This is a genomic window from Vibrio sp. VGrn 2 (assembly GCF_009361695.1).
GTDB classification, from domain to species: domain Bacteria; phylum Pseudomonadota; class Gammaproteobacteria; order Enterobacterales; family Vibrionaceae; genus Vibrio; species Vibrio diabolicus.
The window spans coordinates 288357-346027 of sequence record NZ_RBWD01000002.1 but is presented as its reverse complement, the minus strand read 5'-3'; the positions used below and the strand labels follow the sequence as shown (position 1 = coordinate 346027).

Below are 57671 nucleotides of genomic sequence, written 5' to 3'. Positions count from 1 at the left end.
ACAGGTAGGGTAAAGTCCATCGCTGTTGCCCCTGCATAACCAATTGCTGTGCACGGATAGCTGCGAATAAAGAGAGGAATGGCTACCAGCGCGACCAGCTCTCTCATCAATTCGATCAGGAAAGATGCTCCCCCAAACACGGGGCCAAAAGCGTCTCCCATCAAAATTCCTGCGAGTGAATACCAGCCAAAGCCTGAAGCCATCGCGAGGGCTTGATAGAGAGGAAGGTCCAAAAGTATCGCTGCAATAACGCCACCAAGCATACATGTTGCGATCACAACTGCCGCAATGGCCATACCCTGTTTATTTAATAGAATTTGGCGAAGAGTAAGACCACTGTTGCGAAGCTGAATACCAATAAAAAATAGGAGCAGGAAGAGTATCCATTCGCTCGCTGTATCCACCCAACTTAAATCGATGGGTAACAGCAGACCAACTACTAGCCCGCCACCAACGACAACAATCAGCTTTACTGATTCTAAAGCCATCGAGGATAGTGGCAGCTTCTTTTGATTCTGATTGGTCTGGAGAGGAATAATCCTATCGATAATAGGCAGCGCCAACAGATTACAGATACTTAAACATAAAAAGAAAGTACTCGCATAGAGGAGAATACTCTGTAAGTTGCTACTTAAGTTATCGAGCGCTGCTAGGCTAAGTCCCATCAACGACAAAATGACGTAAATAAGGTAGGACGTTGATTGATTGATCTTCTCCAGTAACGAGGCTCGAGATATAGGAATTAGATACCCCACAACAAGTGGAGCGAAAATAAATAGCATCCCTGAGAACATAAAGCTCTATGATTCCTTTTTTGAGATAATACCAACACACATAAATCAAATTATTTATCGGTTGAAATTAGAGAGATATTTCACCAAATACCAAACGCTGCTCAGCCTTGAGCGAATCGTTTATCGCGAATTAGGTGTGAGAAAACGATAAATTACAAGCCGCTAGCACTTAGCACTGCACGTATTTGGTCATTGAAGTCAGTATCACTCATATTGCTGAGTTCATACAAGACCTCTGCACCTGTTAAGTTGAATTCAACTTCGTGTTCATCAATGCGTTCATCATGATTGCGGAACATCAATAGGTGATGCGCGATTCTTGCAATGTCTAAATAACTCACTTCCGGTCGCGTTTGCTCGTACTTCTCGTTTGAGGAGACCTCTCTAAAGTCATTGTCAAATCCCCAGCGCTCGAGCACCAGTTTGCTTGTTGCTGAACAACGAGTTTGGAAGATTTGCAACGCAATTTCAGGATCTAGGTAATTGCCTCTATCTAAGTACAGGTGGTACTCGTTAATTAGACAAAACAAACCGATATCGGCTAGCAGACCAACCAGCAATGCTTTTTCTTGCTCCAAGTGCCCGTAAGTACCTGGCTCGTGTTTACGAAACGCTTGAACCAATATCACCATGACGGCACCGAGTTCTCGGGATACCGCTGCACTTTTCACCAAGATAGCATTACATTCTTTGGTTAAATTTACTGAATGTTTAAGTTGTTCAATCGCTTGTGCGGTAACAATATCACGCACGCGCAGTATACCAAGGCGAGATACCGCGGTGGTTAAGTCGTTGCAGGTAATGTTTCTACGATTGAAAATTACAGAGTTTGCTACTCGTAGAACGACCGCCGCCAAGCCGGGATCTTCTAACAAACAGTTAGCAACATCTGAAATAGTGGTGTGTTCTTCGACACATAACTGCTGAATTTTAAGCACGACATCAGGAATAGGGGGTAATGAAATCTTACCCGTTGAGATGGACTGTTCTACCAGCTGAGCAAACTCGGATTCCAGTGCGTTTATAAGCTTATCTTTATTATTTGGCAGCCAAAAAAATGATAAATGTTCCATTGTGACGCTGTACTTGAGATCTTTCGTACAGTGTACCCTTACAGCGTATTCTTTATCAATTAAATGCGTATCACGTGCTCGTAATTGCCAGCGAGATCATAATGATGGCGTGTTTTGGGCATGCCGTGCGTCAAAAAAATATCACCACATGAATAATAAGTGTGAAACTAATCACGTATGCTGAATATATACTTTTTTATATGTGACCTATGTCCTAACTTATTTTTCAACGTTAAGTATGATTAAGCAAGTTGGTGAGCACAACTCACAAAAATATCGCCAACAAATCGACATTTTTAATTCGCTATAAGCTGCTGTTTATCTGGTGACATCGCTAATCGGGGTAATTTATTCAGATTAAAGAGGTCAATGGACATGACAGACCAAGCTTTTTTTAAATATGTACGCAACTTTAGTGAGTATCAAAAACGTTCTATGTTCGGTGGTATCGGTTTATTCACCGATGATGCTATGTTTGCGCTTGTCAGCAATGATTGCTGCTACTTACGTGGTGGTAATGGATTGGACGAAGTGTTTACTCAACTGAATTGCGAAAAATATAAGCACGTCAAAAAACAGACGACGGCAACCGTAAATTATTATGATGTAACAGATTTGTTTGAATCCGGATATGCAGGACTCGATGAACTGGTACAAAAATCAATTGAATACTCAATTAAGGAACGAAAATATCAAAAGTCTTCTGCCAGTAGACGTTTGAGAGATCTGCCAAATATGCAGTTAACTCTTGAGCGAATGGTCAAGAAAGCAGGTGTTGATGACGTAGAAACCTTTTTAGAACTTGGACCTGTAAAAGTCTTCAACAAAGTTAAAGTGGCTTATGGCAATGACGTTGATGTTAAGTTGCTTTGGAAATTCGCTGGTGCAACTGACGGCGTTCATTGGAAACTGATTCAAGAGCCGCGTAAAAAGCAGTTACTGGCGCTGTGTGAGTAAGCAAGCTGAACGCACGATGATTGACTCGTTTTGATGGAGTTAGCGGGTCGTAAAGGCAAGTGTTGAAAGCGGAAAAAGGACATTGAAGTTTTTGACCACTTCATTGAGTTAGTCATTAGATTAGACAAAAAGCCGAGGCATGGGCCTCGGCTTTTGTTTTTTAATTTGCTCTTTTCTTAAAGCACAAATCTTAAAACTTAAAACGCGTGGTGAACATTACCTGATCACCATAAAAGTCGTTGATACGCGCTTCAGCACCTAGAGAGAAAAGCTCAGTTGAGTGGAAACGAGCGTATGCTGCACCGGTCCAGTCGTCATCGTTATCAATAGATACGTAGCCGACTTTGCCGCCTACTTCTAATTGAGGACCTAACCATTGACGAACACCTAAGTTCAGTTCCATACCTACGTCAGTGCTGCTATCGCTTGAAGGTTGTACAACGCGCATTAGCATTTCACCTGTCAGGTCAGCCCAGTTGTTTAGTGGCGAATGAAAGCCAAAACCAGCGGCTGAGTCAAAATCACTTTCAAACTCAGAGTCGATACGAGCAATAACATGTGCGTTAGGGTGAATTGATTTGCTGAATCCAGCACCAAATGTCACAGGACTTGCGCCAATACGTGCTTCGAAATAGTCGTAGCTAAAGTTGCTCATAGTTGCTGGCGCATTGCGGTCGTTTGCGGCTAGGGCATGGCTTGATGCCACTAGTAAGGCAGCGGCTAATAGTGTTTTACGCATAACTAACGATAAACCTTGTTCATTATTTCCATGGATTCAAGTAACCACTTGAACCGTAATCTGATTTGTCCGACATCATAATAAAAAGGAAGGTCCACGACCAACAAAAATGTGTCGATGTTTTGTCAATTAACTTAATAGTTAGTTGGTTTAAGCAAAAACTACGCCATATACATAACGTCTAAGAGCATCAATCGGATAAATAGTGATGCTTTTCCATACTCGCGCTATTGCGCGAAATAACGTGGAGCAGCTGGCTTTGGTGACATTCAAGCTAGAGCCACGCATATTACTCCCCGAAGCTTGCTCTGCGTTCAGCCATGGCATTGAGGATCGCCTCAGAATCAAGGACTTGAGTCCAAGATAGTAAGTTATCATCATTTGCAATCATAAAAGCAGTAAGCTGAGACACGATTGCTTTTCTCAATTCTTCACCTCTCCATGGTTTGGCAATGTAATAGTCCAGACTTGCGTTATTGACGGCCTCAACGGTGTCTTCTAAGCCGGCTTGTCCTGTAAGTAAGACTTTGCGGGCCGCTTTTGTGTCACCATTTTGACTGAGTTCGATTAAGAAGCTAATCCCAGTTTGCTCCGGCATAATGTGGTCGCATAAAATGAGCGCAAGCTGAACTTCCTCTTCCGCCATCTCCTCGATCACTTGCCTTGCTTCAGTGACTGATTCCGCTCCCTCGACAATAAAATGTTCCTCAAAGGGAGCGAGATCCTGGAGCACGCTATCCAAGACTTCTCGTTCGTCATCGACACATAAAATTAAATACTTGGTCATATTTCATCTCCTTTTTCGATGACTGGTAACCAGACTGTCATTCGTGTGAACTTGTCGAGCTCTGATTCGACGTCAATCCATCCCTTATGTGCTGTCACGATTTGCTGGCAGATGGACAGCCCAATGCCTAAACCAAAGTTGCCTTCTTTTTTCGTCGTGAAGTTGAGCTCGAAAATGGCATCTCTTTGCGATTCAGGAATGCCACACCCATTATCTTCAAACGAGATAACGGCGTAATGTGTATGATCTTTTTCTGCAAGACGTGTTTGTATTTTTAAAACGCCTTTTTCCGGAAATGCATCAATGGCGTTAGAGACCAAATTCGTCCATACCTGTTGGAGTGCGATTGGTTGACAAAGGATAGGAGGTAAATCCGCATAATCAGTGGAAACCTGATGCATTTTTAGTTTGTTTTCGAAGATCACCAAGGTATCTTCAATACCTTCATGAATATCAGCATAGTGCTGGGTCTCATCATCTGAGCGTGCGTAACCTTTAAGGCTTTTCACCATATCTGCAATTCGCGCAGCACAGACGTTAATCGAGCGAAGAGTGGAACCTGCTTTGTGGTATTGCTCAAGAGTATCGAGAACATGAGAAGACACTTGCTGTTTTTTCGTTAGTTGAGTGAGTAACTCGTGATCTGACTCTAGCCCAAGGTTCACCACTTTCTTAGCCAGTGTTCGGTCTGGAAGGGCATGATTAAGTGCTTTAACGCGTGATCTGAGCTCTGCGGTTGAAGCGGGTTTTGCGGTTTGAGCTTTGCTCAGTAACTCAATGCCTTTGATTTGTATATCGGAACTGGGTACTTCGTTAAGTAATCGTGCAAGCGTATGCGTTAAATTCTCTACGCCCCTCAATATCGCTGCTATCGGATTATTTAGTTCATGCGCCACGCCCGCAACCAACTGGCCGAGCATCGCCATTTTTTCTCTTTCAATGAGTTGCTGGTGGGCAGACTCCAGCGATTCGAGCGTTTTTTGAAGTTGCAGCTTGGTGTTGATGCTTCTTTGTAATCGGCGGTTGAAGTGGCGTAAAAGCAAGTTTGTAAAAAGAGGCAGCAAGTTTGAGTCGCTTTGCATCACTTTATTGAATACGTTGCGATCGAGTTTGATGACCTCTGTCTTTGTCAGCGTTAGGGCTGTCGAGAAAGAACATTCCCCAGTAACAAACGACATGCCTCCGACAATATTACCTTTGTTATGGCGTACAACCTCTCGCTGCATGCCTTGCTCATCGCGCTTGTACAGAGCCACTTCACCATCGGTGATAAACCACAAGAAGCTATTTGGCTCGCCTTCTACGGTTAATAAGTGTTCAGTTGAATAGGTGCGGCACGCTCTTGTTTCGTCATTATCTTTGAAAAATTGCTGGAGAGCGGAGATCACTTGCTCGGCTAACTCAGCATCAGACATCGAGTGGTAGTCGTGTAAAAAGCCCGCTTGATAATGGCTCATCTGATTATTGATGTGCGCTCGCAACAAGCTGTGATGATCCAATATCTGACTGTAACTTAGCAGATCTTCTTTGCCATTTCGCAATATAAATTGGGTCAGCTCTTTTTGCACTGTGTTAAATAAGACGTGATCTGGCAAAGGTTTAGTGAGGCAGTGGTCGAGCCTGCCTTCATTAACAGCAGTGAGAATTGCCTCTATATCAGACGAGCAGCTAATAAGAATCTTTCTTGCTTGCTCGGTATGCGGCCTTCGGTCTAGGCCAATAAGAAAATCCACGCCGTTAAAATGAGCGTGATGGCTCGCTATAACTAAAGCAACAGTCTGTTCTCTTTCTTCTAGATACTCTAAAGCGCTTTGAGCCTCTTCTATCGATTCGACAGAAAAAATATCAAACTTACTTGAGAAGGCAGACAGCTCCAATCGAAACTGTTCAGCACTGATTGGGTTGTTGTCGAGACACAACACAGCATAACGATTCACAGATGTTTTAGCTCCGGTTAAAACTTCGCCACGCAAACTTTAACAATAAAAGGACATGATGAGTGGGAGCCAAGTATGATTCCTGATTAATGGACTAGAATAAGCATCAATAGTCTGATTTGTCTCAATGTTTTCTCCGCAGAAGGTTTGGGGTAGACTGACCGAAAATACCTAATAAGTGACGTTATGCAAAATCTTAAAAAAATCGGCGCCATTGGTGGTGCTATCTCATTAGCGCTGTGTTGGCCATTGGCTGTCGGACAAATTGGTCAGTCCATCATTGAAGATGGTATTACCAATATGAATGATGAAATGATTAAAGGCGAAGTGGTCGAGTATCAACGTGGCTATTTGTCTTCAGTCGTGCTGACTCGTTATTCAGTTGTTGATCCTGAGCTTAAAACGCAGCTAGAGCGTGATGGTATGCCAACGACGTTTGACGTAACCAGTGATGTTAGCCACGGTCTAACAAGCCTAACAGCAGATTCAAAATTGGTGGACAATGACTTTTTGCCTCTCACGATGCATAGTCAGACTCAACTAAATGGCAATACGGCATTTATCCTCGACCTAGACAGTTGGCATTATCGTAACGAAGCGCAAGGTGTTTCTGTTTCTACAAGCCCTGCAAAAGTGACAGGGGATGTGACGGTATTGGGTGATCTCAATTACCAAGTTTCTGTTCCTTCTGTTCAAGTGGATTTTGAAAACGGTGAAGAGCTTCATCTGAATGCATTGACAGGGCAGGGTAAAGGTAAGCAAGCAAAAGGCTATTGGCTGGGTGAGCAATCTTTTTCTCTAGAGAAGCTGGATGTGGTTGATTCGAACTTAACGCCTGTCTTTTTGATTGAGAATGCAAGTTACCGCGGCAACACTACGATGAATGAGTCTGGTGATAAGCTGAACAGTCAGCTGAACCTAGATGCTAAGAAACTGCGTTTAACTGATGGTACGGATGTCGATAACTTTAAGTTGGATTTCTCAATTGCAGATGTGGATAGCCAGTCATTTGACCAAATTATGTCTATCTATCAAAGCTCTCCAATGTTAGACGAGCAGGAAATTGCGAGCTTATTGCCGCATGTTGACACGCTGTTTAGCAAAGGCTTTGATTTATCAGTGAATGAGCTTTCACTTGCGTTTGGTGACGGTAAGTTCCATAACGAGTGGCAATTATCCATTCCTGAAGGTACTGACCACATTACTCAAGACCCAATGAAGTTGATGACGGCGACTACTGGTGAGCTCAGCACTTACTTCTCTGACGAATTAGTGACGCACTACCCATTTATTCAAGAAGGAATTGATGAGCTGCTCATCATGGAGCTGATCGAGAAAGTTGAGGGCGGTTATCAACTCAAAGCAGAAATCGGTGAAGGCAAATTGAAGTTCGAAAATGGACATGAGTTCCCATTGGTGGCACTACTTATGCCTGCCTTGATGCAACAACAGTAGCCAAGTATTGTTGCGGAATTAATCCAATTTAACGCTTAGTCTTTAAAAAGAGGTCGTAAGACCTCTTTTCTTGTTTTTATCGCTGCGAAAACGTGATATTAATTTCGTAATATTTACATAGCAGGAGCAATGAGCATCATGGAACAAAATACGGACAACGTATTTAACTTCAGTGCAGGGCCAGCAGGTCTGCCTAGAGCAGTTATGCAGCAAGCACAACAGGAACTAATCGATTGGCAAGGCCTTGGTACTTCGGTCATGGAAATCAGCCATCGAAGCAAAGAGTTCATCAAAGTTGCAGAAGAAGCCGAGCAGGATTTACGTGATCTTCTGAATATTCCGGACAACTATAAAGTGCTGTTCTGCCAAGGTGGTGCTCGTGCTCAGTTTGCTGCTGTTCCTCTAAACTTACTTGGTGATGCCGAGACGGCAACTTACATCGACGGCGGTTATTGGGCTGAAAGTGCGGTAGCTGAAGCGAAGAAATACTGCGAGCCAGACGTATTTGATGCAAAAACAGAAATCGACGGAAAAGTAGCCGTTCTACCTGCAAACGAATGGAAAATTGCTCCAGAAGCGGCTTACGTGCATTTCTGTCCAAATGAAACCATTGACGGTATCGAGATTAACGATCTTCCTGTCACCGACAAACCAATCGTTGCTGACATGTCTTCGACGATTCTTTCTCGTGAGATTGATGTATCGAAATACGGTGTGATTTATGCGGGCGCTCAGAAAAACATTGGTCCTTCAGGCATTGCTATCGCTATCGTGCGCGACGACTTGTTAGGTATGGCGAAGCAGGTACTGCCAAGTATCTTGGATTACACTGTTCTGGCTGAGAAAGAATCAATGTTCAACACGCCACCAACCTTTGCATGGTACCTGTCTGGTCTCGTTTTCAAATGGTTAAAGGCGCAGGGTGGGGTAAAAGCGATCGAGCAAGTGAACCGCGCTAAAGCCGCACTACTGTATGATTACATCGATCAGTCTGATTTCTACCGTAATGGCGTGCACTCAGCAAACCGTTCTTTGATGAATGTGCCATTCCAACTTGCGAAACCTGAACTGGATGCGACGTTCCTTGAACTAGCAGATGCCAAAGGGCTGAAATCACTGAAAGGGCACCGAGCCGTTGGTGGTATGCGAGCTTCCATTTATAACGCCATGCCGCTAGAAGGTGTACAAGCGTTAATCGATTTTATGCAAGAGTTTGAGAAAAACTACGCATAAAATCAAATTCACTGTTATTCATGAAAGCGTCGCAATTGCGGCGCTTTTGTTTATCTCAACTCACATCACTCCAGGAAGGTAAAATGACCAAGGCGAATATTGAAGCGCTGATCAAGCAGTTCCCACTCTTGGCGCCACTTATCGATCTTAAGGAGGTCTGCTGGTTTAACCCAAACATAACCTCTTTAGCAGAAGGTTTGCCCTATGCGGGGCTAGATGAGAAAGATATTCAAGCTGCGAGTGAACGGCTAGCACGATTTGCGCCTTATTTGATGAAAGCGTTTCCCGAAACGGAAGCTTCGCATGGCATCATTGAGTCTTCTGTGGTGGATGTTCCCAAAATGAAAGTGCGTTTGGAGCAGCAATACGACACGCCAATATTGGGTCGTTTAATGCTCAAAAAAGACAGTCATCTGCCAATTTCTGGTTCTATCAAAGCGAGAGGTGGCATTTATGAAGTGCTCACCCATGCCGAAAAGTTGGCGTTTGAAGCTGGCTTACTCTGCGAAACCGATGATTACAGCAAATTGTTCAGCAATGAGTTTCGGCAGTTTTTTAAGCAGTACAGTATTGCTGTTGGGTCAACGGGTAACCTCGGTATGTCCATTGGCATCATGAGTGCAAAGCTTGGTTTTTCAGTCTCGGTTCACATGTCTTCTGATGCGCGGGAGTGGAAGAAAAATAAGCTCCGATCACATGGCGTCAAAGTGGTGGAGTACCAGCAAGACTATGGTGTTGCCGTTGAGCAAGGTCGTAAAGAAGCTGAGCAAGACCCTAACTGCTTCTTTATTGATGATGAAAACTCGCAGACGTTGTTTCTAGGTTACTCTGTTGCGGGTGAGCGTCTAAAGCAGCAGTTTGATGACTTGGGAATCGTGGTTGATGAGCATCATCCGCTCTTTGTTTATCTACCCTGTGGTGTTGGCGGTGGGCCTGGTGGCGTGGCATTTGGTTTGAAAGTCGCGTTTAGTGATCATGTTCATTGTATTTTCGCAGAGCCAACGCACTCTCCGTGCATGTTGTTGGGCGTGCATACGGGCTTGCATGACGAGATTGCGGTACAAGATTTGGATATCGACAACATGACCGCTGCTGATGGATTAGCAGTAGGGCGTGCGTCGGGATTTGTCGGTAGAGCGATGGAAAGGCTAATTGATGGCTTTTACACCATTGATGATGCTCGTATGTATCACCACTTGGGTGAGTTAAGTGAACTAGAAGGCATTAACCTAGAGCCTTCTGCATTAGCTGGTATGGTTGGGGTAGTGCATGTCTCGAATAATCATGCTTATCAGTCTCGAATGCAATTTGACGAAGAAAAACTCAGAAACGCCACGCATCTTGTTTGGGCAACAGGTGGAGGCATGGTTCCGGAAGATGAAATGGCGGCTTATCTCAAAAAATCAGGTCGGTAAATCAGCCTTTTATACGTACTTAACTAGCCAATTAACAATACAGGAATAACAAAAGGGCTCATCGTTTGATGAGCCCTTCTCGTCACTGAAAATCGAATTATAGAGACTGTAATAGCTGGTAGTAACGCCCTTTTTGAGCGAGTAGCGTTGGATGATCGCCTTGTTCGATGATCTCACCTTGTTCCATCAAACAGATGCTATCCATGCTTTCTAGCTCTATTAGTCGGTGTGTAATGAATATCACTGTCTTATTAGCAAAGTGCTCATTGAAAAGCGCCATCACTTTCTGTTCCGTACGCTTATCGAGACCTTCAGTTGGTTCATCCAAGAGTAGGATTGGCGCATCACGTAGCAATGCGCGAGCGATACCGATTCGGCGTTTCTCTCCACCAGATAACTGACGACCACCGTCGCCTAACCAAGCATCTAGCCCTGGAGCCTCAAGAAGGCCACCAAGTTCGACTTTTTGAAGAATCTCAGACAGTCGCTCATCACTTGCTTCTGGAGCGGCCATAAGTAAGTTGTCACGCAGTGTTCCATTCAGTACATCAACGCGTTGACTGACCACTGTCATTGCTTCTCGCAGGTCAGACTCGCTCCAATCTTGCAGTCTTGTACCACCGATTCGAACTTCACCTTGGTTAACATCCCAGTAGCGACAAAGAAGCTGAATTAGTGTTGATTTACCTGAACCTGTTTGACCTACAATTGCTGTTTTAGTGCCCAACGGTAGTGAGAGTGACAAGTCTTTCAGCACCTTTTGCTGACCGTCAGGGTAAGTGAAATCAATGTTGTCGAATTCAATGTCTAACGTTGTGCCTTTATGTTTCGATTGCTCAGGGAAGACAACGTCAGGTTCAGCCAAAATTACTTCATTTAAACGACGAGCAGAAGTCAACGTTTGCCCCAGGTACTGGAACGCGCCCGCAATAGGCATCAAAATTTCAAAACTTGCCATCGTTGCAAATGCAAACAACGCAATCCAAGGATCAGGAGCACGACCTCCTACGCCGTCTGCAGCAAACCAAAGTATCACAACCAGTGTAAGACCGTTCACAAGCATAAGCAGGCCTGAAGCCATGCCCGTTAAATTCGCGTTCACAAACTGATTAGACAAAAGCTGCTTTTGCTTCTCTAGAATGAGATTGCGATAACGCTCTTCTGCTCCAAAGATACTCAGTTCGCTGTAGCCTTGAAGCCAGTCCAGAGTCGCCACTCGCAACTGCGCTTTATGATGAGTGAGGTTCTCGCCATTGTTTTTACCCAGTTTATAGAACAGCACCGGCCATACAAACAACATGACGGTAAGAATCGAACCAAGCAGCAGGGCGAGATGCCAGTCAAAAAATGCCAGGACAGCCGTTAAACTTAGTATCCCAAAAATGCCAATCACGACAGGGCTGATAAGTCGAAGGTAAACGTGATCCATCGCATCTACGTCCGCCACTAGGCGGTTGAGCAGATCGGCATCACGCATCGTAGAAACACGACCCGGAATCAGTGGTGCAAGTTTCTTAAAGAAGAAGATACGTAGATCGGTAAGTAACTTGAACGTCGCATTGTGGCTGACGACACGTTCTCCCCATCGACCTGCGGTTCGAGCCATTGCAGCGCCGCGTACCCCGGCACCTGGTAACATGTAGTTGAAGGTCTCACGAGCAACCGTCAAGCCTGCCACCGCTGCGGCTGAAATAAACCAACCCGATAGCGTTAATAAGCCAATAGATGCAGCTAAGGTCAGAAATGCCAATAGCATACCTAGCGAAAGACCAAACCAATGTTTCTTATAGAGTTTTAGATAAGGGAGTAAATCACGCATCTAAGTTCCCCTTGTCTGTTTCACGTTGTGCGAGGTTCGCTTCCAACATGTCTTTAAATAAGCCATCTTCTGTCGACAGTGTGTCGTAATCACCACGTTGAACAATCTGGCCGTCCTGCATAACAAGAATTTGCGATACGCTTTGTAAAGGTGCCAACTGGTGAGTAATCATCAAATTCGTTGTGGCATGTGCGTACTTGTTAATGCCTTCCATGACGAGTTTTTCACTACGAGCATCTAAGCTTGCGGTCGGTTCATCTAATAACCAAAAACGACCATTTTGTAGCATAGCGCGAGCCAACGCTAAACGCTGGGCTTGGCCGACAGATAAACCACCAGAGCGGTCAGATATCGGGTAATCCAACCCATGCATTTCAACAAATTCAGCAGCATGAGAGTCATTCAAAACAGAATGAACGTCTGCATCTTGAATGTTGTGTTTGCCTAACGTGACGTTATCTCGAATGCTGCCATGTAATAGCATTGGGTTTTGACCAATCCAGCTTACGGCCTCTCGCCATGTGGCGAGATCCAGTTGTGACAATTCACAACCATTAATCTTCAAGCTACCTTGATAAGGCATGAAACCGAGGATGGTGTTTACCAAGCTTGTTTTACCTGCGCCACTTGGTCCAACTAAAGCCGTACTTTTGTTGGCTTCAAGAGAGAAGGATAGGGGACCTGCGAGCTGCTGACCTTCCGGACTAAAAATGGTTAACTGGTCCGCTTCAATATAGATAGGGCTGTTTTTATCTAACGCTTGGGTACCATCTTTGATTTGATCGACTTCCAAATCTAGAAACTCGACAATACTTTCTGCTGCGCCAACCGCTTGCTGTTTCGCATGGTAGAACGTGCCCAAATCACGTAATGGCTGATAAAACTCTGGCGCAAGAATCAGAATGAACAAGCCAGCAAACAGCGTAACACCTGTGCCGTAGTAGCCGAAATCGAGCTCTCCGATATAACTAAAGCCAAAGTAGACGGCGGTAATTGCGATAGAAATGGAAGTGAAAAACTCTAAAACCGCAGAAGATAGAAACGCGATTTTCAGAACGTCCATGGTGCGAGTACGAAAGACTTCCGAAGCACCCTTAAGAGTTTCAGTTTCAGATTTTGTTCTATCGAATAAGCGAATGGTCGTCATTGCTTGCAAGCGGTCATAAAAGTGACCGGACAAACGCTGCATCGCTTTAAAGTTTTTACGGTTTGCTTCTGCGGCTTTCATCCCAACCAGTGCCATGAAAATAGGCACCAGTGGTGCAGTGACTAGGAAGATCAAGCCTGCCGCCCAGTTTACTGGGAATACGACAACCAAAATAATGAAAGGCACTAGTACCGATAATGACATCTGAGGCAAGTAGCGAGAGAAGAAATCTTGCATATCTTCTACCTGCTCTAAGATGAGCGTCGCCCAGCTGCCGGCAGGTTTGCCTTTAATGTAAGCGGGCCCAAGTTTATGAACTTTATCTAAAATGAGTTGGCGAATATAAACTCGAATTTGCTCACCGCAACGGTAACCGGCAAGCTCTCGACCCCAGGTACAAGCAGCTCGACCGATAACCGTGCCACCAAGCCCAACAAAATGCCAAATGAGGTCGGCTTTGTCGACTTGGTCAATGATTAACTGGTGCAGAATGGAGGCGAGCAGGGCTGCTTGAGCCAATAAAAACACGCTTGAAAGTACGCCTAGGCCTATCGCAATCATAAGCCAGCGCTTGGCTAACTTACTTTGTTGCTTAAGCCACTTATTCAAGCTGCTTTGCTTTTTCTTATCCATCGTGAAGGCTTAATGATAATTGTTTTAATGAGGCGGTAGTATACAAAAGAAAACCCAGCGGGAATACCGCTGGGCTTTAAGGATATGACACAAATGTGAAAAGTTATTTGTCACCAAGTGAGTCTAAGAAACGCTCAGCATCTAATGCCGCCATACAACCTGTACCTGCAGATGTGATAGCTTGACGGTAGTTATGGTCCATAACGTCGCCTGCTGCAAATACACCTTCAATGCTAGTTTGTGTCGCGTTGCCTTCTAGGCCAGACTTAACGATGATGTAGCCATCTTTCATGTCTACTTGGCCTTCAAAGATTTGTGTGTTTGGCTGGTGGCCGATCGCAATAAACGCACCCATCACTTCAAGGTCTTCAGTCGCACCTGTGTTGACGTCTTTAATACGAACGCCAGTTACGCCCATGTCGTCGCCAAGTACTTCATCGAGAGTTCGATCGGTATGAAGAACGATATTACCGCTTTCAACTTTATCCATCAGACGTTTCACAAGGATCTTCTCTGCACGGAATGAATCGCGGCGGTGGATCAGGTGAACTTCTGACGCAATGTTAGATAGGTAAAGTGCTTCCTCAACAGCAGTGTTACCACCGCCCACAACTGCAACTTTCTGATTACGGTAGAAGAAACCGTCACAGGTTGCACAAGCAGAAACGCCGCGACCTTTAAATGCTTCTTCAGACTCAAGGCCAAGGTATTTTGCTGATGCACCTGTAGAAATAATCAATGCGTCACATGTGTACTCACCAGAATCGCCTTTTAAACGAAATGGGCGTTGTGATAGTTCTACTTCGTTGATGTGATCAAACACGATCTCAGTTTCGAAACGCTCGGCGTGCTCTTTCATGCGATCCATCAATGCAGGACCTGTCAGACCTTCAGCGTCGCCGGGCCAGTTCTCAACTTCAGTAGTGGTGGTTAGCTGACCACCTTGTTGCATTCCCGTCACAAGCACAGGGTTTAGGTTGGCACGCGCTGCGTAGACGGCAGCTGTGTATCCTGCTGGACCAGAACCAAGAATTAATAGTTTACAATGTTTTACGTCGCTCATTGTGGCTCCAAAAAGGGCTGAACATTTCCCTCGATTGTATGGAAATTCTTAGTGCTTTAAAAGCATAAACAACGATTGTGATCGAATAATTGGTTATAGATTAGAACCCACTAAAGATTGATAAAGAACGTTGACTTCTAGCATAAAATTCTATTCGTAGTAGAGAAGTCTAGTTTCAAATATCGCCAAAGCGCAAAACTGAAACATGGCTCTGTATTTTTGCTTTGGATTGGTTTGTTATGTTGTTTTTGTTATTTTGTTGAAGCTATCAACGTTAAAAGCTGGCAATTGCAGAATATTTGCGTAATCTAGTGTGTAAATTAAATGTTAATTAATGTGCCTCATTAAAGGAGACAATGATGTTACATTCACGTGAGAATACTCTGCATTTAACACAGCTCAGCATGGCAGCAATTGAGCAGCTTTCCCCATCGTTTGAAGAACTGCCTCGTACCGAGCATGCAGATGGTCAGTATCGACTAAGACGTTATTCTGTGGTTGGTTTTGATAATGGCAAAGTCATTGACTTAAACAAAAACAGCTTTGTTCAATCGTCTGATATCAACCGATTCCAAGGTGATGTTGTAAGACAATTTGAGCCGATTAAGAAGGATATTCTCACCAGTGATGGTTTCCGAGAAATGTGCGAATTGTTTGTCAATGCGAATCATCTGCCTAACGGTCAGGAAATAGAAATTCACCAAATCCGAATCACAGCGCTAGAAGAAGAAACTCAAGTGGCACCTGAAGGTGTGCACCAAGACGGTTTTGATCACATTGCAATGGTTGGCGTAGGACGCCATAACATCATTGGTGGTGACATCATGCTGTACAGCAGTCATAACCAAGCCCCATTTTTCCGTAAGGTGTTAGAAACGGGTGAGGTTGCAATATTGGCAGACAGTAAACTGTGGCACAACGCGTGCCCAATCCGTTCTGTCATTGATGATGAAGCGGGTCATATGGATGTGTTTGTACTCACGGCTACGGATAAGCGCAATGAACTTCAATCTTAATCTGATCAGAGAGCAGTTTCCGGCACTCGCTCAATACCATAACGACAAGCCTGTGACGTTTTTTGATGGTCCAGGCGGGTCACAGGTACCTCAATCAGTGCTAGATAGCATGGTGGGATATTTAGGTCGTTTCAACGCCAACTTAGGCGGGCATTATTTTTCTAGCCAAAAGACGGTTGACGTGATGCAAAATGCACGCGAGTCAGCGCAAGCTCTGCTTAACGCGCCGTCATCTGGCAATATCGTCTTCGGTGCGAACATGACATCGTTAACCTTTCAGCTCAGCCGTGCGATTAGCCGAGATTGGCAAGAGGGAGATGAGATCATTGTTTCTGCTTTGGACCACTATTCGAATGTGTCCAGCTGGCAACAAGCGGCAGAAGATCAAGGCGTTACGGTTCATCAGGTTCGTATCAACGAAGATGATTGTACGTTGGACTTGGAGCATTTAAGCAGTCTTCTTTCTGATAAAACGCGCCTTGTAGCGGTGACCTATGCATCGAATACGACTGGTTCTATCGTGGATGTGCAGCGAGTAGTAAGCATGGCACACAACGTCGGGGCACAAGTTTATGTGGATGCCGTTCATTACGCGCCGCATCACTTGGTTGATGTTCAAGCGTTGGGTTGTGACTTTTTAGCGTGCTCTGCTTACAAGTTTTTCGGCCCGCACGTTGGTGTTGCTTACATTGCCGACCAGTGGCTGCACAGTATTCGTCCGTACAAAGTCGAGCCTGCTACCAATATTGGCCCAGGCCGATTTGAAACGGGAACGCAAAGTTTTGAAGGTCTTGCTGGTGTCGTTGCTGCGGTTGAGTATCTGGCTCAATTTGGTGAAGCCGGTCTACCTCTTCGTCAACGATTGGAGCAAAGTTACCAATTGTATAAACAACATGAGCAACGCTTGAGTGAGCGATTCTTACAGCGTCTGAGTGCACTAGATGGTGTCAATCTATTTGGCATTGCGAAAGAAGATAGCCAGCTCCGCACACCAACTTTTGCGCTAACATTCGACCGATATTCTCCAGAGTTTATCGCGAAAACGCTGGGTGAACACAACATCTGTGTTTGGAACGGCCACTTTTATGCGCTGGGCTTAGTTCGTCAACTTGGTCTAGAAGAGTCGGGTGGTGTGGTACGAATTGGTTGCATGCATTACAACACAATAGAAGAAGTCGACATGTTGTTCGATGTACTAGAAAACATCCTTGATGCGTAACTGATTATATCTTCCTGATAGAAAAAAAAGCTCGAGTCAAACTCGAGCTTTTTCGTTTTTATTTCAACAAACCAGCTATATATATGTATATGCAGCTAGGCGCTTACTTCCACTTCATAGGAAGTGAATTTTCTTACGTTGATCACGCCAGTGTCAAAAATGAGGTATTGACCTTTGATGCCTTGCAAAGTGCCAGTAACAACCGGGTTTTTATCGAAATTATGCGAGGTGATCTTAGTTGGGTGCTGTTGCACCGGATAGCTAAGGTCGGTAATGCTTTCGCTTAATATTTCAATTGCATCTTCACCGAATTGCTGTTTTATCTCAGCAATCTTATCTTCGACTAAAGGTAATAGCTCAGCAAAACGATCTTGCAGTGCCATTGGTTCACCGTCGCCTTTCAGCAGTGTGCGCCAATTGGTTTTATCTGCGATATGTTTCGCCAGTTCAACTTCAATTAAACCGGAGATATGGCGAGTTTTTACCTTAAAAATTGGCAAACCCTGAGTCGCACCTTGATCAATCCAACGAGTTGGGATTTGCGTATGACGAGTGATACCAACTTTTAAGCTGGATGTATTGGATAGGTAGACAAAGTGATCCACCATGCAGTTCTCTTCGCCCCATTGTGGTTCGCGACAAGTCCCTTGGTCGTAGTGACAAGTCTCTGGCTTCATGATGCACATATCGCAGCTTGCTAGCTTTTTCATACAGACAAAACAATGGCCTTGCGAATAACTCTTTTTCGTTTTCTTACCACATGAGCAACAAAAAATATTGCCCGTGTGAGTCAGTGTGAGCGTTTTACCCAGAAACGGCGATAGATCAATCTCTTCCTCACCAACAGGTAGACGGTAACTGACAGCACCGTCCAGAGATGCACGCATTTTATTTAGCGTACCAGTTGCAATTAATGACATGACATTACTCATTATTGTGTTTTTGCACAGTATATCCGAAGTGGTGATGAGATGCAGGGTTGACAGACACATTAAAGCGAAATGTATAGCTCTGAAATGTTATGCACTGGCCTTCATGGGTTAGGAAATACGGCTGTGAAATGCTTCGCAAATAACAAGTGAACCGCATTTTTGAGAGATTTAAAAACGTGATAACGGTTCAAAACACGTTACCATGTATCGAAAGTAAGAACGAAGGCTAAAAGTAATTTTGTTTCTTGATAAATGACTTTGTTTGAAGTTCGAAAAATCATTGAGTACATTGTGTTGTATATAAGCTGAGCAGGTCACTCGCCCATGAAGTGGATCCATAAATTTATCTTTGCCCTCTCTATTTGCACTATTAGTTTGGTTGCGCTTTATAGTGTTCTTGGCGATACACGAAAGCTGACCATTACACCAGAACATTTCAATATCTATGCGACTAAAGACGCCAGCGAAGGTGGCTTGAGTGAGGCTGATATTATTTACGATAAGCAAAGCCTAGTTCTCAGCTGTGACTTAAAGCAAAGCGCGTATGCTTGGCCTTATTGCGGAATCTCTGTTTATACCGATTCCACAACGCCAACACAGGGGATTGACCTTTCCAATTACCATACGATTCGATTGAAAGTGAGATATGAAGAGGCGGGGGTGGGGCCCAATCCGAGCCATGATTTGCGTTTATATCTGCGCAACTATAACCCTGAGTATTCCAAACCAGACGACGAGTACACGATTAAATACAATGGCATGCAGTTTTCTCCGTCCGGTTCAAACGACATCATCGAAATTCCGATTAAAAATTTACAGGTGATGACGTGGTGGTTAGTAGACAACAAAGTCGCGATTGAACACTCTGCACCTGAATTTTCAAACATCACACGTATTGATATCGCGACCGGATCTGGTGCGGCACTTGGCGAGCACAAAATTGTGATTGATAAAATTGAGTTTGAAGGCGCTTACCTTGCACAAGAAACGTTACTGTATGCGCTCTTACTCTCTTGGATGGCGCTTGGACTGGCATTTTCGCTGCACGAATTACGAAAAAATCGAGTCGCTTATGAAAAAGCGAAAAAACGTCATCGTCATTTAGAGAAGGTGAATGGTACGTTGCGAGCTCAAAACTATGAGTTTGCAGAGTTAGCGCATCGCGATGCGTTGACGGGAGCGATGAACCGTCACGCAGTGCAGCACTGGCTTGAGCAGCAATCACGGCAAGTTCGCTGGGGGCATAGTACATTCAGTATCCTCTATATGGATTTGGATAAATTTAAGAAGGTGAATGACAAATTTGGGCACCAAATGGGGGATGACATATTGCGCGAATTTGTCATAGTGGTGGCAAGTTCCATCTACCCAGATGACCGACTTGTTCGTTGGGGGGGAGAAGAATTTGTTGTATTTTGCCCTGACACCAATATTGAGCAAGCTGTGAAGAAGTCGGAAATGATTCGCAAAAATGTGGAGAGTCATTTGTGGGTACACGGTGAATCATTAACATGCAGCATCGGCGTCGCCCAGATGCAAAATGAACGCGTCTCCGAAACCATGGCGAGAGCAGACGAAGTGCTTTACCAAGCGAAGCGCAATGGTCGCAACCGGGTCGAGGTTCATTATGGTTTGCTTGCCTGCGAAAAGAAGCAAGCCTAACGATTCGTCACTCAAAGGAATTAAAAAAGGTGGCCAACTGGCCACCAAGAGGGAAACTGCTGAACACCACTTAGGGGGAAGTTTGGGTCATCGATGTGATTACCGTGAGCAGCAGTGTAGTGCTAATCGAACTTGCTGTTTTTACCAGAACAACCAAGCGAAAAGCGTTAGTGCAGCAATACAGGCAATGTTTAAGACGAAACCAATTCGCATCATTTCTTTTTGCTTGATATGACCCGTACCGAACACAATCGCGTTTGGAGGTGTTGCAACAGGTAACATAAATGCACAAGATGCAGCGACGGCAATTAATGCAGAGAGAATGACCGGAGACATGCCTAAGGCCTCTGCGATGGTTGCAAATACAGGGACCAGTAGTGCAGCACTAGCGGTGTTACTTGCAAACTCAGTCAAAAATACAACGAAAGCAACCACTGCAAGAATCGTTAGAAGAATACCGGCTTGCTCAAGGAAGCCTGACAAGCTATGAGCCAAAAATACGCTTGTTCCGGTTGCTTTTAGAACGTTGCTCAAACAGATACCACCACCAAATAGGATTAACACACCCCAGTCGGTTGTTTTCTCAATATCTTTCCACTCGACGGCGCGAGAAGCCCCAAGCAGAAGGATCGCACCTATTGCGACAAGGGTATCGAACTTAGCGAAGCCACCTAGCATAGCGTTAATTGGCTTACTGAATATCCACAAAGTCACGGTCAGTAAGAAAATCGCCAGTGTAATCATTTTGCCGTTTGTCCACTCGACAGGCTGATGGTCAAGATCAAACTTGTGGCTAAGGTCAGGCTTAGTCATGGTGTACAACACGAGAATAGCGATTGGCATTAGTACTAATGAGATAGGCACACCGAGCTTCATCCATTCAGTAAAACTTAGGCCAACTTCAGCTGCTGCAATGGCATTTGGCGGGCTACCAACCAGCGTTGCAATACCACCAATCGAAGCACTGTAAGCGATTCCGAGCAGAACAAACAAAAAGGTATTGTGATTTTTCTTCGCGTCTAGCTTTGTCATCACACCCAGCACAAGGGGCAGCATCATAGCGGCAGTGGCGGTGTTTGAAATCCACATTGACAGGCCAGCACTCACACCAAATAGCATGAATACAGCGACAGACATTTTGCCTCGTGCGAGTAACAGCACTTTATCAGCAATAGCTTGGTCTAACTTCTGTTTATGCAAAGCTGCAGCAAGTGCAAAACCACCTAAGAATAGAAAGATGATGGAGTTGGAGAAGTTGTTCAGTGCGGTCTGAGTGTTAAACACGCCTAAAAATACCGCAAGTAATGGTATGAGTAGCGCGGTTATGCTGACGTGAATCGCTTCGGTTAGCCAAAGAATAGCAACAAAAACTAAGATGCTCAGGCCGGTTACTACTTGTGGCTCAAAGGGTAGGGTATTAAACAAGATAATGAACAATACGATATTCGCGTTCAAAATCATGCTGTTGCGAGTGAAGAACCAGTTCTTCAATGTCACAGCGAGTGCGGTCATGGGTAGTGCTCCTTTTGCATTGCCTTTTGTCGGTTTTTTTATGGCAAAGTAACTGACTTGTAGTTATTTATTGATTAAATGTTACTTGGAATGCAAAAAAGAGTTTTGCCTGAATCGTAGAGCAAATTGGAAAATGTGATGTTGAGAATTGGAAATGGGTAGAAAACTACCCATTTGTTTTATAGAAATGTTATTAGCCTTGTGAGCCACGTTATTCCTCTATTCGACGGGGACTTGAAGAGGCTCGTTAGCTGCTTTATTTGGCTCTTTTACTGCAACGATAGGCTCTTGAGGACCAAGAAACTTGGGCTGCGTATTAATAATGTAGAGGTCTAAAAAGGCTTTCACACGGGCGAGCAACTCTCGAATACGCATTGATGTTTTTTGTTTGTTTGTCGTAGGTCCTGCTACCGCAAGACACTGCGCATCAATGTTGTAAGCATCGGCAATAAACAGCGCTCGCTCACAATGAAAGCGCTGAGTCACAATCAGAAAGCGCTCCGAAGCAAAAATCTTTTTCGCCCTCACAATCGAATCTAGAGTACGAAAGCCAGCATAATCAAGGTGAATCACTTCCTCAGGCACGCCGGCTTTAAGTAAGTCGCGTTTCATCGTCCACGGTTCGTTGTAGGAGCGATGGGCGTTATCGCCACTCAATAAAAACTGTTTTACTTTGCCTTGGTTGTAAAGCTCAATCGCCGCATTAATTCGATGAGTGTAGTAAGTGTTGAGGATCTTACCGATGTATTTACTGGTACCGAGAACCACAGCAACCTCATGTTGAGGTATTTGTTCGTATTCAGTGAAAATGCTTTCTTTGGCTTGTAAAACCACCCACCGGTCGATGGCAATAACAGAAACAAGCAGACTAAGTACAGAGATCGACAAAATCAAAGCAAGTCGCTTCCAGGAAAATTTCAGCTTCCACTTTGATCTTATGCGAGAAAACAACAAAACGTTTTATATCCTTAACTAAAAATGTAGTTCTCATCATATCTGATAGAAACAAAAAGAGAGAAGCCCATTTATGCCAAAATCTGGTTAGGATGATAAAAAAATAAAAGCCCCTACATGGTAGGGGCTAATTATTAAACGAAATGTCTCAAGCTTAGAACGCAGTGCGTTTGTAACGACGGTAAACCGGCTGCCAGAACGATTGTTCAATCGCCACGTTCAATGCTTCATCAGTGATTTCTAATGCGACACCTTGTTCGATTGCCTTCTTACCAACAGCAAACGCGATCTTTTTCGATACCGAGTGGATCTCTTCCAACGGTGGAAGTAGCGCACCACGACCGTTGATTGCTAGAGGAGAGCATGTTGCGAGCGCACGGCTTGATTCCATTAGCATCTCGTCGGTGACACGTTTTGCGTTTACAGCAAGTACACCAAGGCCAATGCCAGGGAAGATGTAGCTGTTGTTACATTGGGCAATAGGGTAAGTGCGACCTTCATGAACCACAGGCTCAAATGGGCTACCTGTTGCAACCAGTGCTTCACCATTTGTCCAACGAATGATGTCGTTCGGTGTTGCTTCTACGCGGCTTGTTGGGTTCGACAGTGGGAAGACAATCGGACGCTTACAGTGTTTATGCATTTCTTCGATGACTTCTTGGCTAAATAGGCCAGGAGCACCAGAAACACCAATTAGTACCGTTGGCTTGGCGTTACGCATAACATCGAGTAGTGAGAAGCCATTTCCTTCATTTTCCCACTCTTTCGTATTGGTATGTTTCTGCACCAGGCGTTGTTGGAAATCAAGAAGGTTAGGCATACCTTCTTGTAACAGACCCCAACGGTCAACCATGTAAACTTGTGAGCGAGCTTGCTCGTCAGAAATCCCTTCCGATACCATTTGTGCGATGATCGCTTCTGCGATACCGCAACCAGCAGAGCCAGCGCCCAAGAAGGTGATACGCTGTTTAGACAGCTGAGTACCTGCTGCTTTACAGGCTGCAAGTAGAGAGCCAACAGTAACGGCCGCCGTGCCTTGAATATCATCATTGAAGCAGCACACGCGATCTTTGTAACGCTCAAGAAGAGGCATCGCATTTTTCTGAGCAAAGTCTTCGAACTGGATCAAGGCATCAGGCCAACGGCGCTGTACTGCTTGAATAAACTCTTCTACAAATGCATCGTATTCTGCACCCGTAATACGAGGGTGACGCCAACCCATGTACATCGGATCAGCTAAACGTTGCGGGTTATTGGTACCCACATCAAGCACGATTGGTAGCGTGTAAGCAGGGCTGATACCACCACACGCGGTATAAAGTGACAGTTTACCAATAGGAATACCCATGCCGCCGATACCTTGGTCACCCAAGCCAAGGATACGTTCACCATCTGTCACAACAATCACTTTAACGTTGTGGTTTGCTGCATTATTCAGCAAGTCGTCAATACGGTCACGGTTCGGATATGAAATGAATAGACCACGACCACGGCGGTAAATGTTAGAGAAGTTTTCACATGCTGCGCCGACAGTTGGCGTATAGATGATAGGCATCATCTCAGAAATGTGGTTTTGCACTAGGCGGTAATACAGTGTTTCGTTGGTGTCTTGGATATTACGCAGATAAATGTGCTTATCCATATCGCTTTCGAAACTCTTGTATTGCTGGTAGGCACGTTCCACCTGCTCTTGGATTGTTTCGGTAGACTCTGGAAGCAAGCCTTCTAAGTTGAATGAACTACGTTCTTCAGCAGAGAATGCACTGCCTTTGTTCAAAAGAGGGGTTGCTAAAAGAGCCGGACCCGCATATGGAATATATAGTGGGCGTTTATCGTTGTTCATTGGGTGCCTTATGTAGGGTTGAAGGATGCGCACCAAATTTTAACGGGTTCACCATTTAGTTGTAAACATGCGTTGATGCACATCAATGTAATGTCGCAAAAAAACTCAGATACCGCCGAAAATATCGGCAATATTGGTTGTTTAGAGATACCTAAAGCAGGATTTTTTTACTTGGGTATAATGTTCTGCATCATCAAATCAAATCTAATTTCTATGTTTCAACTACCTATCGACAGCCTGCAAGCTGAGTTTGACCAACATGTGAACCAAAACCATCTCGTGGTGGAAGCCGAAACCGGGTCAGGTAAATCTACCCGTTTGCCTATGTGGGCGGCAAAACACGGACGCGTGCTGGTTATTGAACCACGTCGAATTGCTTGTACCTCGCTGGCTGAATATCTTGCGGAGCAATCTGGTGAGCCAATAGGTCGCAAAGTCGGTTACGCGATCAAGCTTCATGCCTACTTTGATGAAAAAACCGAAGTTGTATTTGTGACTCCGGGAGTCGCACTGCGTTGGTTTGCGGAAAACAAGCTAGCAGGCTTCGATATCGTGATAGTGGACGAATTTCACGAGCGACGCTGGGATATTGATCTATTAACCGCAATTTTGAAGCAAGAAAATCAACATCGGTTGATCGTCACTTCCGCTACGCTGGAGGGCGAAAAGCTAGCGCGTTACCTGAATGCGAAGCGTCTGCGATCTGAAGGGCGTTGCTTTCCAGTCACGGTGACACATCGTTCCACAGACAGCCGCTATTTACCGAACAAAAAGGGATGTGAACAGGAGGTTGTCGGAGCGGTAAAAGAGGCACTGAAAGATGAAGATGGCGATATTCTTGTTTTTCTCCCAGGACGTAAAGAGATCACCCAATGTGCGCAGATGCTACAAAGTTGCGGCGATGTCATGGTGGTCAAACTTCATGCCTCGGTTAGTGATGAAGAACGGCACTGCGCGTTAACTACGCAAAAACAACGAAAAGTCGTATTGGCAACCAATGTTGCGGAAACCTCCTTAACGATACCTAACATCCGAGTTGTCATTGATAGCGGCTTAGAGCGTCGAACCATTCAACGTAACGGTCGCACAGCGTTAACGCTGACCCACATTTCTAAGGCCAGCGCCGCGCAGCGAATGGGGCGGGCGGGCCGTGTTGCTGAAGGGGCTTGTATTCGTCTATATGGTGAACACGCGCCTTTAGAATTAGTGACGCCTCCAGAATTGCACAGAGAAGAGCTCGTCGAGCCCATGCTGGCAGCGGCTTGTTGTGGATACCGTCTTTCAACACTCGATTTTCTCGACTCAATTCCTCCAAAGTCGCTAGAGGCATCTCATTCGACGTTGTTATCTATGGAAGCGATTGATGAGGATGGCAATGTCACGCAGCATGGGAGAAAAGTATATCCACTACCCATTGATGCACTGTTTGCCGATCTCGTTACCAGAATTCAAGCGAAGACAGAGAAGGAAGCAATGATTGACTTGGCAGCAGCATTATCTGTGCCTGCTCAACTCTATCAGCGACAAAGTGGTGAAGTCGCTGAGCTTCTATCTCAAGAGGAGCCATACGGATGTGATGCCTCTTTGCTTATCCGTTTGGTCCGGGGGGAGCGACTTCCGGGCATTGTCATTGATGCCAGCGCACTCGAAGAGGCACAAGGTTTAGCGCAACAAATGCGAGAAGTATTTGAATTACCGGAACTTGACGTTGCCTCTCGATATAAACGTGAAGCGCTCTTTTTCTCCATCGCCTCATTGCACCCTGAGCTTGTGTTTGTCCGACGAGATCGTCGAAGAGATGCTCTAGGAAATGGCGTAGTCGAGATGCTGGTTGGGCGTAACAGCCGCTTTCCTGATAAAGAAGAAGCGGCCATTGTGCTAGATAGCCATAGCGTGCCAGGACGAGGTGTTAAGCAAACACTAAACCTCGCATCGGTCATGATGCCTATCCCGCTGACGTTGTTACGCGAACTTGAATTTGGGGAGTGGCAACAAGGTGAGACTAATTATGAAGAAGAGACGCCAAGAGCAACAATGCATTTGGTCTACGCCGGGCGAACAGTCTGTTCTGAACACCAAGCGTTACAAGGTGATGTTGCTGTTCAGTCTATTGTCGAAATGATAGAAGACGAGACACTGTTATCAGGTTTTGCTTCTCAAAGAAAACAACAAATCCAACACTGGAAACTCTACAACGCATTGGGCCTTAATGTCGAAGGAGAAGAGGTTAACGACTTGGCCTCCTTGACATTTTCTAGCTGGTTAAAGGAGCAGTTGGAAACATTAGGCGTTGAAAATGTCGATGATATGGCGTTGTTTGAAGCGGAAGACTTAACATTTAACGGTGTTCCAGAATGGGAATACGACGATTTCACGGAGCAGTACCCTTTAGAACTTTCGCTGCCAGAACTCCAACTGGATGTTGAGTATTACGCGTCTCGCAAGCTGGTACAGGTCATTTATCGAGAGGGAAACCGTAAGGGAGACCCGAAGCGCTGGGAGCTGCCACGCTGGGCTGGTTGGAAGATACAGTATAAAAAGGCCAGTCGAGTGATTGATGTGAAGTAGGTAGGCGGATGACGTTGTGACAAGAATGGATATTTTCTTGGTGAATCTATAATGATTTCATATTGATAGCGTTACTTACGTGTTGTTTTTAGTTTCTTAATTGAAATATTAATCAATTGAATGCTTATATATGGCGAAGCTGTACATCAGTTGTTACAAAGCTGGTTTTAATATTTCCTTTTGCATGTAAATTAGTGCATAAAAGACGAATGTTTTATATCCCATTGCTATATCAAAACAGTTGAACGATATTTGGTATATCTCATTTTCGAGTGTCGGGGGCATAGAATGGATCAACAAGGAAAGACGTGCATTGAATTCGACTACACTAGCTTTTTAGGGGTAACAGGTAGTAAAAAATGGACCTTTTTAGAGGCATTTGCCACCATCGCGCCTATTTTCGGTTTGATGTGGAAACAGAACATTGCGGAATTGAGCAAGCCTGAAGATCGGTTGTGGGATGCCGCATTAAAATCGATGTCTTCTCGTAAAAGTGATGAATCCAATTTGGTCCGCTTAACCCAGTTAGCTAAACATGAAGGGATCAATGAATTGCGAGTCGTTATGCCATATTCGCTCGATGTTCAGCAAATCGAGTACATAGAATCTCGCAGTCAGTTGAAAGTGGACACGTCAGAACAAGATGTTCTTAACATCAAGTTTTAGGCTGAGTATTTCCACTTCATCGATGTACTACTTAACAATAGTGCAATGAAAAGCGACCTCAAAGTAGGTCGCTTTTTTGTTTTGAGGTTTTTGTCACAGGTCTTGGAAGTGTGATGAATATAGAGTATTTGCACTTAAATTAACAAAAATGTAACGTTTGGAAATGCAATTGTCATAACTAGCTTCTAACTTTGTGTTTTTAGGACAAATTACCGACTAAGTGGTTGGTACTGTAAGTTCGAATTAACGTCCCTTATTGGCACACAAGGATGATTGAGTCACCACGTCATTTGGGCATAAAAACAAACACAATAAGAAAGGAAGTCAATATGTCTTTGTCTCGTCGAGACTTTATGAAAGCTGCCTCTTCAACGGCTATTGTTACCGGGCTGGTGGGCTGTGGTAGCGATGCTAGTGAGTCTGTTGCGGTTACCTTTGAGCACGGAGTGGCGAGTGGAGATCCTACTCAAACACAAGTAATCATTTGGACTCGTGTTACAACCTCAGCGAGCTACGCAGATGTAAGCTGGCAAGTTTCATCTAACGAAAATTTTACTGATATCGTGCAAAGTGGCACTTTTGCCACAGACACGAGCCGAGATTTCACGGTAAAAGTCGATGTTCAAAATCTCAACGCAAATTCTCGCTACTACTATCGATTCATGGTTGGAGATGTCACTAGCGAAGTCGGGCAAACTCAAACATTACCAGAGGATGGTGTAGAAAAGGCATCCATGGCGGTTGTTTCTTGTGCAAACTATCCTGCAGGCTATTTCCATGTGTATCGAGAGATCTTAAATCAACATGAACAAGACCCGTTTGATGTGGTGCTTCATCTCGGTGATTACATTTATGAGTATGGTGCTGGTGGCTACGCTAGTGAAGATGCTGAGGCACTAGGGCGAGAGCCAAGCAAAGGCACTGAATGTATTACCTTAGATGATTACCGAAAACGGTATGCGCAATATCGCCAAGATGCTGATCTGCAAGCGTTACATGCGAGCCTACCAATGATTGCTGTCTGGGATGACCATGAGCTTGCAAATGATACTTGGAAAAATGGTGCGGAAAACCATCAAGAAGAGGAAGGCAGTTTTAATGATCGTCGTGCAGCTGCGGCTGCCGCGTGGACAGAATGGTTGCCCGTTCGTGAAAACACTTTCTCAAACATGCTGATTTACCGTCAGTTTTCGTTTGGAAGTTTAGTCAATTTGATGGTGCTCGATACGCGACTTGTGGGGCGTGATAAACCGTTGGATTACTTCTCGCTCAGCTCTCCAACGATGGAAGCGATTGGCGGTTTAGTTGCTCAGTCGCGCAGCGAAGACCGAGAGCTGTTAGGCGCTGACCAACTCGCTTGGCTGATGGATGCGTTCAGTACGCACGACGCAACTTGGAATGTGCTAGGGCAACAAGTGTTAATGTCTCGTATGGAGTTGCCAAGTTCGGTTATGGCCGCGATGTTTCAATTGTTTACTGCCACTGAAGAACAAAAAACAGAGGCGTTATTGGCGGTAAACTCTGCGATTACGGGTTATCTCTCTGACCCAAGTTTAGATACCATTGCTTTGCCATATAATCTAGATGCATGGGATGGTTACTACGTTGAGCGAGAGAAAGTTTATCAACTGGCCAAAGCCAGCAGTGGTAACTTTGTCTGCTTGGCAGGAGATACGCACAACGCATGGGCAAGTGAGCTTAAAGACGTATCTAAGCATCCTATCGGGGTAGAGTTTGCAACTAGCTCGGTGAGTTCCCCTGGGCTAGAGGCCTACCTAGCGTTAGATCCTGTTGCGATCGCTCAAATGGAATACACGTTGCCGCACTTAGTGTCAGAATTACAGTGGGCAGATATCAAGCAGCGTGGCTTTATGCGCGTTACTTTTACGCCCGACAAAGCAGAGTCGACCTGGTATTTCGTATCAACGATTAAAGACAAAACATATCAGGTGACGACTAAGTCAGCCTCCACAACAGATGGCACTACGTTAAATATCGGCTAAACTGAGCCTAATACGAAAAAAGTCCGCAGGCTATTGCGGACTTTTTATTGGAAAGCGTTTAGCTAATCTAGCGACAGTTCTAGTCAATCAATCCGTATTCTTTGCTCAGTACTTCGATGATTTCCGCTTTCGGATTCTCACTCAAATGAATCGGCTTTCCTGTAATCTTCTCGGCAATACCAATGTAGGTGCTCGAAATCGCCATCAAAGATTCGACGGGTAAAGCATTATCACGAGCGAGTGCTTCGCGCTCTGGCATACGTTCTTTGTTTAGCAAGATATCTGGGTCAGGGAAGTGGTTAAGTAGGAACTGGCGGAAGCCTTCTTTTGAGTTCTCTACGATGTGACCTGCTTGGTACTCTTTAGCATCCCATATACGAGACGAGTCTGGTGTACCCACTTCATCCATGTAAATCAGCTTTTCATTGCCAGCGGCATCATGAACATAACCAAATTCGAATTTGGTATCGACAAAGATTTGGTCGATTTCTTCTAACGCTTGGCTGATAACGTTAAAACCTTCTTTCAGCAGTTTTTCGTAGAGTGCGATATCGTCAGCGCTTGAGAAGTTAAATTCTTCGTAGTTGTCTACGATATTTTGACGAGTAATATTAACGTCATCCGCTTCTGGCACACCGGGAATACCTTTTAGAATACCTTTTGTGGATGGGGTCATGAGCAACTCTGGCAGTGCTTTGTCTTTTCCTAACCCTTCAGGAAGTTGGATTCCACAAAACTCGCGCTCGCCATTTGCGTAAGCGCGCCACATCGAACCCGTGATGTATTTGCGGCAGATGGCTTCGATTTTTACAGGTTTGGCTTTTTGTACAATCCAAACAAAAGGGTGAGGAATGTCTAGAATGTGGCTATCTGCTAAGCCATTTTCTTTGAACAGTTTGAACCAGTGATTAGAAATCGCATTAAGCGCAGCCCCTTTACCTGGGACACCATTAAGACCACCTTCAGCATGCCAAATACAATCGAATGCAGAGATTCGGTCGCTAATCACCATGATAGCCAAAGGCGCATCTGGAGCGACATCGTATCCTTTTTCTTTGATCAGTCGGGCGCTGTCTTCTTCAGTTAACCAGTAAACTGAACGAACTTTTCCGCTATGAACGGGTTTATGGGTGCGAATTGGCAGGTCGTCATTGACGGCAAGTACTTGATTAGCAAGGCTCATTGCGACATTCCTATCATCTTAATCAAACGTCAGAAAGAGAAGATATTCAGCAAAATGTGGGCGCTGAATAAATCGAATGTGGGCATCATACCAGAACTATTTTAACTCGCCAGAGAAAAAGCAAACGTTTGCCTGTTTTCTTTAATACAAAAAAAAGCCCCCTTAAAAAGGAGGCGAGATGCAGGATGGATAGCGTCGAACTTATTAGTGGTACTTATTAACTCTGCCTTCGACGAAAAAGACTTCACACTGATAGCGTTGCGCCATGTCGTGCAACATCGATTGATTCATAAGTGCAATTTTATTTGATGCGACAACAGCACTGGCATTACCTGATCGGATGGCTTTGATCACGATCTCGACTTCTGAAAGCTGTTGAGAAGGCTTCATTTGAATCACGTTTCTACAGCAAATATTAGAAGCAGTGAGTTGTTCAAAGTCAGGGCGAGGGCAGTCTGCTGTAAACAAAATCCATTGTTTCTGCTGCGATAAAACAGCCAGCTTAGATAGAAGCTGATCCGAAACGGCCATGGGCTGAGTTGCTTGTGCCAATACGTTGTAACGAGAGTATGTATGAGATTGACTTTGTAACTGCATCTTACTGTTCCTTTATACATGCTGTATGTGTATACAGTAGTTTGTTTTGACGACCTGATCAACCCGTTTATCAAAAGTTATTTGCGTTTTTTTGAGAAGGAAACAAAAGGGTTTTATTTTAAGTGTCTGAATTTATTTGGTTATTTTTCATTTCTGATATGTCTAACATCAATTTAAAAATGTGAGATGAGTAGAAAATTGGACGAGAGACATACAGGGGGTTACTACTGTATATACAGGTGTTTTTTCACGGGCAGTGGTTTGTATACAGTAGGAGAGGGGCTGATAACCGATGCGACATGCTATGTAGGATAGGAGGGAATACGAGATAGAGATTGGAAATAGGGCTTGGCCGATCAAAAAAGCGCCTTAAAAGGCGCTTTTGAAAATCAGTTCCGTTGATTCCGTCTTGCTTAGCTCGCTCGTTGCAAGCGTTCGCGCATTTGCAATTCGCCTTGGTTAAATAGGCGCACGTCGATTTTTGCCATGTCGTAACAAGCTTTACATGAGTAATGGTGCTTGCCATCTAAATAATCGTGACGAGTTACAAGACTAGGTTTTTTACACCAATCACAGGTGCCTTCTTCAGTGAACATTGATTTTCTCCCCACCTAGATTAATTTGAGTCGTTAGGTGTTATTTTGCGCTGAGCATTATGGCATAAAAGCGAGACTTAAGTTAAATGTCTGTTAATTTGTTTGAGAGGGAGATCGATTGCGGCGCTTGATTATATGGCTCTAGAAGCATGCTAGCCAAAGTTTCCTGACCTGTTTTTACTGTTTTGTAACATTTTGTGAGACAAGCTTAAAGGCATGATTGAGTCGCTTCATTTCTTCTTCACTGCCTCTTGTGTCCGGATGATAAAGCTTTGATAGCTGTCTATAGCGTAGCTTTATTGCTTGTAAATCAGGGATGTGTTGTGGTGTGTAGCCAAACATGGCGCATGCGACGCTTAGCTTATGGTTCTCTACCTGAGTTTTGGATTTCTTAAATTCTTTGAATACTTTCTCTAGCTGGCGTTTCAGTTGCTTGTTCGTAAACTCTAGCTCTTTAACTTTTGCCGCCATTCGCTGATTTTGGTTTTCCTCTTTGGCTTCAAGCGCTTTTCTATTCTGCTTATGTTTCTTGATTACGAGGAAGCTTAAGCCGCTGATGATGAGTATCGCCGCTAGCCAGATCAGCCATAAAAATTGCGAGTATTCTACGTTGGGTTTTGCAATTGTTGTGCTTTTCTCTTCTTGTGTTTGCTCCGCCTTTTTATCGAGCGACTTTATTTGTGAGACTTGTTTAGCTCGCAGTTGATTGAAGCGCTGCTCTAACAGTTGATTATAAGCCTGTTCTGCTGCTGGATTATGCTGAGAAGCCATTTGATACAAGGCTTCAGTCAATTGAGAAGTTGTGACCTTATCTTGATTGCGCTGAATAAAGTTAGCGAGAAGAAAGCCCTGATCGGTTGGATCATTGAGTGCGATAGAGGTTAGCCAATATAACGCTTGTGTTTCATTTTTTTCGCCATTTATCCCTTTAGCAAAGTCGTTCGCGAGCTGTTTTTGCGCAGGGAGGTAACCTTGGTTGGCGGATTGCTCTAGCCAGTAACGCGTTTCTGGTGAGGCTTCAGCTTTGTTTGATGCCAATAATTGCTGTGCATACTCATATTGTTCTATGGGGTCATTTGGAGCCTGAGAGGCAAGCAGGTAACCAGAAAAGCTGAGGCTAAATAAGCAGAGTAGGGCAGACGTTTTGACAGACATTGATATGTCAGGCCTAACGATTATGGTTAGGCCTGCTCCGGTAATTTTTTATTATTACCGCTATGGTGCAACCAAATTACTTCAGTGGCAAGATCTGGATTTCAACACGACGGTTGCACGCACGACCTTCAGAAGTTTGGTTTGAGCAAATTGGGTTACGTTCGCCGTAGCCACGTGCAATTGCACGACCAGGTGCAACGTTTTGAGATACTAGGAATTGACGTACGGACTCTGCACGACGCTCAGACAACGTTTGGTTGTATGACTCACTGCCCGTGCTATCAGTGTAACCGTCGATAACAAGGCTGGTATCTGGGTATTCAACCAAGATGCGAGCAACACCGCGTAGCGTATTATGAATGCTAGCATCAAGCTGGTAAGAGCTTGAAGAGAAGCCGATACCATTTTCCATACGCAGTAAAAGCTGGTTCTCACCAACACGCTGAACCTGTACACCAGAGTTTAGCAAAGCGCGACGCAATTCTGCTTCTTGTTGGTCAAAGTAGTAACCAACGCCAGCGCCAGTCGCACCGCCTGCGGCCGCACCAATGAGCGCATGCTGACGACGTTCTTTAGCGTCATCGCCCGTTGCTAGACCGATTGCTGCACCAGCGATAGCACCAATAAGCGCGCCTTGCGTGGTTGAGTTAGTTTCGTATTCACCCGTTGTTGCATTTTGGCGTTGAGTGGCTTGACAGCCAGTAAGAGCTAGCACTAGAGCTAGTGCAATAGGCATCTTTTTCAAGGGAAAATCTCCGTATAAAACTGAGGCGAAACCATGCCTCATAATGGGATGCGAATTATGAATAAGTAAGCATTGATATTTGTTATGAGAAAGTAAGATTGATAAGAGTTTCTGTAAGAAAATTCTTATCGTTACTATCACAACTTCAAAAAGTAGGTCCCAATAACATTGGAATATTGGAACTTACGTCAATCAATTGCTGCTCTGGTTATTTCGATGGATTGCCCAACATTTTACGCGCTTGCTCGCCGCCAACACCACGGTTAACGGAGACTCTTCTACCTTTTTTCAAGCCCACTTCGTAGTCTTCGGTTAGGTTTTTCATCGCTTCTTTCAGTTGCTTCTTGAAGGTTTCGCGGTCAATGTTTTGGAATTCTTTATCAATATAATCATTGATTTTGTTGGCCGACTCTTCGTCTGGGGAAATGACTGGAAGTTTCTCTATCGCGCCCTCTACCCAACCAGATACAAATGAGTTCACGCGGCGAGTCACCTCTTGAGAAGAGGTGCCCGTACCTGCGAAACTATTTCGGAATTGTCCGGTACTTTCGTTCATCTCGCGATAAATAATATCGAAAGCAAATGCAGCAAAAATCGCGCGATCTGCTTCACCGATAAACTCGACACGTTTGAGCCCTTTGTGATTCAACAACACCGCTTCAACACCGAATTTAGTGTTAATGCCGCGAATCACTCGCAATATGGTAGAACTGATATTCGCTGGTAGTAGGTGGGAAGACTGTGTTTTCCCCATTCTGATAAACTCAATATCGTCCTTATCCAGACCATATTTGAGCATGAGGCGATGTGCCATTTTGATAGCATTGGCAGCCTCATTAACATTAGCGGAATTGCCCAGTTCTAAGCACTTGGCGATTTTTTTCAGAGCTTTTTGTTTATCCATCGACAACCAGTAACGAAAGCAGAAAATTTATGAAGTCAGACATATTACCTTTTTTGACATAAAAACGAAATACAAGGTGGGAGTGAAGGTGGTTTATGGACATAAAAAGAAGCCCCGCGGAAGGCGAGGCTAGGCGTTTTAGTTCGTCATAATCAGTATGAAGTCGTACTTGTGTCTAAGAAGCCATTCTTCATTAAGATTAGTTGGAATTACAACCCGAGCTGGTTGAGTAAATCATCGGCGTCATCGTTCGAACTCGACGATTTAGATTCTTTCTCAGCCATATTTTTACGTGTTGCTTCTAAAATATCGTCTGGATTTTCGTCTTCTGCGATTTCAAACTCTTCTAGTTGGATGAACTCAGTTTTGTCCATTGCCAACTCTAGGTAGAAAATGTTGTTATTTTCGGTGGAGAACGTCACTCGGCGAGCTTGAGGGCGGTCAAGGTTGGTATCCACTTGTAAGATGACTTGCTTATTCAGCGCCATCATTTTTGGCTGGTTTTGTGTGATGTTCGTTTGCAGCTCTTTACGAATTTTATTGGTGAAATCTCCAACCAGTTGGTTCATTAGTTCACCCAGAACATCTCCCACCTCGTCAGAAGTATGAGATATTGCCAGTTCTTCTTCTGGCATACCCATATTACGCATGTAGTTGGTGTAGATCTCTAATGCGGCTTTTGCCGTAAAATTAATTACGACTAGCCCGGTAAACCCGCCATCAAACAGAACAAAACAGCCAAAATCTGGCTTGAGGCTAGTCTTGTGGATTTTTTGCACCATTGCAGAGTAATTTACTTGAGAAGATGTCGCCGAAGTAAGGACGCCAGAAACAGACTGGCAAAGTTTGAGAAGGATATCTTCAGTGGTCACAATTTTATTCTTTTTCATTCTGAAAACTCATCTAGAAACGCGATTCGTTCCCCAATGTAAGGCATCAAGCGTGAAAAAATAAAGCATAAGTTTAATTATTGTATCGAGATTCTGATTTGCTCGTCTTTTTAAATGTTGTAAAGTGACGAAATTCAAAGAATATTACTTCACTTACTCTTTTGTGGTGTTTTGTTTCGCTGAACGCCAACTTGTATGAGAAGTGAGCAAATAATTACATAACCCGCAGCTGATCGGATTCAGCGTCGTAGGGGCAGGAAGCAAATGTTACCAAGATTACACTCGCAAACTGATGTCGATCCTCTTGTTCTTAGTTTTCTGAAAGAGCTTGAGCACGCCGGATTCACTGGTGATATCGAAAGCCAATATTCAAGCCGATTAGCGGTTGCCACTGACAACAGTGTTTACCAGCAACTTCCTCAGTCTGTCGTTCATCCCAAAACGACAGAAGATGTTTCTCTCCTCGGGAAACTGAGCAATAAAGAAAAGTACGAACGAATTACCTTTTCACCTCGTGGTGGCGGCACAGGGACCAATGGTCAGTCGCTAACCAAAGGTATTGTGGTGGATATGTCTCGCCACATGAACAAAGTGCTTGAGATTAATGAGAAAGAAGGCTGGGTTCGTGTACAAACTGGTGTAGTGAAAGACCAGTTAAATGATGCGGTTCGCCCTTACGGTTACTTCTTCTCTCCGGATTTATCAACCAGTAACCGTGCCACGATTGGCGGTATGGTCAACACTGATGCTTCTGGTCAAGGCTCTCTGAAATACGGAAAAACATCCGATCATGTTTTGTCGCTACAAGCGGTGTTTGCTGATGGCTCAGTTTTAGAATCAGATCTGTCCAACGGCTACCCAAAAGAAGGCGAGTTTGCTGCCAAGGCGCTACGAGTTACGGAATCCGTATGTCGTGAAAAACGCCAGCAGATCGTGGATAAATTTCCTCCTCTCAACCGCTTCCTAACGGGCTATGACTTAAAGAACGCGCTAGATGAAGACGATGATCGTTTCGATATCACACGAGTACTGTGTGGCGCGGAAGGTTCATTGGCATTTATTACCGAAGCGAAGCTAAACCTGACGCCAATTCCGAAAGCACGTACTTTGGTTAACGTTAAATACAACAGTTTTGACTCTGCGCTGCGTAATGCACCGTTTATGGTCGAAGCGAAAGCGCTATCTGTAGAAACCGTTGACTCGAAAGTGCTTAATCTCGCGAAGCAAGATATCGTCTGGCACACCGTGAGTGATTTGCTTACCGATGTTCCAAATAAAGAGATGCTTGGCATCAATATGGTGGAATATGCAGGTCAGGACGAAGAAGAAGTTGCAGCGCAGGTTGCAGCGCTGACCGCCAAGCTCGATACCATGCTGGAAACAGAAGAAGCGGGCATCATCGGTTACCAAGTCTGTAACGATGTAGCGAGTATCGGGCGTATTTACAACATGCGTAAAAAAGCGGTGGGTTTGTTAGGCGCAGCAAAAGGCCGCGCTAAACCGGTCGCATTCGCTGAAGATACCTGTGTGCCACCAGAAAACTTGGCTGATTTCATTGTTGAGTTTCGCGAACTATTAGATAGTAAATCGCTGAATTACGGCATGTTTGGTCATGTGGATGCAGGGGTGCTGCATGTGCGTCCTGCGTTGGATCTGTGTGACCCGCACCAAGAAGCATTGATGCACGAAGTTTCTGATGAAGTGGTTAAGCTGGTGGCGAAATACGGCGGTTTGATGTGGGGTGAACACGGCAAAGGTTTCCGTTCAGAATATGGCCCTGAGTTTTTCGGCGACGAGTTGTTTACTGAACTGAGACGTGTGAAAGCGGCATTCGATCCACACAACAAAATGAACCCGGGTAAAATCTGTACGCCGCTTGATAGCGATGCAGAGTTAGTAAAAGTCACTGATACCAAACGTGGCTACTATGACCGTCAGATTGACGTACAAGTGCGTGATAGCTTTAAGCAAGCGATGGAATGTAACGGTAACGGTTTGTGTTTTAACTACGATACCAGCTCGCCAATGTGTCCATCGATGAAAGTAACAGCCGATCGTCGTCATTCACCGAAAGGTCGTGCGAGTTTGGTTCGCGAGTGGCTGCGTCAGCTCACTGAACAAGGCATTGATATTCTTGACTTAGAAAAGCAAACGCTAGAAAACAAAACATCAATCAAAACCATGATTGACCGTGTACGTCATTCTATCAATCGTCGTCACGAATACGATTTCTCCCACGAAGTGTATGAAGCGATGAATGGTTGTTTAGCGTGTAAAGCGTGTGCGAGCCAGTGTCCGATTAAAGTGGATGTCCCAAGCTTCCGCTCCCGCTTTTTAAACATCTATCACTCGCGCTACCAACGCCCAGCAAAAGATTATTTGGTTGCCAATATTGAAACTATGCTACCAATGATGGCGAAAGCGCCAGGTGTCGTAAACGGTGTTTTGAAGCAGTCGTGGGTCAAGAGCTTAACGGCTTCAACAGTTGGGTATGTCGATGCGCCGTTGTTATCAGTACCTACATTGAAACAACGAGTAGAGTCGCTGACAACGCCTTATGATCTGCAAGCGCTCAGCGGTTTGTCTTCGTCTGAAAAGAGCAAGCATGTTTTAATTGTTCAAGACCCATTCACTAGCTACTACGACGCCGATGTTGTAGAAGACTTCGTTAAATTATTGAAAAAGCTGGGCATGCATCCGGTGCTTCTGCCATTTAAGCCGAACGGTAAAGCACAACACATTAAAGGCTTTCTACGTCAGTTTAAGGATACAGCAGCCGATACAGCGAAGTTTTTGGCGATGGTAGCGGATCTGGATATTCCATTAGTTGGTGTCGACCCTGCATTGGTGCTGTGTTATCGAGATGAATACGCTGAAGTACTTGGCAGTAAGCGAGGTGATTTCGATGTACTAACGGCCCACGAATGGCTTTACCCAAGACTAGAAGCGTTTGAAAGCGGAGAGCATAACGCGCAGGAACCTTGGTATCTGTTTGCGCACTGTACTGAAAAAACCAAAATGCCGAATGCGGAAAAAGAGTGGGGCGCTATTTTTGCTCACTTTGGTGCGGTTTTAAATACGGTACCGGTTGGTTGTTGTGGTATGGCGGGTACGTTTGGTCACGAGGTCGATAAGTTGTCGATGTCGAAAGACATTTACAATTTAAGCTGGAAGCCAAGCTTAGATAAGTTAGATAACGAGAGATGTTTGATTACTGGCTACTCTTGCCGCAGCCAAGTGAAACGCTTTGAAGGAACAAAGCCCAAACATCCCGTTCAGGCACTGTTAACTTTGATATAATCACATCAAATTAAGCCCAGTTTTACTGGGCTTTTTTAGAAGTCACATACAACAATTTCAAAGGATATGAATCTTGAGAAAACTTGAACTCAAAGTCCCACCTGTTGCGGTGTTTTTGTTGGTCATACTACTCATGTATGGACTGACAGTTCTGGTGCCGAGCCTGAATATTAGCGTGCCCTTTGTCGAGGTTGTGGTTGGTGGGTTAACTTTGCTCTCTGGTTATATGGGCATTGCTGGTGTGTATGAATTCCATAAAGTAAAAACGACGGTTAACCCTGTAAAGCCTGACACGGCCTCTTCCGTGGTGAGAACTGGCGTATTTTCTTTTTCGCGCAACCCGATGTATATGGCGCTACTGCTTCTAATCATTGCAATTGGTTTGTGGTGGCAGCACTTGAGTGTGGTGCTTTGTAGCGTTGTATTTGTCAGTTATATGAATCGATTTCAAATCAAGCCAGAGGAACGTGTTCTAGAGCGATTGTTTGGTGAAGAGTATGTGGATTATAAAAACCACGTCCGCCGCTGGATTTGAGCGTCGAGTTCGGTTTCATTTGGATGAGACATAAAAAGAAAGCCCAACGATCGACGTTGGGCTTTCTTTTAGTAAACACGTTTTTTGAGCGCTTCTGATAGGGCAGTCGATTAGGCTGCCTTAACGAACTTTGCTAGGAATGCATCCTTACGTTCATTGAAACGGCGTACAAGATCGTCAACCGCTTCTTGGTCATATGGCTTCAAGCCGCTTGCAACCATGCGTTTGATGCCTTTGCCAACGACTTCACCGTCTTCTTTGAACGCAAAGTTTAAGGTGACTACCCCACGTTTGCCTTCCACGTCGAACGTTGCGCCAGTGAAATCCACTTCAGGATGCGTAAGGTCTAAGCGTGAAAATTCAACTTCCATGCTTTCATAAATAACTAATGGACGTTGGCAGTTGATCATCATTTGCTTCTCTTCCATAAGAGGAACCATGATGTGAGGGAAGTTCATGCCAGAGAATTGCACGTAATTTGTTACGACATGCTCAATAAATGCGGGATCGTGATTAGTCTCACCTTCACGGGACATGTGTAAGTATTCTTTACCTGCCTCGTCAACAACGGCGCTTTCTTTTTCACACTTATTTTCAATATGAAGTGCTACACCATCGTTTACCATGCCAGAGAAGTTAAAACGCATCTTTTGGCTGACGCCTTCTTTACTAAGAAGCACTGCGAAAAGTAAGTCCCCAGGGACACAAAAGCGTTTGTTGTCTTCATCGTGGATTGGGTTATAGTCACCTGCGACACGTTTTGCAAAGTGGCTTGCTTGTTCGCGAGTGAACTGAAACTGGTGATTAGTGTTTGAAAAATAAGGTGTTAGAAACATAATTTTTACGTAGTAACCAAAACTGTGTGGGATTATATGCGAATATCTGCGTAGCAATGGTCCATCCAGTGAAAACTTCACCGTATCCTAACAATAAGACACTATTTCGGCGGATAAATCGTTAAAAACGCATACTTTAGCAACGCTTTTATTTGTGAAAGCAATAAACAGCGACTTTATTACGTCGGCTATTTTTAAAAGTATAGCAATAACAATATGCAAGTGTTCATAAAGATCGCTGGGAATACGTTTAATGAGGAGATAAAAAAGCTCCACGCGAAACGTGGAGCCTTCAAATTATCATCCGGTTTTTAGATTAAGTGCTGGTAATGCTGGATTACTGAATACTTGGTAACAGACTCTCTGGCATGAGCGTGTTGTGGATAGCCAGCTTAAGCAGAGTATTCGCCTGTTCAATGTCCGGCGCAAAGTAGCGATCTTTATCGTAGAACGATACTTTTTCACGCAACATTTGTTTGGCAGTCTCGATACGCTCAGAAGACTTGTTTGGTGCTCTAAAGTCTAGGCCTTGTGCTGCTGATAGGTATTCGACCGCTAGAATACCGCGAGTGTTTTCTCCCATTTCTTTCAATCTGCGAGCCGCGAAGGTTGCCATTGAAACGTGATCTTCTTGGTTTGCTGATGTTGGCAAGCTGTCTACTGACGCTGGGTGAGCGAGCGTTTTGTTTTCGCTTGCTAGCGCAGCAGAGGTGACTTGGGCAATCATGAAACCAGAGTTCACACCACCATTATCGACTAAGAACGGTGGTAATTTTGATAATGCGCTATCGATAAGCAATGCCATACGACGTTCAGACAGGCTGCCGATCTCAGCAATCGCCAGTGCTAGGTTGTCAGCTGCCATTGCAACAGGCTCAGCGTGGAAGTTACCGCCAGAGATGATGTCGTCATCTTCAGCAAACACCAACGGGTTATCTGATACGGAGTTTGCTTCTACTTGCAATACTTCTGCAGCGTTGCGGATTTGCTGCAAACACGCCCCCATTACTTGAGGCTGACAACGCAACGAATACGGGTCTTGCACTTTTTCACAGTTAGTATGCGAATCACCAATGTCACTTGATGTATCCAATAGATGACGATAGGCCAGTGCAGCGTCCATTTGGCTGCGATGACCACGTACACGATGAATGCGCGGATCGAATGGACGTCGGCTGCCGAGAGCGGCTTCGACAGACATTGCGCCACATACTGTAGCCGAAGCGAAAAGATCTTCCGCGATAAACAGACCTTCTAATGCGAACGCTGTTGATGCCTGGGTACCATTTAGCAGCGCTAAGCCTTCTTTCGGTGCCAGAGTTATGGGTTCTAGACCTGCGATTTTTAATGCTTCTTGCCCAGAAATGATATTACCGTTGTGACGAGCTTGTCCTTCACCTAGTAATACTGTGCTCATATGGGCCAGAGGAGCTAAGTCACCTGAGGCGCCAACAGAGCCCTTTTTAGGTACACAAGGGTAAACTTGTGCGTTAACTAGATCGGTCAGCATATTAATGACTTTTAGGCGAATACCAGAAAAACCACGAGACAGACTATTGATTTTTAATACCATCATCAGACGAACCGTTTCATCTGACATAAACTCACCGATACCTGCCGCATGAGAAAGAACGATACTGCGTTGCAGAGTTTCTAAATCTTCTGGTGCTATTCGTGTGTTAGCCAATAGACCAAAACCAGTGTTAATTCCGTAAACCGTTCTATCTTCCGCGATGACACGCTCCACGACTTGCGTGCTTTCTTCAATGGCCGGAATGGCTTCAGGATCCAAAGTAAGGTTGACTGGTGAACGGCTCACTTGGCGTAGTTCGTTTAAGCTAATATGACCTGGCTTTAGCGTTAAATTTAACATCTCTTTCATCCTTACTTGAGCTTCTTCAGTTCTTCGTTGAGCATTGGCAAATCTAGCCCTTGCTCTGCTGCACATTGTTTAGCAATGTCGTATCCCGCATCAGCATGACGCATCACGCCTGTTGCTGGGTCGTTATGCAGCACGCGGGCAATACGTTTTGAGGCATCTTCACTGCCGTCACAGCAGATAACCATACCTGAGTGTTGCGAGAAGCCCATACCTACGCCGCCACCGTGGTGCAGTGAAACCCAAGTTGCACCGCCCGCTGTGTTGAGTAGCGCGTTTAATAGTGGCCAGTCTGATACGGCGTCAGAACCGTCCATCATGCCTTCGGTTTCTCGGTTCGGGCTTGCTACGGAGCCAGAGTCTAAGTGGTCACGACCAATGACAACGGGCGCCTTAAGTTCGCCATTTTTCACCATTTCATTGAATGCTTGACCAAGACGCTCACGATCTTTAAGACCAACCCAGCAAATACGTGCAGGTAAACCTTGGAACTGAATGCGCTCGCGCGCCATATCTAGCCAGTTATGTAAGTGCGGATTATCTGGAATTAGCTCTTTTACTTTTTGGTCGGTTTTATAGATATCCTCAGGATCGCCAGAGAGAGCGGCCCAGCGGAAAGGACCAATACCTTCGCAGAATAGAGGGCGAATGTAGGCTGGAACGAAGCCAGGGAAATCAAATGCGTTTTCTACGCCTTCTTCCAGAGCCATTTGGCGGATGTTGTTACCGTAGTCGAGTGTTGCGGCGCCGCGATTTTGTAGCTCTAACATGGCTTGAACTTGCACTGCCATGGATTTTTTGGCTGCTTTAACGATCATTGCTTCATCTTGCAAACGCATTTCTGCAGCGTGAGACATGCTCCAGCCTTGTGGTAAGTAGCCATTGAGCGGATCGTGTGCAGACGTTTGGTCTGTTACTACATCAGGCGTGATATTACGTTCTACCAACTCAGAGAAAACGTCTGCTGCATTACCTAGTAGACCAACTGATACTGGTGTGTCTGATTCTTTGATGATAGCAAGCGCTTCATCTAAAGATGTCGCTTTCTTATCGACATAGCCTGTACGTAGGCGGTAATCGATACGCGATTCATCACACTCTACCGCAATCATGGAGAAGCCCGCCATCGTACCAGCTAGAGGCTGAGCACCACCCATACCACCAAGACCGCCAGTTAGAATCCATCGGCCTTTTGCTTCGCCGTCAAAGTGCTTTTTCGCAACAGATACGAATGTTTCGTATGTGCCTTGGACGATGCCTTGTGAGCCAATGTATATCCAGCTGCCAGCGGTCATTTGGCCGTACATCATCAAGCCTTGTTTATCGAGCTCGTTGAAGTGTTCCCAGTTTGCCCAATGAGGAACGAGGTTTGAGTTTGCGATAAGCACGCGTGGGGCGTTTTTATGGGTAGGGAAAACACCAACAGGCTTGCCTGATTGAACTAAAAGCGTTTGGTCATCTTCGAGTCTTTCAAGTACTTCAACAATCTTGTCGTAACATTCCCAGTTTCGTGCCGCACGGCCAATGCCGCCATATACAACCAGCGAATGTGGATGTTCTGCAACATCAGGATCGAGGTTGTTCATCAGCATACGAAGAGGGGCTTCGGTTAGCCAAGATTTTGCGCGCAGTTTATCTCCGTGAGGTGCACGAATTGTTCTGCTTGTATCAAGTCGTGGATCTTGTCCCTGGCGCTGTGTCATTTCAGACTCCTTTAGTTTCTCGTGATGACCAAGTACTTGCTTGGTCGTAATAATAAGTGGCATCTAGGATGCGTTATGGTTTGTGTTGCTTTTCCGCCATCGCGTTGGCGATATCCCAACACAAACGGGCAGCTAAGCGTGCAGTTTGACTATCGACGTCATAATTAGGGTTGTATTCGGCGATATCAGCCAGCATGAGCTTATTTTTGTAATGAAGAATTCGATCTAAAAAGGGTGCAATAGTGTCGTAACTCACTCCCCGAGCCGCAGGGGCGCTGACCCCGGGTGCGGTTGCCGCAGGAAATACATCCAGATCAATGGTCAAATAGAGGTAATCACAGTCGTCAATAAAATGTTGAAGCTGAGTTAAGTGATAACTGTGGTTTAGGTAACAAAGCTGATTGTCTTCTACATACCAAACATTTAACGCATCTGCTTTTTCAAACAGCGCTTTAGTGTTGCTACTGCGGCTTACGCCAATGCAAGCGTAATGAAAGTCCCAATCATTGCGTTGGCAAAAATGATGAATTTGGTTGAAGGGAGTGCCAGAGCTTGGTTTGATGTCGGCGATGCTGCTCTCGAATGCGCGTAAATCGAAATGCGCATCGAAATTTATGATACCGATTTTAGGCTTCTTCTCTGGATAGTGCGCTTTAAAATACTCCGCTAAGCCGGAAAACGAGGCCCACGCAATCTCATGCCCCCCACCTAACACGATGACAGGCGTATGAGGTAGTGCGCTTGAAATGGTTGCCGCACATAGAGATTGGCTCTCTTCCAGTAAGTCGTCTTCGCACACCACGGTGCCTAAGTCATATAGTGGGACGTCTTGGTGCCATGCTAAATTAGCGAGTGCTCGTCGGATTAAATCTGGCGCTTTTTTCGCACCAATGCGTCCTTTGTTTCTGGCTACGCCAGCGTCGGTAGCAAAACCCAGCAATGAGACGCCATGCGCAACTGCCCCTAACTCATCTGCTTTCTGGCGTTGAACCACGTGATGAATTCGCTGACCAAGTTTGCCGTCCTCGGCATCATGACGGCCTTGCCAATGAAATAGGGGGGAGTGTAGGTCGAATTGAGACATATTATTGGCCTCCGTGTGAAATGTATTCACCATTTACTATACGACCTACTAGACGTTTTGTTCCGACTTGATAGCTTAAATCTGCAGGACTTTCGATATCCCAGATAGAGAAGTCCGCATCAAACCCTACTTTGATGGTGCCACGTGAGTTTTGATAACCCAGAGCTTTGGCTGCATGTTGCGTTACACCACGCAGAGCTTCTTGCGGCGTAAGGCGAAATAGTGTGCACGCCATATTCAGCATGAGTGTGAGATCAGAAAACGGTGATGTACCTGGGTTGACATCCGTAGCAATTGCCATCGGCACGTTATGCTCTCTCAACAACTCAATCGGTGGTAACTGAGTTTCTCTTAGAAAATAAAAAGCGCCAGGCAGTAGAGTGGCGACAGTGTTTGAGCGAGCAAGTGCTTTAACACCTTGCTCATCTAAAAACTCGATGTGATCCGCTGACAGACCGTTGTATTGCGCAGTGAGGGCTGTACCACCGAGATTCGAAAGTTGCTCTGTATGCCCTTTAACCTTTAAGCCGTGGCGTTTTGCAGCTACAAACACTTTTTCTGTTTGTTCAAGATTGAAACCAATCGATTCACAAAAAACATCGACACTCGTGGCTAATTCTTCCTTTGCGACAACAGGGATTATGTCCTGACAAATGTGCTCAATATAGTCATCTGCACGGCCTTGGAACTCAGGCGGAATGGCGTGAGCGGCAAGAAGTGTAGTGGTGATTTTAACTTTGCGCTCTTGTTCAAGCATTTTGGCTGCACGGAGCATTTTTACTTCGTCATTCAGTGTCAATCCGTAGCCTGATTTCACTTCGACAGAAGTGACGCCGCTCGCGAGTAGCCCGTCTAAACGTGGCAACGCTAACTCAACTAATTGCGCTTCGGTTGCTGAACGCGTCGCATGCACCGTTGAAAGTATCCCACCGCCTTGTTTGGAAATTTCTTGATATGGCACGCCGTTTAAGCGCATTTCAAATTCGTTGGCACGATTGCCCGCATAAATAAGATGAGTGTGGCAGTCGATCAAACCTGGCAGAACTAACTTGCCTTGAAGGTCGATACTCTGAGCGTAATGCTGGGCAGACAGCAGAGACTCAGTTTGCGGTTCGTCTTCACCAATTACACAGGTGCTGATCGCAACGATTTTTCCAGATTGAATGCCAATACGAGCAGGAGACGTTGGCAGATAACCGCGCTCTCCCGGTTGCATGGTGACCAGACGTGCGTTTTCAATCAGCAAATCCATGTTTGTGTCCCTGTGTTTATTTGTATCATTAAATGTATATACAAATAAATAGAGCAAAATAAGAACACTGACAAGATTGATGTTGCTAAAATGTGATCAAAACGTAGATCTATAGGACCAATCTTGTCATTAAATGAGCACTTTTGAGCTCAGCTTATATTTGTTACCAGGGTGATAAAGTAGGGCGGTACTGACTAACTTATCTTGGCTCCACGTTCTGCGATTCAAGAGAAGGCAAGGCTCATTGGCTTGCATTTTTAAGTCTTGCTTAATACGGCCGTCAGGCACAATTGCCTCTACGGTATGTTCAATAGCGCTGAGTGGGCAATTATCTGACAGGTATTGATTCGGAGTGATTTGTGTGAAGTCTTGATTTAAATAACTCGGGGCATATTGGCTGTTCACCCAGCGGAGTTCCAATTGAATAGGCGTTTGGTCTTCATAGTGAATGATTTCACTGTAAAACACCGTTGTGCCAAGCATGACGCCGAGTTTTGTCGCGATGCTGTCATCTGCTTTTATGGCAACTTGTTTGAGCACTTTACTGCTATATTGTCGCCCTCGGTCGCTGACTTCTTCGGCAATATTTCGAATGTCTAACAGAGGAGATTCTGACTTTTCACCAGGATCACACACAAACGTACCTAAGCGTGGGCGACGTTGTAATCGGCCCTCATTAACTAAGTCCCGAATTGCTTTGTTCACTGTCATTCTACTAACACCAAATTGCTCGGTAAGCTCAATCTCAGTAGCGATGCGATGACCGACTATCCACTCTCCAGCATCAATTTTATCGAGGATAAATTGTTTGATTTGAATGTAGAGTGGTGCAGACATAATGGTTCCCTTTTATTTGACTATACAAATACTGCTTAATTTAGGTACAAATTGCAAACATTTCTCGACGAATGCCCCACTTAGTGACAGAACAATCCTATTGTGAGGCTGAATGACTCTTGCTGCTGAGTATTATTTGGATTGATGATGGAATTCGAACATTTTCTTGTGGTCTATTGCTTGCAGAGTATAAAACAATTGTGTAAACAAACGATTATGAGAAGAAAAGTCGCTAAAAAGGAAAAACATGTTTAAAAAATTGAAAGCATCACTGGGGATCGGTTCTGCAAAAGTAGATACGATTTTAGACGAAATGAGCGTTTTTCAAGGAGAGACGCTGAAAGGGCATGTTCATATCAAAGGCGGAGACGTCGAACAACAAATTGATGCTATTACGATTAAATTGAACACAGAGATGAAAGTTGAAGTGGATGATAGCGTAAGTTACCAAACGTTCACTATTGATCAGCTGAAGGCGGTAGACCCCTTTGTGATTCAACCTAATGAAGAGAAGCAGGTTCCGTTTGAGCTAAAACTGCATGATGAAACTCCAATTACTGCGGTTAGCGCACTTAAAAATCAATGCCATGTTTGGGTTGAAACGACGTTAGATATTGATTTTGCGATTGACCCGCGTGACCGTGACTATATTGAAGTGAAACCACTACCAGTAGCATCTCGCGTTATTCAAGCGATCGAGCAAGCTGGTTTCACTATGGTTAAAGCCGATGTTGAAAAAGGCTTTTTGCGCGGTGGCTCGTTTGCTTCTCGCTCTGGAATTTATCAAGAGCTAGAGTTCCGCAATAATGGTTTTATCTCATCAAAAGAAATTGAGCTTTCTTTTATTCTGGAAGGGCAGGTCATGCATTGTTTGGCGGAGATTGACCGTTCGCTCAGCTTGGCTGGTGACCAATATCGCTCGTTTACATTGCCGATCAATGCAACTGATGCTCAAGTCGCTGCCGCGGTCGCACCAACGCTAAATCTATAGTTCTCATCAACTTGATGAGAATATGTACCGATATCCTATTGTGAAAGCGATATCGGTACTGTTATCCATGTTTCGTGCGTTCTCTACGGCTAAAAACTCAAGCGCGGAGTTTTCCATTAGATATCGATAGCCTAATACCAGTTCATTAGAGGCATCAGCAAACTCTGCGGGTCCTTCTGTTGAGCCTTGATACCAATGGTATTCAAACATCAGGTGGTGGTTATCTTCCAACGCATAACGGTACCCAGCTGCAAAGGCAATCGTATTATGCCGATAGGGTAGATCCAGCAAGGCGCGATCATCTGAGCGAAAAGTCATGCCAACCATCGAATAAAATGCGTGGGCGTCACTTAAATAACTGTAATTTAGTTGGAAACCTTGCTCGAAATTACTGCCTTGAAAAGTGCCATGAGCAACATCATTAAAATACAAGCTGCCACCAATCGATAGGCCGTGATGTTCACTCTGAAACACTTGATATTGCAAATAAGTAGATAAGTTGTTGGCAAGCGTTTGTCCTTCGAAATCATCTTCTAGCACATCATATTGCGGCATTGAAATGTAAAAACGATCTCTGTCTACTTTGTCTCGGCCATTCTGTCCGATACCGAAAAGGTTATGGAAGCTTTTAGTCAGTCCATCTAAATGGTTATCAGCGGCAAAAACCCACCGATAATTGAGTTCCCATTGCCAACGGCTATTGATTTGCCACTTGCTGCCAATTTCGATTTGGTTGTGGTAATAATCCAGTGCGTATTCATCAGTATGAGCCCAAACACTAGCCACGGTTCCTGAGCCATAGGTTTCGACAAAGTCAGAGGGAAGGCTATGTCCTGAGCGCAGTATATTGGTATGGCTAACCACTTGCATCGGAGATTGTGCGTAAGAACGTAGCGGCCCATACAGGTCATCTGATGCCATGGCTGGTACACAGCATATCGAAATGCTTAGAAGCCCCATAAAGCGCGATTTGAAATAGATCATGATGAACACCTACATGCAAACTACTCAATAAAACAACTATATACCTAAATTGCACTTTGAGGTGGAACTAGGTGTGCTGGGTCCTGTGTTGGTTAATATGTATCAGGAACTATTATACCAGTTGTGTATTCAAGTTCTATTGGGAGGGGGTAACTCCGTTTACAAATGATGTGAGCCCTTAAGAATAATTATCAGATTGTCGTGACGGGGCCTGAGGTTAAGTTCTTATGATAAAACAAAATCGCGCTTTGCAATCTAAATGTGAGCTAGGTACAATCCCATTTTCGATAACGGTCCGGTATTCGTGTTACCGAGAGGCCTTTATTGACTCTCAACTATTTTCAACAAATAGCTTCTAATTTGAATAACATGTGTTGCTTGGTGTGCAACACCACTGTAAAGGACATAGCATGCCTATTATTACTCTTCCTGACGGCAGTCAGCGTCAATTTGACAACCCAGTTTCTACTATGGAAGTTGCGCAATCGATCGGTCCTGGTCTTGCAAAAGCAACGATCGCTGGTCGTGTAAACGGTAACCGCGTTGATGCGTGTGACCTAATTGAAGAAGACGCAAGCCTTGAAATCATCACAGTAAAAGATGAAGTAGACGGTTTAGAAATCGTTCGTCACTCTTGTGCTCACCTTCTTGGTCACGCTCTTAAGCAGCTTTACCCACAAGCTAAAATGGCGATTGGTCCAACCATCGACAACGGCTTCTACTACGATATCGACCTAGATGAGTCTCTAACGCAAGAAGATCTTGAAAAGATTGAAAAGCGTATGAAAGAGCTAGCGAAAACCAAGTACGAAGTTGTTAAGAAAAAAGTAAGCTGGCAGGAAGCGCGTGATACGTTTGAATCACGTGGCGAACCATACAAAGTGGAAATCCTAGACGAAAACGTATCTCGTGATGATCGTCCAGGTCTTTACCACCATGAAGAATACATCGACATGTGTCGTGGTCCTCACGTTCCTAACATGAGCTTCTGTCAACACTTCACTCTATTGAATGTGGCAGGTGCTTACTGGCGTGGTAACAGCGACAATAAAATGCTTCAACGTATCTACGGTACGGCTTTCCACGATAAGAAAGCACTGAAAGCGCATCTAACTCGCCTAGAAGAAGCAGCGAAGCGTGACCACCGTAAGATTGGTAAGCAACTAGACCTATTCCACATGCAGCAAGAAGCACCGGGTATGGTGTTCTGGCATCACAATGGTTGGTCTATTTTCCGTGATCTGGAAGTATTCATCCGCGCTAAGCTAGATGAGTACGGTTACCAAGAAGTAAAAGGTCCGCTAATGATGGACCGTGTTCTTTGGGAACGCTCAGGTCACTGGGATAAATACGCTGATGCAATGTTCACAACTTCTTCTGAGAACCGTGAATACGCAATTAAGCCAATGAACTGTCCAGGTCACGTACAGATCTTCAACCAAGGTCTAAAATCGTACCGCGACCTACCGCTACGTATGGCAGAGTTCGGCTCATGTCACCGTAACGAACCATCTGGTGCACTGCACGGCATTATGCGTGTACGTGGCTTTACTCAGGATGATGCTCACATTTTTTGTACTGAGAGCCAAATCCAAGAAGAAGTAACAAACTGCATCAAGATGGTGTACGATACGTACCAAACATTTGGTTTCGATAACATCGTAGTGAAACTGTCTACTCGTCCAGAGAAACGTGTAGGTTCAGATGAAATCTGGGATCAATCTGAAGAAGCATTGAAGCAGTCTCTTGAATCGATGGATATCCCATACGAAATTCAAGAAGGTGAGGGTGCGTTCTACGGTCCTAAGATTGAATTCACACTATACGATTGTCTAGACCGCGCTTGGCAGTGTGGTACTGTCCAGCTAGACTTCAACCTACCAGGTCGCCTAGGCGCTACTTATGTAGGTGAAAATAACGAACGTCTTGTACCGGTAATGATTCACCGTGCGATTCTAGGTTCACTAGAGCGCTTCATCGGTATCCTTATCGAAGAATATGCTGGTTTCTTCCCAACTTGGTTGGCGCCAGAACAAGCAGTTCTTATGAACATTACTGATAAACAGTCAGGTTATGTTCAAGAAATAGTACAAAAACTACAAAAAAGTGGAATTAGAGCTAAAGCGGACTTGAGAAATGAGAAGATTGGCTTTAAAATCCGCGAACATACTTTGAAGCGTGTACCGTATATGCTTGTTGTTGGTGACCAAGAAATGGAAGCTGGCGAAATTGCAGTACGTACTCGTAAAGGTAAAGATCTTGGTAAATTTAAAGTGGATGATTTTATTGCATACATCCAAGACGAGATCTCTAGCCGTAAGCTCAATCTGGAGGAATAAGCTATTAAAGGCGGAAGACGTGGCCAACAGCCGGTAAAACAAAACCCGCACCGTATCAACGGTGAAATTCGTGGTATTCGTGAAGTTCGACTAACAGGCGCTGACGGTGAATCAGTTGGTGTTGTATCGATTCAAGAAGCCATTGCAGCTGCTGAAGAAGCTGGTATGGATCTCGTTGAGATCAGTCCTAACGCCGAGCCACCTGTTTGTCGTGTGATGGACTATGGTAAGTTCCTCTTCGAGAAGAGCAAAACTGCTAAAGAGCAGAAGAAGAAGCAAAAGCAGGTCCAGATCAAGGAAGTAAAATTCCGTCCTGGAACTGATATTGGAGACTATCAGGTAAAACTACGCAACCTGACGCGTTTCCTTGAAGAAGGCAACAAAGTGAAGGTAACAATTCGCTTCCGTGGCCGAGAGATGGCACACCAAGACATCGGTGTTGACGTTCTAAATCGTCTTAAGGAAGATACTGCAGAACTTGCTGTAGTTGAATCTTTCCCTAAGAAGATTGAAGGTCGCCAGATGATCATGGTGCTAGCCCCTAAAAAGAAGTAATTAACGGCTCATCAAGTAATTAAAACCTAGCCGCTTTCCTTTCGATAAAGGCATAACGGCTGGGTTTTGTTCGCCCTAATTACGTTGTTTATTAAACCTACTCAATGCGGAGTTATTCATCATGCCTAAGATGAAAACCAACAAAGGTGCTGCTAAGCGTTTTAAGAAAACTGCTGGTGGTATTAAGTACAAGCACGCTACAAAACGTCACATCCTGACTAAGCGTACTACTAAGAACAAGCGTCAACTACGTCCAAATGCAATTCTTCCACGTTGTGAAGTTGCTGCAGTTGTTCGTATGATGCCATACGCTTAATTCTTTTTAGTTATCAATCGTTTAGTTTAGGAGAAGCATAATGCCTCGCGTAAAACGTGGTGTACAAGCTCGTGCACGTCATAAGAAAGTTCTAAAACAAGCTAAAGGTTACTACGGTGCGCGTTCACGTGTTTACCGCGTAGCTTTCCAAGCAGTTACTAAAGCTGGTCAATACGCTTACCGTGACCGTCGCGCTAAGAAGCGTCAATTCCGTCAACTATGGATTGCACGTATCAATGCGGCATCTCGTCAAAATGGTCTATCTTACAGCCGTTTCATCAACGGTCTTAAGAAAGCATCTATCGAGATCGACCGTAAGATCCTTGCGGACATCGCAGTATTCGACAAAGCTGCATTTGCAGTTCTAGTTGAAAAAGCGAAAGCTGCTCTTTAATTAGCAGTTTAGGATTAAGAGAAGGAGAGCATTAGCTCTCCTTTTTTATTGCTAAAATATATACCCAAATATTTTTCAGTTTTGCCATTCAGAATCTTGTCTATCAGTCTTCCCGATTTGATTAGTGATCGCTGCTCTGTTGGTAATAAAATGGCTTGGGTATATATTTTACGTTTATAAGGGACTAAAAATGATCTACACAACGACAGAAAGCATTCCGGGCAAGCAGATCTCTGAAATAAGAGGGGTTGTAACTGGTAATGTTGTTCAATCAAAACACATCGGTCGTGACCTCATGGCGGGTATCAAAAGCATTGTTGGCGGCGAAATTCGCGGTTACACGGAAATGATGACCGACGCGCGTGATATAGCTATACAGCGCATGGTAGCAGACGCTGAATCTAAAGGTGCAGATGCGATTGTAGGGATTCGATTTACCACGAGCTCAATCGTAGATGGTTCTTCGGAAATTTTGGCATTTGGTACTGCAGTGAAACTTGCGGACTAATATACGAGGAAAAGCGTTGCTAGGAATGGTGAATTTTTATTCATTTGTCGTTTTTTCTTTTTAGGTTAATTATTCTAGATTTTCGCAGAGCGAATAGGCTTATATTCTTAACTTTACGTTACCATTAAAATTAATCCCAATAATTTAGAGTAATTGCTTCACTTTTGTTTTGTGTATCATTTTATATTCATCATGAAATTGAATTCATATTGAATTTTCCATTTATCGTGTGAATTTTGATTTCGATATATTAATTCATATTTTTCTTATAAAAATATGAACTTATACCTTGCCAAGCGGTTCTAAATTGTTACAAATACTATACAGCTGTAACATTGCCAAAAGGAATTGTAGATGAGAGATCTGACTCCCGAATACTTGCTAGCCGCATTACGCCAAGCGATTAAAACAAAAGGGCTAACATATCGAGAGCTATCTGAGAAAATGGGCATGCCGCTGTCCACTTTTAAGAGACACTTAACAAGCACAAATCTCGCTTTGGATAAACTGCTTGAATATTGTAGAGCTGTTGATTGCACGTTAGATGAGCTACAAAAGCTTGCGAATCAATTACAAGGTGAAGACGAGGATTACTTTAGCCGTACGCAAGATGAAGTCTTTTTTCAATTTCCCCATCTTTACGATTTTTATCGTGAATTGAGAATGCTGCGAGGCAAAGATGGATATTCCATTTTAAAGAAAAAGTATGATTTGTCTGAGCAGAGCATGTCTGATTACCTAAAAGCTTTGGAGTTATTGGATCTTGTTTACGTTGATGAAGATAAAAATATAACGTTGCACGGGCCGTTATATTACAGCTATGCAGAAAACTCCAAGCTCAATGATAAATATACGGAAATCATAAAAGAACAGACAACAACCCACGATAAATGCGTTCGTGTGGCTTTGGCACGCATGAAAATTACCGAAGAGCAGCTTTTGCAATTGGAAGATCAAGTCGCAAAAACGGTTATCGATTTTCATTCCAAAAATGTTGTGGCAGAGAACTTCAACGTCTCTGATTTTACTAATATTGTTCTACTTGCAGGGCCACATCAACCAGTCACATTCTCTGATGGAATTATCGAGACAGAAAGGCGATTTATTGACGATATTCGTTATGCCATTGCATCTGCAGGTGATAAACCAAGCCTCTCGATTTAGAAATTCAGTCTTTTACTTAAAGAGAATCGCTTTCTCACCATGTTATTGAGTTTTTCAGCTCTAATATTGAAAGGAAGCAGTAAAAGAAAAGCCCAAGACAGAACACACTTTGTAAATAGAGCATCTATCAGTTGCTGTTTTGAATCCAAACTTTAAGTGTTTTGGGCTTTTTTGAATCACATCATTTCAATATCACTCGTTGTCCAATTTTTAAGGTGCTGATTTTTGGGGTTATGTCCTCGCACTCCACTCTAGATTTTCCTTACAATCAAATCATTCTCGCTGAACCAAGCATCTTGATGTTACTTGGTTATATATAATTAAATCTTATTTTTCGGTTAGCTATAAATTCACACTTGCAATGTTTGTTTTTTGATCTATTATGACGAAGTGTCATTTATGACGGTTCGTCAAATTTAGTGGCGTTCCTGTATTCAAGAATCGTGTTACAATTATCGGGAGTGTGTTGGTATACGGATCAAAGGATTATGTTTAACTTTCGCTGTAAAAAAGATAGCAAGCAAGACGGATGTCGTACGTCTTCAGGGCTAACTAAAAAACAACAGGCGATTGCTGATCGTGAAATAGAGCTTATTCAATTGGCTAAGTCTCTGGTTCAAGAGCAAGGCTTTGCCAACTTAACGATGGACAAGCTCACAGCGGCAAGCCCTTACTCGAAGGGAACGATCTACAATCATTTTTGCAGCAAAGAAGATGTGATTCTTGCACTTTGTATTCACTCGCTGAGAAGCGAGGCAATATTTTTCGAACGTACCGCTAAGTTCAATGGCAATACCAGAGAAAAAATCATTGCTATGCATGTAGGTTATCGTATTTACGCTCGTATGGAGCCTGTACTATCAACCTGTGCGATTGTCGCAAAGACGCCTTGGGTCCTAGAGAAAGCTTCGCCTAAGCGTGTGAATGAATTGAACAACTTAGAAGAACAAGTAATAGATGGTGCTGATGCGTTGGTGAATAATGCGGTGGAATGTGGAGACCTTAAGTTCTCTCCCGCAATTGGTTCTGATGCCATCGTATTTGCTAACTGGTCTATTGCCTTCGGTTCAAACGCTCTAGCGCAAAATGCATCGAACAGTCGATGTATTCAGCGAATTCAAGATCCATTCTCAGTACTGCATAACGCGAATATGTTACTTGATGGTTTAGGGTGGTCACCTTTATCGACAGAGTGGGATTACCGTAAAACGTGGCGTCGAGTGGAACAGGAATTGTTCAGCGAAGAGCTGGCTTATTTAGAGTCTGTGAATCGCTAATCGTTATAGAGGCCATCTAATATTTTAGTTGGCTTTTTTATTACACCATTGGTGACGAATCGTCAAAAAATTAGAGGTTGGTACTCAAGTTACCGATCTCGAGAAGTATAGGAAGTTACTCAAAAACTAACTTATATAACCAAATAAATTCGATCTGACTTTTATATGTTGAAGTTATCTGGTTATCACAGCATTCGCTGTTTTTTTAGTTTTTAAATTTGACGAAACGTCACAAAAGGAGAGTGTGATGCCACATCACAACGTTCAACAACAAGCCCGAATCGGCTGGGTCAAGCTACCAACGAATTACAGTGTGTTGGTTGTACTTGCTACCGTTTTATTGATTGTTATAGCAACTATTGGAGGAAAAAATCTTTATTTTAGGGGGGATTACGACATCTTTTTTGATGGAACAAATGAGCAGTTACTTGCGTTTGATGAAATTCAGACTACCTTTGCAAAATCTGACAGTCTTGCTTTGGTCATAGCGCCAAAAAGTGGCACTGTTTTTACTCCTAACACCTTATCTCTTATTCAGCAGATCACTGACGAGGCGTGGCAAGTCCCATACTCCACCCGTGTTGATTCCCTTGCCAACTACCAGCATACCGAAGCGTTTGAAGATGATCTTCTTGTCGAAGATTTACTGTATAGCGAATATGAATTGACGCCTCAGCGAATCGAGAAAGTCAAAAGTATTGCGTTGAGTGAGCCGGTTTTGAAAAGTTCACTGATTTCCGAAAAAGGGGATGTCACGGTTGTGAATATTACGGTCCAACTCCCTGAGGTCGATAAAACCGCTGAAGTACAAGAAGTGGTTGCCTACATAAACGGAATGATTGAGCGTTATCAGCAAGTGTACCCGGATACTGAGTTCCACAAGGCCGGAATTATTGCAATGAACTACGCGTTTATGACCGCAGCTCAAGATGACAGCGCGACGCTAGTGCCGACCATGCTACTAGTGATATTGGTTTTCCTGACTCTCATGTTGCGCTCATTGCTTAGCGTCATCGCGACACTCATCGTTATTATCGGCTCAGTTATGGTGACAATGGGCTTATCAGGATGGGCTGGTATGTTCTTAAGCACGGCGACAGTTAATGTGCCTACCTTGGTGATGACGCTTGCCGTCGCCGACTGTGTACACATCATAGCGACGATGCGTCAGTCAATGCAAAACGGCTTTAGTAAAGCCCATTCTATTGAACGAAGTATTGCGCTCAATTTCATGCCCATCCTGATTACCTCCATTACCACCGCGATCGGCTTTTTAATGATGAATATGTCGGATTCTCCAATCCTGAGAGATTTCGGCAACCTATCAGCCCTTGGCGTCATGATTGCTTGTTTCCTTTCCATCACATTACTTCCGGCGTTACTTCATATCCTTCCTGTTAGGGTGAAGTCAGACACTGCTGATGAAAGAAAGCACTTTATGGATCACTTAGGGGATTTCGTGGTGTCAAAGCGACATGCGTTATTGCCGTTGTCGGTGCTTGTTATTGTCGCGAGTGCGAGTTTGATTCCACTGAACAAAGTCAACGATGAATCCGTCGAATATTTTGGTCATAGCAATGAATTTCGTCGAGCGGCTGATTTTATGGAAGAGCGAATCAGTGGCATGGCGAACATCAGTATAGCGATAAAAACTAACGAATCGCAGGGCATTGCGGATCCTAATTTTCTCAATACCGTGGGTAAATTTACTGACTGGCTAAGGTTGCAGCCAGAAACGGACCATGTTGCGACCTTGAGCGATGTTTATAAGCGCCTAAACAAGAACATGCATGGAGATGATCAGACTTATTACTCGCTTCCTCAAGACAGAGAATTAGCGGCTCAATATCTGCTGCTTTATGAAATGTCACTACCGTATGGTTTAGATTTGAACAACCAAATCAATGTTGATAAGTCGTCAATCAAGATGGTTCTCACCGTGGAGAACTTGGGCAGCGTCGAGCTTGTTGATTTGGAAAATCGTATTTACCAATGGTTTAACGAAAACGCGCCTCAGTATGATGTTGTTGCTTCTAGTCCATCACTGATGTTTGCGCATATTGGCGAAACGAATATGGCTAGCATGCTGTCAACCTTGCCTATCACTTTGGTCTTAATTTCGGCATTACTGATCTTTGCCTTACGCTCGTTCAAGCTCGGTTTAATCAGCCTGGTCCCGAATATCGCCCCTGCGCTTATTGGTTTTGGTATTTGGGCGTT

At 44.3% G+C, this 57671-nt stretch carries 47 protein-coding genes (2 of these 47 cut by a window edge); 21 read left to right on the top strand and 26 right to left on the bottom strand.

Going from position 1 to position 57671, the window contains the following annotated elements:
• A protein-coding gene (locus D8S93_RS05440; protein ID WP_152812348.1) for a lysine exporter LysO family protein crosses the window boundary here: on the bottom strand, positions 1 to 794 show its 5' portion. The gene continues 112 nt to the left of window position 1, outside the view; the window shows 794 of its 906 coding nt (coding positions 1–794); it begins with the start codon at positions 792 to 794; its stop codon lies off the left edge, out of view.
• Between the two features lie 152 nt (positions 795 to 946).
• Positions 947 to 1867 carry an HDOD domain-containing protein gene (locus D8S93_RS05435; protein WP_005393212.1) on the bottom strand — a complete coding sequence of 307 codons (921 nt, stop codon included), beginning with the start codon at positions 1865 to 1867 and terminating at the stop codon, positions 947 to 949.
• A gap of 369 nt (positions 1868 to 2236) precedes the next feature.
• Between D8S93_RS05435 and D8S93_RS05430 the strand changes: the two genes are divergently transcribed.
• A complete protein-coding gene (locus D8S93_RS05430; RefSeq protein WP_005393210.1) occupies positions 2237 to 2824 on the top strand; it encodes a TfoX/Sxy family DNA transformation protein in 588 nt (195 codons plus the stop codon).
• Between the two features lie 190 nt (positions 2825 to 3014).
• Here the strand turns inward: D8S93_RS05430 and D8S93_RS05425 are convergent, their stop codons facing one another.
• The 3 genes from D8S93_RS05425 to D8S93_RS05415 all read right to left on the bottom strand — a co-directional run bounded on the left by D8S93_RS05425 (position 3015) and on the right by D8S93_RS05415 (position 6287).
• Positions 3015 to 3563, bottom strand: a complete 549-nt coding sequence (locus D8S93_RS05425; RefSeq protein ID WP_005393208.1) for a hypothetical protein — start codon at positions 3561 to 3563, stop codon at positions 3015 to 3017.
• A 289-nt stretch (positions 3564 to 3852) separates the two neighbouring features.
• Positions 3853 to 4350, bottom strand: coding sequence for a response regulator (locus D8S93_RS05420; RefSeq protein WP_012841921.1), 498 nt, complete (start codon positions 4348 to 4350; stop codon positions 3853 to 3855).
• Entirely contained in the window at positions 4347 to 6287 is a 1941-nt protein-coding gene (locus D8S93_RS05415; RefSeq protein WP_301610895.1) for an ATP-binding protein, read from the bottom strand. Before D8S93_RS05415 ends, D8S93_RS05420 begins: the two co-directional genes overlap by 4 nt.
• 186 nt (positions 6288 to 6473) lie before the next feature.
• Here D8S93_RS05415 and D8S93_RS05410 point away from each other — a divergent pair, with 186 nt between their 5' ends.
• From D8S93_RS05410 to D8S93_RS05400, 3 genes are all read left to right on the top strand, one after another.
• The gene (locus tag D8S93_RS05410; protein ID WP_085343138.1) at positions 6474 to 7742 is read left to right on the top strand and encodes a DUF945 family protein; all 1269 of its coding nucleotides are present in this window, start codon (positions 6474 to 6476) and stop codon (positions 7740 to 7742) included.
• Between the two features lie 138 nt (positions 7743 to 7880).
• On the top strand, positions 7881 to 8975 hold the full coding sequence (gene serC / locus D8S93_RS05405; protein ID WP_193621580.1) for a 3-phosphoserine/phosphohydroxythreonine transaminase: 1095 nt from the start codon (positions 7881 to 7883) through the stop codon (positions 8973 to 8975).
• Positions 8976 to 9058: 83 nt separating this feature from the next.
• Positions 9059 to 10390 (top strand): D-serine ammonia-lyase, encoded by a 1332-nt coding sequence (locus D8S93_RS05400; protein WP_152812341.1) that lies wholly within the window; start codon positions 9059 to 9061, stop codon positions 10388 to 10390.
• Between the two features lie 97 nt (positions 10391 to 10487).
• On the opposite strand, the gene cydC is transcribed toward D8S93_RS05400, so the two are convergent.
• The 3 genes from cydC to trxB form a co-directional block, all read right to left on the bottom strand.
• Positions 10488 to 12209, bottom strand: a complete 1722-nt coding sequence (gene cydC, locus D8S93_RS05395; RefSeq protein ID WP_152812339.1) for a heme ABC transporter ATP-binding protein/permease CydC — start codon at positions 12207 to 12209, stop codon at positions 10488 to 10490.
• Positions 12202 to 13989, bottom strand: coding sequence for a heme ABC transporter permease/ATP-binding protein CydD (gene cydD / locus D8S93_RS05390; protein ID WP_048626259.1), 1788 nt, complete (start codon positions 13987 to 13989; stop codon positions 12202 to 12204). Before cydD ends, cydC begins: the two co-directional genes overlap by 8 nt.
• 103 nt (positions 13990 to 14092) lie before the next feature.
• Positions 14093 to 15052 (bottom strand): thioredoxin-disulfide reductase, encoded by a 960-nt coding sequence (gene trxB, locus D8S93_RS05385; RefSeq protein ID WP_005393195.1) that lies wholly within the window; start codon positions 15050 to 15052, stop codon positions 14093 to 14095.
• A gap of 359 nt (positions 15053 to 15411) precedes the next feature.
• On the opposite strand from trxB, the gene D8S93_RS05380 reads away from it, so the two are divergent.
• Positions 15412 to 16068, top strand: a complete 657-nt coding sequence (locus tag D8S93_RS05380; RefSeq protein ID WP_193621586.1) for a 2OG-Fe dioxygenase family protein — start codon at positions 15412 to 15414, stop codon at positions 16066 to 16068.
• A complete protein-coding gene (locus tag D8S93_RS05375) occupies positions 16052 to 17287 on the top strand; it encodes a cysteine desulfurase-like protein (protein ID WP_152812336.1) in 1236 nt (411 codons plus the stop codon). The genes D8S93_RS05380 and D8S93_RS05375 overlap by 17 nt, the downstream gene beginning before the upstream one ends.
• 95 nt (positions 17288 to 17382) lie before the next feature.
• On the opposite strand, the gene D8S93_RS05370 is transcribed toward D8S93_RS05375, so the two are convergent.
• Positions 17383 to 18207 (bottom strand): DUF2797 domain-containing protein, encoded by an 825-nt coding sequence (locus D8S93_RS05370; RefSeq protein WP_005393189.1) that lies wholly within the window; start codon positions 18205 to 18207, stop codon positions 17383 to 17385.
• A 336-nt stretch (positions 18208 to 18543) separates the two neighbouring features.
• On the opposite strand from D8S93_RS05370, the gene D8S93_RS05365 reads away from it, so the two are divergent.
• Positions 18544 to 19881 (top strand): GGDEF domain-containing protein, encoded by a 1338-nt coding sequence (locus tag D8S93_RS05365; RefSeq protein WP_152812334.1) that lies wholly within the window; start codon positions 18544 to 18546, stop codon positions 19879 to 19881.
• Positions 19882 to 20022: 141 nt separating this feature from the next.
• On the opposite strand, the gene D8S93_RS05360 is transcribed toward D8S93_RS05365, so the two are convergent.
• The 3 genes from D8S93_RS05360 to D8S93_RS05350 form a co-directional block, all read right to left on the bottom strand.
• Positions 20023 to 21393, bottom strand: a complete 1371-nt coding sequence (locus D8S93_RS05360) for an SLC13 family permease (protein ID WP_005395853.1) — start codon at positions 21391 to 21393, stop codon at positions 20023 to 20025.
• Positions 21394 to 21612: 219 nt separating this feature from the next.
• Positions 21613 to 22347 (bottom strand): vancomycin high temperature exclusion protein, encoded by a 735-nt coding sequence (locus tag D8S93_RS05355; RefSeq protein ID WP_152812332.1) that lies wholly within the window; start codon positions 22345 to 22347, stop codon positions 21613 to 21615.
• Positions 22348 to 22501: 154 nt separating this feature from the next.
• A complete protein-coding gene (locus D8S93_RS05350; protein WP_005395857.1) occupies positions 22502 to 24190 on the bottom strand; it encodes an NAD-dependent malic enzyme in 1689 nt (562 codons plus the stop codon).
• 213 nt (positions 24191 to 24403) lie between these two features.
• Here D8S93_RS05350 and D8S93_RS05345 point away from each other — a divergent pair, with 213 nt between their 5' ends.
• The 3 genes from D8S93_RS05345 (at position 24404) to D8S93_RS05335 (ending at position 29427) form a co-directional block, all read left to right on the top strand.
• On the top strand, positions 24404 to 26758 hold the full coding sequence (locus D8S93_RS05345) for a helicase-related protein (protein WP_152812330.1): 2355 nt from the start codon (positions 24404 to 24406) through the stop codon (positions 26756 to 26758).
• Between the two features lie 288 nt (positions 26759 to 27046).
• Positions 27047 to 27424, top strand: a complete 378-nt coding sequence (locus D8S93_RS05340; RefSeq protein WP_152812328.1) for a transporter — start codon at positions 27047 to 27049, stop codon at positions 27422 to 27424.
• A 329-nt stretch (positions 27425 to 27753) separates the two neighbouring features.
• Positions 27754 to 29427, top strand: coding sequence for an alkaline phosphatase D family protein (locus D8S93_RS05335; RefSeq protein ID WP_152812326.1), 1674 nt, complete (start codon positions 27754 to 27756; stop codon positions 29425 to 29427).
• 79 nt (positions 29428 to 29506) lie between these two features.
• Here D8S93_RS05335 and D8S93_RS05330 read toward each other — a convergent pair whose 3' ends face one another.
• The 7 genes from D8S93_RS05330 to D8S93_RS05300 all read right to left on the bottom strand — a co-directional run bounded on the left by D8S93_RS05330 (position 29507) and on the right by D8S93_RS05300 (position 35497).
• Positions 29507 to 30610, bottom strand: a complete 1104-nt coding sequence (locus D8S93_RS05330; RefSeq protein ID WP_046874826.1) for a phosphoribosylaminoimidazolesuccinocarboxamide synthase — start codon at positions 30608 to 30610, stop codon at positions 29507 to 29509.
• A 204-nt stretch (positions 30611 to 30814) separates the two neighbouring features.
• Entirely contained in the window at positions 30815 to 31207 is a 393-nt protein-coding gene (locus D8S93_RS05325; protein ID WP_109168452.1) for a SulA-like leucine-rich domain-containing protein, read from the bottom strand.
• A 413-nt stretch (positions 31208 to 31620) separates the two neighbouring features.
• Positions 31621 to 31803 carry a hypothetical protein gene (locus D8S93_RS05320; protein ID WP_005377960.1) on the bottom strand — a complete coding sequence of 61 codons (183 nt, stop codon included), beginning with the start codon at positions 31801 to 31803 and terminating at the stop codon, positions 31621 to 31623.
• 177 nt (positions 31804 to 31980) lie between these two features.
• Positions 31981 to 32958 carry a J domain-containing protein gene (locus tag D8S93_RS05315; protein ID WP_152812324.1) on the bottom strand — a complete coding sequence of 326 codons (978 nt, stop codon included), beginning with the start codon at positions 32956 to 32958 and terminating at the stop codon, positions 31981 to 31983.
• A 76-nt stretch (positions 32959 to 33034) separates the two neighbouring features.
• Positions 33035 to 33694, bottom strand: coding sequence for an OmpA family protein (locus tag D8S93_RS05310; RefSeq protein ID WP_005377956.1), 660 nt, complete (start codon positions 33692 to 33694; stop codon positions 33035 to 33037).
• A gap of 217 nt (positions 33695 to 33911) precedes the next feature.
• Entirely contained in the window at positions 33912 to 34607 is a 696-nt protein-coding gene (locus D8S93_RS05305) for a DUF2786 domain-containing protein (protein ID WP_005395879.1), read from the bottom strand.
• Between the two features lie 209 nt (positions 34608 to 34816).
• Positions 34817 to 35497 (bottom strand): DUF3334 family protein, encoded by a 681-nt coding sequence (locus D8S93_RS05300; protein ID WP_006742601.1) that lies wholly within the window; start codon positions 35495 to 35497, stop codon positions 34817 to 34819.
• Between the two features lie 264 nt (positions 35498 to 35761).
• Here D8S93_RS05300 and D8S93_RS05295 point away from each other — a divergent pair, with 264 nt between their 5' ends.
• Both D8S93_RS05295 and D8S93_RS05290 read left to right on the top strand, forming a co-directional pair.
• Positions 35762 to 38797, top strand: coding sequence for an FAD-binding and (Fe-S)-binding domain-containing protein (locus tag D8S93_RS05295; protein WP_152812322.1), 3036 nt, complete (start codon positions 35762 to 35764; stop codon positions 38795 to 38797).
• 73 nt (positions 38798 to 38870) lie between these two features.
• Complete coding sequence (locus tag D8S93_RS05290; RefSeq protein ID WP_053807257.1) at positions 38871 to 39332, top strand: methyltransferase family protein; 462 nt, start codon at positions 38871 to 38873, stop codon at positions 39330 to 39332.
• 110 nt (positions 39333 to 39442) lie between these two features.
• Here D8S93_RS05290 and D8S93_RS05285 read toward each other — a convergent pair whose 3' ends face one another.
• The 6 genes from D8S93_RS05285 to hutC form a co-directional block, all read right to left on the bottom strand.
• Entirely contained in the window at positions 39443 to 40168 is a 726-nt protein-coding gene (locus D8S93_RS05285; protein WP_005395883.1) for a DUF3581 domain-containing protein, read from the bottom strand.
• 337 nt (positions 40169 to 40505) lie between these two features.
• On the bottom strand, positions 40506 to 42041 hold the full coding sequence (gene hutH / locus D8S93_RS05280) for a histidine ammonia-lyase (protein ID WP_152812320.1): 1536 nt from the start codon (positions 42039 to 42041) through the stop codon (positions 40506 to 40508).
• An 11-nt stretch (positions 42042 to 42052) separates the two neighbouring features.
• The gene (gene hutU / locus D8S93_RS05275) at positions 42053 to 43750 is read right to left on the bottom strand and encodes a urocanate hydratase (RefSeq protein ID WP_152812318.1); all 1698 of its coding nucleotides are present in this window, start codon (positions 43748 to 43750) and stop codon (positions 42053 to 42055) included.
• A 73-nt stretch (positions 43751 to 43823) separates the two neighbouring features.
• The gene (hutG, locus tag D8S93_RS05270) at positions 43824 to 44834 is read right to left on the bottom strand and encodes a formimidoylglutamase (RefSeq protein ID WP_085343159.1); all 1011 of its coding nucleotides are present in this window, start codon (positions 44832 to 44834) and stop codon (positions 43824 to 43826) included.
• Between the two features lies 1 nt (position 44835).
• Positions 44836 to 46086 (bottom strand): imidazolonepropionase, encoded by a 1251-nt coding sequence (gene hutI, locus D8S93_RS05265; protein ID WP_152812316.1) that lies wholly within the window; start codon positions 46084 to 46086, stop codon positions 44836 to 44838.
• Positions 46087 to 46215: 129 nt separating this feature from the next.
• Positions 46216 to 46923 (bottom strand): histidine utilization repressor, encoded by a 708-nt coding sequence (gene hutC / locus D8S93_RS05260; protein ID WP_006743323.1) that lies wholly within the window; start codon positions 46921 to 46923, stop codon positions 46216 to 46218.
• 247 nt (positions 46924 to 47170) lie between these two features.
• On the opposite strand from hutC, the gene D8S93_RS05255 reads away from it, so the two are divergent.
• The gene (locus tag D8S93_RS05255) at positions 47171 to 47914 is read left to right on the top strand and encodes a sporulation protein (RefSeq protein WP_152812314.1); all 744 of its coding nucleotides are present in this window, start codon (positions 47171 to 47173) and stop codon (positions 47912 to 47914) included.
• A gap of 6 nt (positions 47915 to 47920) precedes the next feature.
• Here D8S93_RS05255 and D8S93_RS05250 read toward each other — a convergent pair whose 3' ends face one another.
• Positions 47921 to 48898 (bottom strand): DUF3187 family protein, encoded by a 978-nt coding sequence (locus D8S93_RS05250; RefSeq protein ID WP_193621579.1) that lies wholly within the window; start codon positions 48896 to 48898, stop codon positions 47921 to 47923.
• A 410-nt stretch (positions 48899 to 49308) separates the two neighbouring features.
• Between D8S93_RS05250 and thrS the strand changes: the two genes are divergently transcribed.
• The 8 genes from thrS to D8S93_RS05210 all read left to right on the top strand — a co-directional run.
• Complete coding sequence (thrS, locus tag D8S93_RS05245) at positions 49309 to 51237, top strand: threonine--tRNA ligase (protein WP_005395892.1); 1929 nt, start codon at positions 49309 to 49311, stop codon at positions 51235 to 51237.
• Positions 51238 to 51240: 3 nt separating this feature from the next.
• Complete coding sequence (gene infC / locus D8S93_RS05240; RefSeq protein ID WP_074191168.1) at positions 51241 to 51792, top strand: translation initiation factor IF-3; 552 nt, start codon at positions 51241 to 51243, stop codon at positions 51790 to 51792.
• Positions 51793 to 51913: 121 nt separating this feature from the next.
• Complete coding sequence (gene rpmI / locus D8S93_RS05235) at positions 51914 to 52108, top strand: 50S ribosomal protein L35 (protein ID WP_010448653.1); 195 nt, start codon at positions 51914 to 51916, stop codon at positions 52106 to 52108.
• A gap of 40 nt (positions 52109 to 52148) precedes the next feature.
• Complete coding sequence (gene rplT / locus D8S93_RS05230) at positions 52149 to 52502, top strand: 50S ribosomal protein L20 (protein WP_004727974.1); 354 nt, start codon at positions 52149 to 52151, stop codon at positions 52500 to 52502.
• 190 nt (positions 52503 to 52692) lie between these two features.
• Positions 52693 to 53010 carry a heavy metal-binding domain-containing protein gene (locus tag D8S93_RS05225; protein ID WP_005377919.1) on the top strand — a complete coding sequence of 106 codons (318 nt, stop codon included), beginning with the start codon at positions 52693 to 52695 and terminating at the stop codon, positions 53008 to 53010.
• Positions 53011 to 53364: 354 nt separating this feature from the next.
• Positions 53365 to 54174 (top strand): helix-turn-helix domain-containing protein, encoded by an 810-nt coding sequence (locus tag D8S93_RS05220; RefSeq protein WP_152812312.1) that lies wholly within the window; start codon positions 53365 to 53367, stop codon positions 54172 to 54174.
• 488 nt (positions 54175 to 54662) lie between these two features.
• Positions 54663 to 55451, top strand: coding sequence for a TetR/AcrR family transcriptional regulator (locus D8S93_RS05215; RefSeq protein ID WP_005395898.1), 789 nt, complete (start codon positions 54663 to 54665; stop codon positions 55449 to 55451).
• Positions 55452 to 55698: 247 nt separating this feature from the next.
• Positions 55699 to 57671, top strand: the 5' portion of a protein-coding gene (locus D8S93_RS05210) for an efflux RND transporter permease subunit (RefSeq protein WP_152812309.1). 406 nt of this gene lie beyond the right edge of the window; only the first 1973 of its 2379 coding nucleotides appear in the window; the start codon lies at positions 55699 to 55701; its stop codon lies beyond the right edge, outside the window.

Coding starts and splice junctions, on each gene's coding strand:
- D8S93_RS05435 (WP_005393212.1), bottom strand. CDS start 1,867: ATGGAACATTTATCATTTTTTTGGCTGCCAAATAATAAAGATAAGCTT.
- D8S93_RS05430 (WP_005393210.1), top strand. CDS start 2,237: ATGGACATGACAGACCAAGCTTTTTTTAAATATGTACGCAACTTTAGT.
- D8S93_RS05425 (WP_005393208.1), bottom strand. CDS start 3,563: ATGCGTAAAACACTATTAGCCGCTGCCTTACTAGTGGCATCAAGCCAT.
- D8S93_RS05420 (WP_012841921.1), bottom strand. CDS start 4,350: ATGACCAAGTATTTAATTTTATGTGTCGATGACGAACGAGAAGTCTTG.
- D8S93_RS05410 (WP_085343138.1), top strand. CDS start 6,474: ATGCAAAATCTTAAAAAAATCGGCGCCATTGGTGGTGCTATCTCATTA.
- serC (WP_193621580.1), top strand. CDS start 7,881: ATGGAACAAAATACGGACAACGTATTTAACTTCAGTGCAGGGCCAGCA.
- D8S93_RS05400 (WP_152812341.1), top strand. CDS start 9,059: ATGACCAAGGCGAATATTGAAGCGCTGATCAAGCAGTTCCCACTCTTG.
- cydC (WP_152812339.1), bottom strand. CDS start 12,209: ATGCGTGATTTACTCCCTTATCTAAAACTCTATAAGAAACATTGGTTT.
- cydD (WP_048626259.1), bottom strand. CDS start 13,989: ATGGATAAGAAAAAGCAAAGCAGCTTGAATAAGTGGCTTAAGCAACAA.
- trxB (WP_005393195.1), bottom strand. CDS start 15,052: ATGAGCGACGTAAAACATTGTAAACTATTAATTCTTGGTTCTGGTCCA.
- D8S93_RS05380 (WP_193621586.1), top strand. CDS start 15,412: ATGTTACATTCACGTGAGAATACTCTGCATTTAACACAGCTCAGCATG.
- D8S93_RS05375 (WP_152812336.1), top strand. CDS start 16,052: ATGAACTTCAATCTTAATCTGATCAGAGAGCAGTTTCCGGCACTCGCT.
- D8S93_RS05370 (WP_005393189.1), bottom strand. CDS start 18,207: ATGTCATTAATTGCAACTGGTACGCTAAATAAAATGCGTGCATCTCTG.
- D8S93_RS05365 (WP_152812334.1), top strand. CDS start 18,544: ATGAAGTGGATCCATAAATTTATCTTTGCCCTCTCTATTTGCACTATT.
- D8S93_RS05360 (WP_005395853.1), bottom strand. CDS start 21,393: ATGACCGCACTCGCTGTGACATTGAAGAACTGGTTCTTCACTCGCAAC.
- D8S93_RS05350 (WP_005395857.1), bottom strand. CDS start 24,190: ATGAACAACGATAAACGCCCACTATATATTCCATATGCGGGTCCGGCT.
- D8S93_RS05345 (WP_152812330.1), top strand. CDS start 24,404: ATGTTTCAACTACCTATCGACAGCCTGCAAGCTGAGTTTGACCAACAT.
- D8S93_RS05340 (WP_152812328.1), top strand. CDS start 27,047: ATGGATCAACAAGGAAAGACGTGCATTGAATTCGACTACACTAGCTTT.
- D8S93_RS05335 (WP_152812326.1), top strand. CDS start 27,754: ATGTCTTTGTCTCGTCGAGACTTTATGAAAGCTGCCTCTTCAACGGCT.
- D8S93_RS05330 (WP_046874826.1), bottom strand. CDS start 30,610: ATGAGCCTTGCTAATCAAGTACTTGCCGTCAATGACGACCTGCCAATT.
- D8S93_RS05325 (WP_109168452.1), bottom strand. CDS start 31,207: ATGCAGTTACAAAGTCAATCTCATACATACTCTCGTTACAACGTATTG.
- D8S93_RS05320 (WP_005377960.1), bottom strand. CDS start 31,803: ATGTTCACTGAAGAAGGCACCTGTGATTGGTGTAAAAAACCTAGTCTT.
- D8S93_RS05315 (WP_152812324.1), bottom strand. CDS start 32,958: ATGTCTGTCAAAACGTCTGCCCTACTCTGCTTATTTAGCCTCAGCTTT.
- D8S93_RS05310 (WP_005377956.1), bottom strand. CDS start 33,694: ATGCCTATTGCACTAGCTCTAGTGCTAGCTCTTACTGGCTGTCAAGCC.
- D8S93_RS05305 (WP_005395879.1), bottom strand. CDS start 34,607: ATGGATAAACAAAAAGCTCTGAAAAAAATCGCCAAGTGCTTAGAACTG.
- D8S93_RS05300 (WP_006742601.1), bottom strand. CDS start 35,497: ATGAAAAAGAATAAAATTGTGACCACTGAAGATATCCTTCTCAAACTT.
- D8S93_RS05295 (WP_152812322.1), top strand. CDS start 35,762: ATGTTACCAAGATTACACTCGCAAACTGATGTCGATCCTCTTGTTCTT.
- D8S93_RS05285 (WP_005395883.1), bottom strand. CDS start 40,168: ATGTTTCTAACACCTTATTTTTCAAACACTAATCACCAGTTTCAGTTC.
- hutH (WP_152812320.1), bottom strand. CDS start 42,041: ATGTTAAATTTAACGCTAAAGCCAGGTCATATTAGCTTAAACGAACTA.
- hutU (WP_152812318.1), bottom strand. CDS start 43,750: ATGACACAGCGCCAGGGACAAGATCCACGACTTGATACAAGCAGAACA.
- hutG (WP_085343159.1), bottom strand. CDS start 44,834: ATGTCTCAATTCGACCTACACTCCCCCCTATTTCATTGGCAAGGCCGT.
- hutI (WP_152812316.1), bottom strand. CDS start 46,086: ATGGATTTGCTGATTGAAAACGCACGTCTGGTCACCATGCAACCGGGA.
- hutC (WP_006743323.1), bottom strand. CDS start 46,923: ATGTCTGCACCACTCTACATTCAAATCAAACAATTTATCCTCGATAAA.
- D8S93_RS05255 (WP_152812314.1), top strand. CDS start 47,171: ATGTTTAAAAAATTGAAAGCATCACTGGGGATCGGTTCTGCAAAAGTA.
- D8S93_RS05250 (WP_193621579.1), bottom strand. CDS start 48,898: ATGATCTATTTCAAATCGCGCTTTATGGGGCTTCTAAGCATTTCGATA.
- thrS (WP_005395892.1), top strand. CDS start 49,309: ATGCCTATTATTACTCTTCCTGACGGCAGTCAGCGTCAATTTGACAAC.
- rpmI (WP_010448653.1), top strand. CDS start 51,914: ATGCCTAAGATGAAAACCAACAAAGGTGCTGCTAAGCGTTTTAAGAAA.
- rplT (WP_004727974.1), top strand. CDS start 52,149: ATGCCTCGCGTAAAACGTGGTGTACAAGCTCGTGCACGTCATAAGAAA.
- D8S93_RS05225 (WP_005377919.1), top strand. CDS start 52,693: ATGATCTACACAACGACAGAAAGCATTCCGGGCAAGCAGATCTCTGAA.
- D8S93_RS05220 (WP_152812312.1), top strand. CDS start 53,365: ATGAGAGATCTGACTCCCGAATACTTGCTAGCCGCATTACGCCAAGCG.
- D8S93_RS05215 (WP_005395898.1), top strand. CDS start 54,663: ATGTTTAACTTTCGCTGTAAAAAAGATAGCAAGCAAGACGGATGTCGT.